This is a genomic window from Cupriavidus gilardii, assembly GCF_008801915.1.
GTDB classification, from domain to species: domain Bacteria; phylum Pseudomonadota; class Gammaproteobacteria; order Burkholderiales; family Burkholderiaceae; genus Cupriavidus; species Cupriavidus gilardii.
Window position 1 is genome coordinate 172,104 of the sequence record NZ_VZOV01000007.1, and the last position, 56,568, is coordinate 228,671.

Below are 56,568 nucleotides of genomic sequence, written 5' to 3' on the forward strand. Positions count from 1 at the left end.
ACCGCATTCAAGCGGTTTCCGCGCGCCTCTCGCCTATCCGTTCCAATCCGTATGAATCCATCGAACCCCACTCCGGACGCCGCCGCCGGCGCCCCATCTGCTGCGCCGGCGGCGCGCCCGCGCCCGCCGTCGCTGCGCCATGCGGCCAGCGTGCTGGTGCTGCGCGACGGCGCGGCCGGCATGGAAGTGCTGCTGGTGCGCCGACCCGAACGCCAGGACGATCGCAGCAGCGGCGCCTACGTGTTTCCCGGCGGCACGCTCGATCCGCAGGACAACCAGCTGCACGGCCTGTGCGAAGGGCTCGACGATGCCGCCGCCAGCGCGCGGCTGCGCCTGCCCGCAGGGGGACTGGACTTCTACCTGTGCGCGGTGCGCGAATGCTGCGAGGAGGCGGGCCTGCTGTTCGCCTACCAGCGCGACGGCGAGATGGTGGCGCTCGAACGCTTCGACGACGCGCAGCTGGCCTGGCTGCGCGAGGCGGTGCGCTACGGCGGCCCGGGCATCGCCGAGGTGTGCCGCCGCTTCGATCTGCGGCTGGCGATGGACAAGATGGCCTATATCAGCCACTGGCTGACGCCGCCGGGCCTGCCCAAGCGTTTCGACACGCGCTTCTTCGTCGCGGTGCTGCCGCCGGGCCAGAGCGCGATGCACGACGGCGTCGAGGCGGTCGACCATCGCTGGGTGCGTCCGTCGGAGGCGATCGCGCCGGACAGCGGCATGACGCTGGTCAACGTGACGCGCCGCATGCTGGCGTCGATCGCGCATTTCCCCACCGCGCAAGCTTGCTTCGACTACGCGCAGGGGCTGCGCGAGATCGCGCTGATCATGCCGCGGCTGGCCAATGGCCCCAAGGGCGTGCGCCCGGTACAGCCCGACGAGCCTCCCTATGCCGAGATCGCGCGCATCGATCCGGACGGGGCCGGCCATGGCCGCTATGCGCTCGAACCGGGCGTGCCGGTGCGGCTGTCCGACCGCGTCTGGCGCGTGACCGCCGACAACGGCAACGCGATGACGGGCCCCGGCACCAACACCTATCTTGTCGGCGGCGGCAAGCGCAACGAATGGGCGGTGATCGATCCGGGCCCCGACGACGAGGCGCATCAGCGCGCGGTGCTGGCCGCCGCGCCCGGCCCGATCCGCTGGATTCTGGCCACGCATACGCATATCGATCATTCGCCGGGCGCGGTACGGCTGCGCGAGGCAACCGGGGCTCAGGTACTGGGACGCCTGGCAAACCGGCCCGAGCGGCAGGACCCGACCTTTGCGCCCGACCGTGTGCTGGAGCACGGCGAGCGCATCGTACTGGGCGACATCGATCTACCGGGCGACGCCATCACGCTGCGTGTACTCCATACCCCGGGCCATGCGTCGAACCATCTGTGTTTCCTGCTCGAGCAGGAGAAGCTGCTGTTTACCGGCGACCACGTGATGCAGGGCTCGACCGTGGTGATCGGCCCGCCCGATGGCGACATGCGCGCCTATCTGGCCTCTCTGGCCGCGCTGCTGGACGAAGACCTCGAATGGCTCGCGCCGGGCCACGGCTTCCTGATGCCGCGGCCGCGCGAGGCGATCCGCCTGCTGATGCGCCATCGCCAGCATCGCGAGGCCAAGGTCGTCAATGCGCTGCGCGAGCTGGGACCGGCGCCGATCGAAACGCTGCTGCCGCGGGTCTACGACGACGTGCCGCCACGCATGCTGCCGGTCGCGCAGCGCTCGCTGCTGGCGCATCTGCTGAAGCTGCAGGCCGACGGACAGGCGCAGGAAGCGCAGGGCGACTGGCGCATGCTGCAGTAAGGGCCGCTCCCCGGCCTGGCCGATGCGCCGGCGCGCGCAACATCGCAGTGGATTCCCCGATAGCCCAACAAGCGGAACAAGGAGACACCATGAAAGCTGCCGTGCTGCATCAGCCCAGGACCCCGCTGGTCATCGAAGACCTCGCCATCGACAAGCCCGGCCCGCGCGAGGTACTGGTGCGTACCGCGGCGGTCGGCGTCTGCCATTCGGACCTGCATTTTCTCGACGGCGCCTATCCGTTCCCGATGCCGGTGGTGCTGGGGCACGAAGCGGCCGGCGTGGTCGAGCAGGTCGGCGCCGAAGTGCGCACGGTCAAGCCCGGCGATCATGTGATCACCTGCCTGTCGGCCTACTGCGGCCACTGCGAGCACTGCCTGAGCGGCCATCTGTCGCTGTGCGTCGCGCCCGATACGCGCCGCCGCGAAGACGAAGCGCCGCGGCTGCGCGCCAGCGGCGCGGCGATGAACCAGTTCCTGAACCTGTCGGCCTTCGCCGAGCAGATGCTGATCCACGAGCATGCGCTGGTCGCGATCCGGCGCGACATGCCGCTGGACCGCGCCGCACTGATCGGCTGCGCGGTGACCACCGGCTTCGGCGCGGTCGCGCATACGGCCGGCGTGCGGCCCGGCGAAACGGTCGCGGTGATTGGCTGCGGCGGCATCGGCCTGGCCACGATCAACGCCGCCGCGCTCGCGGGCGCCGGCCGCATCATCGCGATCGACCGCCTGCCCGGCAAGCTGGAACTGGCGCGCCGCTTCGGCGCCACCGATGTGGTCGACGCCAGCGCGGCCGAGCCGGTCGACGCGGTGCGCACGCTGACCGGCGGCGGCGTGCATCACGCGTTCGAGGCGATCGGGCTGAAGGCCACGGCGGAGCAGGTGTTCGCGATGCTGCGCCGGGGCGGCGCCGCCACCGTGATCGGCATGCTGCCGCCCGGCGTCAAGATCGAGCTCAAGGGCACCGACTTTCTCGCCGAGAAACGCATTCAGGGCTCGATGATGGGCTCGAATCGCTTTCCGATCGACATGCCGCGCCTGGTGGACTTCTATCTGTCGGGCCGTCTCGAGCTCGATGCGCTGATCGCGCAGCGGCTGCCGCTCGAGCGCATCAACGAGGCCTTCGACGAACTGCGGCGGGGCGAGCTGGCGCGCTCGGTGATCCTGTTCGAGCATTAGTCCGGCGGCGGGCGCGCCGCGATCCAGCGATGGCGCGCGCGCTGTGGGAAAATCCCGCCCGCGCGCCGCATCCGTCAGGCGCCGGCGAACGAGACGATGAAGACGATCGAATGGAAGGATTGGGAAATCTTCTGCCGCGTGGTGGAGGCAGGCACCTTCACGCATGGGGCCGAACTGGCCGAGGTGCCGAAGTCGTCCGCGAGCGCGGCGATCGCCCGGCTTGAAGCGGAGCTCGGCGGACGGCTGTTCGAGCGCAACACGCGCCGCGTGCGCGTGACCGAACAGGGCCAGCGCCTGTACGAACGCGTCGCGCCGCACTTCGCCGCATTGCGCGAGATCAGCGCCGAGGCGGCCTCGGCCAGCGAGCAGGTCAGCGGCACGCTGCGGATCGCCACGCCGTACGAGGTCGGCTCGCAGCATCTGGCCCCGAGCCTGTCGCGCTTGCTGACACTGCATCCAAACCTGAAGGTGCAGATCGATGTCACCTGGGACCAGCCGGATCTGCTCAAGCACGGCTACGACCTTGCCTTCGTGATGACCAACACCACGCTGCACGACAGCTCGTTTGCCAGCAAGCGCGTGGTGCTGGTCGAGCGCGCTTTCTATGCCGCGCCATCGCTGATCCAGGCGCGCGGTCTGCCGCGCTCCCCAGGCGATCTGAACGGCTGGCCTGTGATCGGCAATGCCGACGATCGGCGCTGGGAATTCGTGCAGGACGGCGTCGAAGTGGCCGTGCTGCCGGTCGATCCGCGCATTCGCACGCATAACGCCGAGATCCGGCTGAAGGCCGCGACCGACGGCCTCGGCGTCGCGCGCCTGTCGCCGAAGTTCGTCGACGAGCAGGTGCGCCAGGGCCAGCTGGTACGCGTGCTGCCGGCCTATGCGTCCTCGCCGCTGAAGGTCTACGTGCTGATGCCCGCGCGCAAGCTGATGCCGGCCGCGGTGCGGGCGCTGCTCGACGTGATGGAGCACACGGTCGGGGCCGCGGCGCCCGCGCGTGGGGCGCGGCGCGCGGGAAAGGTGGAGGCCAGGGCCGAACCCAGGGCCGAACCCAGGGACAACCTCAAGGCCTGATGCAGCGGCAGCTGGCCCGCTCAGAACGGCTGATCGCCGGTCCGCAGTTCGATGTCCAGCGTTTCGCCGATCGCCAGGATCTCGTCATCGTCCTCGGCGCGCGCGATCCAGCCCGCGTAGACGCCCGAACCGATCTCCCAGTGCCATAGCGTGTAGCCGGCCGTGCGCAACTGCTCGTAAGCCTGCTCCATCAGCTCGGGCACGCTGGTGCTCCCGAGGAAGTCCTCGTCGTCGGGGTCGTCTACGCCCCAATCCAGTACCACGTCCACACGCAACGCCAGCTGGTTGATGCAGTCGATAAAGGTCGCGGTGTCATGCTGTTCCACCTGGAAACCCGCTTCCCAGTCGACCACGTCCTGCACCACCGACAGCAGTTCGGCGCCTTCCACCGTATCGTCGGCTTCCTCCAGCGCTTCGTCGAGCAGCGCCAGCTGCTTCTCGACCATCGCGCCATCGTCGAAGTTGATCATGCCGAGCAGCCGTTCGACCGCCTGGCGCGACTCGTCGTCGATTACTCCATTCACGCCCAGTCCTCCCGCTTCCGTATGCCAAGCCAGTGTGCCGGCCCGATCCGCCGATCGGCTGCCGAACCTAGTCCGCCAGCTGGCCGATCTCGCGCAGCCCTCTTGGCGTGACCCGCAGCGCGCGCGACGACGGGGTGCGCTCGACCCAGCGCCGCTGCAGCATCGCATCGAGCATGGCCGCGCCCAGCGCGCCGCCAAGATGCGGCTTGCGTTCGCTCCAGTCCGGACAGGTGCAGGCGAACTGCCGCCGCTTGCGGCGCGCGCCATCCAGGTCCACGCCGAGCTGCACCATGCCGTGCGCGCCGTGCTCGGACAGTTCCACCGCGCTGTCCCGCACCACGATCCAGCCCGAACGCGTCATCCGCGCAAACAGGTCGACCGCCAGCTCGCCGGCCAGATGGTCGTAGCAGGTGCGCGCGTGGCGCAGCGTGGCCGGCGCGGTGCGAGATGGCGGCACCGCACGCAGGCGCGGCGGGCGGCTTGCCTGCGAGGCCGCGGCCAGCGCCTCGATCGCGACGCCGATCTCGGGCGCGGCCAGCCGGTAATAGCGATTGCGGCCATGCGTCTCGACCGCCAGCAGGCCGCCCTCTGCCAGCCGAGCCAGATGGCCGCTGGTCGACGAGGCCGACAGCCCTGCAATCAGCCCGAGCTCGCCGGCCGGTCTTGCGCTGCCATCCATCAACGCCCACAGCATCGCGGCGCGGCCCGGGTCGGCCAGCAGGCCGGCCAACTGACTGATGCTGGGAGCGTATTCCATAGTTCATTCCACGGTGAAACAACGATCGCAGTATAGGCCGATACTTGCCGATATCAACCTTGCCTTCTTGCCGTCCATCCCATGATCCCGGACCCGACAACGCCGCCCCCCGATCCGCTGGCGGCAGTGACGCATCGCGCCCCCTATCGCTACTATCGCGAACTCGCCCGGCAGCAGCCGTTTCACCGCGACGCCATGCTGATGCTGTGGGTCGCCGCGGGCCCGGCCGAAGTGGCGGCGGTGCTGTCGCATCCGGCGTGCCGCGTGCGGCCGCCGGGCCAGCCGGTGCCGCCGCCGCTCGCGCAGTCGCCGGCGGGGACCTTGTTCGCGCGGCTGATCCGCATGAACGACGGCCAGCGCCATGCGCCGCTGAAGGCGGTGCTGCAACGGCAACTGGCGACGCTGGATCCGGAGGACGTGCGCGCGGCCGCATCGGCATCGGCGCGTCTGTTGCCGGTGACGGACGATCACGCGGCGACCGCGAACCGCTGGACCGGTGCGCTGCCGGTGATCGCCATCGCGCATTTGCTGGGCTTCACTGCCGTGGATGACGACGTCACCGGCTGCCGGATCGCCACGCAGATCGCAAGCTTTGCCGCAGCCATGTCGCCGCTGGCGGGTCCGGCCGAGATCGAGGCCGGCATCGAGGCGGCGGCATCGCTGCAGACACTGCCGCTGCGTGCCGACACGCCGTGGGCAAAGGCGTTGTGCGCAGAGGCACGCGCCGCCGGTGTCGACGACGACGCGATCGCCGCCAACCTGCTCGGCCTGATGGTGCAGAGCTGCGAGGCCACCGCCGGGCTGATCGGCAATACGCTGTTGTGGCTCGCGCACGATGCCGCCGCGGCCGACGATCTGCCCACCACGGTGGCAACAGTGCTGCGGGCCGATCCGCCGATCCACAACACACGCCGCTTCATGGCGGAGGATGCGCGCGTCTGCGGCGTGCCGCTGCGGCGCGGCGACGGCATCCTGGTACTGCTTGCCGCGGCCGCGGCCGCTGCGTCGGAGGTCCGGATCGACAATGTCTCGGCTTCGGTCAATACGCCGGGCAAGCGCGGCGAGCGCCCCTGGACCTTCGGCCATGGCGCGCATCGATGTCCCGGCGACGCGCTGGCCGCGGCGCTGGCCGAAGCGACCGTCGCCGCGCTGCTGGCGCGCGGCATCGAGCCTGCCGTGCTGGCCCAGGCGTATCGTTATCGGCCGTCGCTGAACGCGCGGATCCCGCATTTCCTGTGATGCCCGCCTGCCGGGATTCCGATGACCGCCACGATTTCCATGAGGAGCCCCATGATTGCCGTGATCTTTGAAGTCGAATTCGCCCCCGGGCAGAAGGATGCCTATCTCGATATCGCCGCGCAGTTGCGCCCCACGCTCGACGCGATCGACGGCTTTATCTCCGTCGAGCGTTTCCAGAGCCTGAGCACGCCGGGCAAGGTGCTGTCGCTGTCGTTCTTCCGCGACGAGGCGGCCGTGCAGGCCTGGCGCAATACGGTCGAGCACCGCCATGCGCAGGCCGCGGGCCGCGGCGGCGTGTTCGCCGACTACCGGCTGCGGGTCGCGCAGGTGCTGCGTGACTATGGCATGCATCGACGCGAGCAGGCACCGGGCGACAGCCGTGCCGTGCACGATGCCGCGGTTGGCGGTCAGTGAGGGCCCGGCATGGATTCCCATACGCTGGTCGCACAAGCGCTGTTCATCGGCCTGACGTTCCTGCTGGCGGGCTTCGTCAAGGGCGTGGTCGGGCTGGGCCTGCCGACGGTCGCCGTCGGCCTGCTCGGGTTGGTGATGCCGCCGATGCAGGCTGCTGCGCTGCTGGTCGCGCCGTCGATGGTGACCAATGTGGTGCAGCTGGCCGCCGGCCCGCGCTTCGGCGCGCTGATGATGCGGCTCTGGCCGATGCTGCTCGGCATCGTGGCGGGCACGCTGGTGGCCGGCGCGCTGGCGCCGCCGTCGGCGATGCAGCAGGCCACCGCGGCGCTCGGGATCGCGTTGATCGCCTATGCCGCCGTCGGGCTGTCGTCGTGGCAGCTGAACGTGCCTGCCGCCCATGAGCGCTGGCTGGCGCCACTGATCGGCCTGGCCACCGGCGCGATCACCGCGGTGACCGGCGTGCTGGTGATTCCGGCTGTACCGTATCTGCAGGGGCTGCGATTGGCGCGCGAGGAACTGGTGCAGGCGTTGGGCCTGTCGTTCACCGTATCGACCGTGGCGCTGGCGATCAATCTGCTGATGCATGGCGTACTGGGGCAGGCCCCGGTGCTCGGCGCCTCGCTGGCGACGCTGATTCCCGCGCTGGCCGGCATGTGGCTGGGCCAGAAGCTGCGCAATCGGATCAGCGCGGCGCTGTTCCGGCGGCTGTTCTTCATCGGGCTGCTGCTGCTCGGGGCGGATCTGGCCTGGCGCGGCTGGCATTGACCGGGCGGCTGCCCGGGGCCGGCGATCGGCATGCCGCATAATGGCCTTCCGAGCCGTGGACCTTTCCACGGGCCAACTTGCAAGGCTGACCGATGCCGACCCAACGCCGCCGCACCGTCAATCCGTGGGCCAAGCTTGGCAAGACCGCTGCCCGCCAGATGCAGCAGATGCAGCGCGCGGTCGCGCGCAACGTCACCAAATCGGTAGCGCGCACCGTCGCCAATACGGTCGCGCACTCCGTTACGCAGGCCGCGCATCAGGGCAAGGAAGCGCGGCGCGTGCTGTCCGGTGTCGCCTCGCCGGTGCCGGCGCCGGCGAGCCGCGGCGGCGGCCGCTGGCTGGAGGGCATCTGGGGCTTCGGGCCGCTGGCGCAGCGCCACTATCGGCTGTTCATTCCTTCGGGAGTCGGCGCGTCGCGGCCCGCGCCCTTGCTGGTGCTGCTGCATGGCTGCGGGCAGGATGCCGCCAGCTTTGCCGCCTGCACCCGCGTGGCGGCGCTGGCGCGGGCGCGCCGCTGCATCGTGCTGCTGCCTGAGCAGTCCTCGCGCGCCAATGCGCACCGCTGCTGGAACTGGTTCCGGGGCGAGGCGCAGGCCGCGGCGGAGGCCGGCCTGCTGATGGGGATGATCGACCATGTCTGCCGCATGCATCCGGTGCAGCCAGAGCGGGTGCATCTGCTGGGACTATCCGCCGGCGGCGCGATGGCGTTGATGCTGGCGCTGCGCTATCCCGACCGCTTCGTCGCGGTGGGTTCGCACTCCGGAGCGGCCCCGCATCTGGCCCGCAATGCCACGCAGGCAGGCCGCGTGATGCGCGGCTCGCTGAACGGACACACGGCCGCGCAGCTGCAGGCGCTGCGGCTGCAATTGCATGGCAGGATGCCGCCGCCGCTGCTGCTGATCCATGGCGATGCCGATCGTGTGGTCGCCTACGACAACGCGATCGCCAGCGCGACGCTGTGGTTGTCGCTGTCGACCCCGGGCGCGTTGCCGGCCGCGGCGGCCCAGCCGTCGGTGCGCGTGCTGCGGCGGGGCGAGCGCCGACCGGTCGTGGTGCATGACTGGCGCCGCGACGGCGGGCTCCATATCCGGCTGGTACGTGTCGACGGCCTGGGCCATGCGTGGAGCGGTGGCGCGGCCAGCCAGGCCTATGCCGATCCGGCGGGACCCGATGCGCTGCGGATCGCATGGGCGTTCTTTGCCGCGGTCGCGCCGGCACCCGTACGACGGCGCGCGGTCGCCTGAGCGTGGCTCGCTCAGTCCTGCCGCCGCGCGCCGGGCGCGACGATTTCGACATCGGATTGCGCGCAGGCCACGCAGGGCAGCAGATAGCCGTCGTGCTTCTCGTCGGGACTCAATCCCGGCCATTCGATCCGATAGCGGATGCTGCCGGATGCCAGCCGGCACAGGCAGGCGCGGCAGGTGCCGTTGCGGCAGGAACTGGGCAGGCGAATGCCGGCGCGCAAGGCGGCTTCCAGGATCGATTGCGTCGGCTCGGCGGCGAACTCGAGCCCCGCGGGGGCGATACGCACGCGCAGCGGCGGCGCGTCGTTCGGCTCGCTCGTCGGCTTGCTCGTCGGCTCGCTGGACACCTCGCTCATCGGCGTCCCTCGTTGTCCTGATCCATCCGCGGAAACTGCGCGCGGCCATGTGTCGCATTGCGCAACGCCATCTGCGCGGCTTCGACTTCGCTGGCGGGCAGCGTGACGATCAGCCTGACCGTCGAACCATGGGCGCTGTCGGCCAACGTGTGACCGGTCTGTTCGAGCCAGCGTCGCACGCGTGCCTCGTCGGCATAGTCGACCTCGACGGCGAAGCTCGCATACGCGATGCGCTCGACCCGTTCGGCGGTCTTCAGCGCGGCGGCGATCGCATCGGTATAGGCGCGCACCAGTCCGCCCGCGCCGAGCTTGATGCCGCCGTAGTAGCGCACCACCGCGGCCAGCACGCCATCGAGCTCGTGATGGCGCAGCACTTCGAGAATCGGCCGCCCCGCGGTGCCCGACGGCTCGCCGTCGTCCGACATGCCCGACTGTCCGCCGGCCAGCAGCGCCCAGCAGACATGCGTGGCGGCGGGATGCTCGGCACGCAGCGTCTGCACGACCCGCATCGCTTCGTCGCGATCGGCGACCGGCACGGCAACGGCGAGAAAGCGGCTCTTGCGGATATCGAGCTCGGCGTGGACGGGTGAGGAGAGGGTGTACGTGGGCAAGGCGGCGACAGCGGGGAAATGGCAACGGCGAGGCCAGTGTATCGCAGTGGCGATTCGGCTCGACGGAGAGCCCGTTGCTGGTAGGCTGTCAGCCTCGCCGTTCGAACCGGCTGCCTGATCGACTGATACCCATGCCGCCTGACCACGTCCATCCCGACCACCGCCGCATCGCCCCCGCCGCCGAGCGCAACCGCGAACCGATTCTCGAGGTGCTGCGGCGCGTCCTGCCGCCGGCCGGCACCATTCTCGAGATCGCCAGCGGCACCGGCCAGCACGCCAGGCACTTCGCCGCGGCCAATCCGGAATGGGTCTGGCAGCCCAGCGACCCGGATCCGGCGGCGCGCCATTCGATTGCGGCGTGGAAAGCGGAGGCGGGTTTGCCGAATCTGCGCGACCCGCTGGCGCTGGACGTGGGCCAGGCCGACTGGGGCATCGACCATGCCGATGCCGTGGTCTGCATCAACATGATCCATATCGCGCCGTGGCGGGCCGCCGAAGCGCTGTTCGCCGGCGCCGCGCGCTTGCTGCCTGCCGGCGGCGTGCTCTACCTGTACGGACCCTACCGTCGCGACGGCCAGCACACGTCGCCGAGCAACGCGATCTTCGACGAGCAGCTGCGCGCAAGCGATGCGTCCTGGGGCGTGCGGGAGATGGAGGCGGTGATAGCACTGGGCGACAGCGTCGGGCTGCGCTTCGAGGAAGCGGTGCCGATGCCGGCGAACAACTTCAGCGTGGTGTTCCGCAAGAACTAGCGCGAGCGCGGCCGCGCATCACGCCGAGCACCCTCCGGCACCAGGCTGTCAGCCCCGCACCAGCATCACCACCGCGATCGCGATCAGGCAGGCCGAGAACCACGCGCGCAGCTGGCGTTCGGGCATCCGGTGCGCCAGCGCGACGCCCCACGAGATCGTCAGCATGCCGCCCAGCGACAGCGGGATGCCGCTGGCCCAGTCGACGTGGCGCGCCTGCGCATAGGTCGCCAGCGCGACGACCGCACCGGGGGTGACCAGCGCCAGCGCCAGCCCCTGGGCCGCCGCCTGGCGAAAGCCGAACAGGCCGACCAGCGCCGGCGCCGCGACCACGCCGCCGCCCACGCCAAAGAACCCGGACATCGCGCCGCCGACCACGCCGACCGCCGGAATCCAGCGCGGCGACAGCCGCTGCTGCTGGGCCGTGACCGCGCGTCCGGGCAACAGCCGCCACAGGAAATAGGCGGCCATGCCGATCATGAACAGCGCGAAGATCCGCCGCAGCAGCACCGCGTCCATCTCCGTCGCCAGCCGCGCGCCCACATAGGTGGCGAGCACCGCGGACAGGCCGAGCACCAGCGCGGTACGCAGCGCGATATCGGCGCGGCGGCGGTACTGCCAGAAGCCGATCAGCACATTGGGGGCGATCATCACCAGCGCGGTGCCCTGCGCCAGTTGCTGGTCCATGCCATAGAGCAGGCCCAGCGCGGGGATCGCGATCAGGCCGCCGCCGATGCCGAACAGCCCGCCGACCGCGCCGAGCGCACCGCCAAGAAGAAACGTCAACAGTGCGGGGAGCAGCGGAATATCGGGCATCGTCGGTCGAGGTTGGCGTGGCGGGCGCCACCGCGGCGCCTCGCACAAAGGTATCGATCATAAAACATGGACGCACGGCGCACACGGCCGATCTCAGGGCATTCCCTCGGAATCGCGCGCTGCAAGCTAATCGTCAAGAACTTGAAAGCCGATTGAAATCCCGTTTCGCTCCAATGCCGCCGGAGATCGTGCCAGGCCCCGCCGATAGCGCGCCAACAGCGCCAGCAGCGGCGGCCGCACGGTCGCGTCGCGCCGGCATTGCACCGGCGCGCTTCGTGTCTGCGTTGCCTGAATCGAGCCTGTCATCGTGCATGTCCGTCGTCATCGCTGTGCCCATCTCCGCCTGTTGCTCGCGGCGATCGCTGCCTCGCTGCTGCTGGGCGCGCCGGCCCGCTTCGCCGCCGCTGCGCCGCCGTCCACTGCCGTCGCAACGCAGCCGGACGGCGAATGCCGCGCGCCCGGCGCCGGCGCGACGCTGACGTTGTCCGAGGCGCGCGCGCTCGCGCTGCGCTGCAATCCGGAGCTGATCGCCGCACGCCGGGCCGTGCAGGCCAGCGAGGCCGACATCCAGATCGCCGCGCAGCGTCCGAACCCGGTGCTGAGCGTGGGCGTGGAGAACATCAACCCGCACGCCGGCGTCGGTGCCGGCAGCTGGCGCAACAAGACCGTCGACTCGACGGTGCGCATCGACCAGGTGATCGAGACCGCCAACAAGGCCGGCCTGCGGGTCAGGACGGCGCAGGCGGCCAACGAGGCCGCTGGCCGCCAGGTGCAGGCGGCCACCGTGCAGCAGATCGCTGCGCTGGAACAGGCCTTTTTCGATGCGGCGGTCAGCCAGCAGCGCGTCGACGTGCTGGCGCAGACGCTGGCGCTGTACGAGCGCGCCCAGCAGGCCAATCAGATCCGCTACAAGGCCGGCGACCTGTCGCGCGCCGACGTGACCCGGCTCGAGCTCGACGGCCTGCGCGCCCGCGCCGACTTGCGCGACGCCCGCGCCGATCATCAGCGCGACCTGGCCGAGCTGGCGCAGCGCATCGGCATCGGCGGCACGCTGCAGGACGTCGCGCTGTCGCCGCAGTGGCCGGGCCTTGACGAGCCGGTGCCCACGCTCGACGAGCACGCGCTGCAGGCGCGGCCCGATGTTGCCGCCGCGCAGGCACGTCTGCAGGCCGCCGCGGCCGCGCGCGAGCTGGCGCGCGCGGGTCGCGTGCCCGACGTGACGGTCGGCGCGCAGGCCGAGCGCTATCCGGTCTCGGCCACCAACCAGCAGGGCAGCGGCAACAGCTTCGGCGTGTTCGTCAGCATCCCGCTGTATGTCCGCCACAGCTACGGCGGCGAGGCGCAGCGCGCCGAGGTCGATTACTACGCGGCGCTGGACGAGCGCAACCGCGTGCTGCTGGCAGCGGGCAACGAGGTCGGCCGGCTGCGCACCGCGCTCGATGCCGCGCGCGACTCGCTGCGCCAGATCGACGAGGCGGTGCTGCCCGCGGCCGAGCGCGTCGCCGCCGATGCCGAGTTCGCGTTCGGCAAGGGCGCAATCGGCGTGCTGGAGCTGCTCGATGCACGCCGCGCGCTGCGGCAGACGCGCCTCGATGCTGTGCAGGCGCGGGGCGCCTATGCCAAGGCGCTGTCCGCCTATCAGGCCGCCACGCGCACCGCAGATGGCCCGCTCGCCGGGGCCGCGGCCGGCCCTGCCGACCTGCCGCTGCAGGACGTCGCTCCCTACCTTTCCGTCCACTAGCCGGACATCGTCCGGCATTCCCGATCCCCGTCGCCATGACCCTCCGTTCCCTGTTGACGATCGTCCTGCTCGGCACCCTGCTGGGCCTGAACGCATGCGGCCGCAAGGCCGAACCGGAGTCCGAGTCGCCGCGCGTCGAAGGTGCGGCCATCATCTTCCCCGATACGGTCAAGTCCTTGCCCGGCGTTTCCGCCGAGCCGGTGCGGCGCGGCGCCGAACGCGTGCTGACGCTGCCCGGCCGGCTGGTCTGGAACGAGGACCGTACCGTGCGCGTGACCAGCCCGTTCGCCGGCCGCGTCGCCGAGATCCTGGTGCAGCCCGGTACCACCGTCGCCGCGGGCCAGCCGCTGGCACTGCTGTCCTCGCCCGACTTCGGCGCGGCGCAGGCCGACGCGCGCAAGGCGGCCGCCGATGCCGCACTGGCGTCCAAGGGGCTGGCGCGGCAACGCGAGCTGTATGGTGCCGGCATCGTCGCGCAGAAGGACCTGGAGCAGGCGCAGGCCGAGGCCGCGCGCGCCAGTGCCGAACTGCAGCGTGCGCAGGCGGCGCTGCGGCAGGTCGGCGGTGAACTGGGCAAGCCGGGGAGTGTGGGCGTTGGCGCGCCGGATCGCTTCGCGCTGCGCGCGCCGATCTCGGGCCTGGTGGTCGAACGCAACCTGAACCCTGGCATGCAGCTGCGGCCGGACCAGCCGCCAGCCGCGCCGCTGTTCCTGCTGACCGATCCCGCCGACCTGTGGGCGCAGCTCGACGCGGCCGAGGCCGATCTGGCGCTGTTCCGCACGGGCGGCAGCGTGACGCTGAGCTCGACCGCCTATCCAGGCGAGTCCTTTCCGGCGAAGGTCGTCAAGATCGCCGACTACGTCGACCCCGCCGCGCGCAGCATCAAGGTGCGTCTGTCGGTGCCGAACCCGCAGCGCAAGCTCAAGGCCGAGATGTTCGTCACCGCGCGCATCGAGGCCGCCGGCTTCGACGGCATTGCGGTGCCCGCCAGGGCGGTGTTCCTCGCCGACAACCATCACTATGTGTTCGTCCGCGTCGATGCGCATCGCTTCGAGCGCCGCGAGGTCAAGATTGGCGCCAGCCTGCCCGGTGTCACCGAAGTGGTGTCCGGGCTCGAGGCCGGCATGCAGGTGGTGACCGAAGGCAATCTCTATCTGCAGGACATCCTGCGCGATGCGAGCGCGGCGCAGGCCGCGCTGCGCCAGCAAGCTCGATGAGGGCGGCCGCGGCATGATCTCGCGCATCGTCCATTTCGCGCTGCACCAGAAGCTGTTCGTCTGGATGGGGCTGGCGCTGTTCGTCGCCGGCGGCCTGGCGGCCTTCAAGAACCTGCCGATCGAGGCCTTCCCCGATGTCTCGGACGTGCAGGTCAACGTGATCACGCTGTATCCGGGCCGCGCGGCCGAAGAGGTCGAGCGCCAGGTCACGATCCCGATCGAGACCGCGCTGGCCGGCACGCCCAATTCGGTGCGGGTGTTCTCGCACACGCAGTTTGGCCTGTCCTATCTGATGGTGACCTTCAACGACAAGGCTACCGATGTCACCGCGCGCCAGCAGGTGATCGAGCGCCTGCGCGGCGTCGATCTGCCCGACGGCGTGCAGCCCGACCTGGCCCCGCTGTCGACCGCGATCGGCGAGATCTACCGCTTCCGGCTGAAGGGCAAGGGCCATACGCCGCAGGAGCTGCGCACGCTGCAGGACTGGGTGGTCGAGAAGAACCTGCGCCAGGTGCCCGGCGTCGCGGACCTGGTGACGATCGGCGGCACCATCAAGCAGTACGAGGTCAACCCGAACCTGGCGCGGATGCGCGACGCGCATGTCTCGCTGGCGCAGCTGTTCGAGGCGCTGCAGCGCGGCAACTCGAACGCGGGCGGCGGCGCGGTCGCGCAGGGGCGGCAGCAGTTCCTGCTGCGCTCGCTGGGCAGTTTCCGCAGCTCGGCCGATATCGCCAACGTGGTGGTCTCGGAGGTCAACGGCACGCCGATCCTGGTCAAGGACATCGCCGAGGTGCGCGTCGGCGCCGCGCCGAGGCAGGGCCTGATGGCGCAGGATGACGAAGAGGACATCGTCTCCGGCATCGTGGTGATGCGCAAGGGCGAAAATCCGTCCGAGGTGCTGACGGCGCTGAAGGCGAAGATCGCCCAGCTCAACGAGCAGATCCTGCCGCGCGGCGTCGAGATCGTGCCGTACTACGACCGCGCCGACCTGATCGACAAGACGCTGCACACGGTGTTCGGCAACCTGGTCGAGGGCGCGCTGCTGGTGATGGCGGTGCTGTACCTGTTCCTGGCCAACGTCCGTGCCGCGGCGATCGTCGCGCTGGTGATTCCGCTGGCGCTGCTGTCGACGTTCCTCGGCCTGACCTGGGTCGGCATTCCGGCCAACCTGCTGTCGCTGGGGGCGATGGACTTCGGCATCATCGTCGACGGCGCGGTGATCGTGGTCGAGAACATCTTCAAGCGCCTCGGCGAGCTGAAGGAGCAGAAGATCCGCGACAGCCGCGCACGGCTGCAGGCGATCGCGCGCGCGACCACCGAGGTCGGCCGCCCCACGGTGTTCTCGATGGTGATCATCATCGCGGCGCACCTGCCGATCTTCACGCTGCAGCGCCACGAAGGAAAGATCTTCGCGCCGATGGCGTACACGGTGACGGGCGCGCTGGTCGGGTCGCTGATCGTGTCGCTGACGCTGGTGCCGCTGCTGTGCTACCTGCTGCTGAAGAAGGACATCGCGCACCACGACAACGCGGTGGTGCGGCTGTGCAAGCGCGCCTATGCGCCGATGCTGGCGTGGGCGCTGGACCACAAGCGCGCGGTCGTCGCCAGCGCGGTGGCGCTGCTGGTGGTCACCGCCGGCGTCGGCAAGCTGCTCGGCAGCGAATTCCTGCCCGAGCTCGACGAGGGCGCGATGTGGGTCAGCTTCGACCTGCCGGCCTCGGTATCGACCGACGAGGCACGCGAGCAGGCGGCCCGGCTGCGCCGGACGATCCGGCAGACGCCGGAGGTCAAGTCGACCATCTCCAAGGTCGGGCGGCCCGACGACGGCACCGATCCGAAGCTGATCAATACGGTCGAGATCCTGGTCGACCTGAAGCCGGAAGCGCAGTGGCGGCGCGGCTTCGACAAGCGCCGCATCATCGGCGAGATCAACGCCAATCTGCGCAAGCTGCCCGGCATCGAGCCGAACTTCTCGCAGCCGGTGCGCGACAACATCCTCGAGAGCATCTCGCAGATCAAGGGCCAGATCGTCATCAAGGTGCAGAGCGACAGCCTCGAGCAGAACAAGCGCGTCGCCGACCAGATCCTCGCCAACGTGCAGACCGTCCCCGGCGTGATGCGGGCCTTCATCGACCGCGACGGCGAGCTGCCGCAGTATCTGCTCGACTTCGACCGGGCCCAGGCGGCGCGCTACGGCATCAATGTGGCGGACGTGCAGGACCTGATGGAAACCGCGCTCGCCGGCAAGGCGGCCACCGAGCTGTGGGAGGGCGAGAAGCACTTCAGCGTGGTGGTGCGGCTGGCGCCCGGCGAACGCGCGCTGCCGAACCTGCCGAACATCCTGATGCAGACCGCCGAGGGCGCGCAGGTGCCGCTGTCGCAGCTGGTGCATTTCCATGCGGCGTCCGGCGCGATGAACATCAGCCGCGAGAACGGCCAGCGCACCACGTCGATCGGCGTCTTCATCCATGACCGCGACATGGGCAGCGTGGTCAAGGACATGCAGGCGCTGGTCGCAAAGAACGTGCGCGCCGACGACGTCAAGATCGGCTGGTCCGGCGAGTTCGAGAACCAGCAGCGCGCGATGGCGCGGCTGTCGATCGTGGTGCCGCTGTCGGTGCTGCTGATCTTCCTGCTGCTGTTCCAGGCGTTCAAGTCGTTCAAGAGCGCGACGCTGATCCTGTCGAACATCCCGTTCGCGCTGGTCGGCGGCGTGTTCGCGCTGTTCCTGACCGGCATTCCGCTGTCGGTGTCGGCGGCGATCGGCTTTATCGCGCTGTTTGGCCAGGCGGTGCTCAATGGCGTGGTGATGGTGACCTACTTCAACCAGCTGCGCGAGCAGGGGCTGCCGCTGCGCCAGGCGGTGCTGGCCGGGTCGATGGACCGCCTGAGGACCGTGCTGATGACCGCGCTGCTGGCGATGCTGGGCCTGTTCCCGATGGCGGTTTCGCGCGCGATCGGCTCGGAGACGCAGCGGCCTTTGGCGATCGTGATCATCGGCGGGCTGATCACCGCGACGGTGCTGACGCTGATCGTGCTGCCGACGCTGTACGAATGGATGGTCGGCCGCAGCTGGCCGGATGAGGCGGCGGAGGAGGAGGGGGAAGCCGTGGAGGTTCGGCGGGATGACGCGGCGGTGGTTTGAAGGATCGCTGTAAAACCAACTCCCTCTCCCAACCCTCTCCCCCGTGAGGGGGAGAGGGCAAACAACGCCCGTTATCCCTCGGCCCTCGCAACGTCCCTCACTACGCCGGCCCGCAGCATTTCGGCGATCTGCTTTTCGCCATACCCGCATTCCGCCAGCAACGCCCGCGTATCCTCCCCCAGCCGCGGTGAAGGCCGCACGTACCGCGCCGGCGTCTCCGACAGCTTGATCGGCAGCCCGATGGTCTTTACGGGCCCGGCCACGGGATGTTGCTGCTCGACCACCATTTCGCGCGCCAGCGTCTGCGGATGCGACAGCGCCTCGCCGATCGAATGCACCGGTCCGGCCGGCACGCCCGCGGCGTCGAACGCCGCCAGCCATTCGGCCGACGGCTTCGTGCGCAGGATCTCGGCCATGGCCGGCAGCAGCGTGTCGCGGTGGCGCATGCGGTCCGAGTTCAGCCGATAGCGCGGATCGGTGAGCCATTCGGGCCGGCCCAGCACCTGCGCGATCCGTTCCCAGTTCTTCTCGTTGGCACCCCCGACGATGATGTGGCCGTCCTGCGTCGGAAAGGCCTGGTGCGGGGTCGCCAGCACATGCGCGGAGCCGCTCGGCCCCGGCGATTCGCCGGTGGCGAAATGGATCGCCGCATGCCAGTACAGCTGCTGCAGTCCGGCCTCGATCAGCGAGGTCTCGACGATCTGGCCGCGTCCGGTCTTCTGCTTGTGCTGATAGGCGGCCAGGATGCCGACCGCCGCCAGGATGCCGGCATTGATGTCGGCGATCGAGTTGCCGGTGCGCAGCGGCGGACCGCCTTCCTCGCCGGTGATGCTCATCAGCCCGGTATAGCCCTGCGCGATCAGGTCGAAACCGCCCTTGTCGGCGGCCGGGCCGGTGCGGCCATAGCCCGAGATCGCGCAATAGATCAGGCCCGGGTTGATCTCCGACAGCACGTCGTAGCCGAGCCCGAGCTTTTCCAGCGTGCCCTTGCGGAAGTTCTCGATCAGCACGTCGGCGTCGCGGACCATCCGCAGCAGCACCTCCTTGCCCTCGGGCGTCTTCAGATCGAGCGCGATCGCGCGCTTGTTCCGGTTCAGCATCAGGAACGGTGCCGACACGCCGTTGATGCGCGGATCGCGATAGCCGCGCGCATCGTCGCCGCCGTCGGTCTTCTCGATCTTGATCACGTCGGCGCCGAGGTCGGCCAGCATCATGCCGCAGGTCGGGCCGGCCATGATCTGGGCCAGCTCGAGCACGCGCATGCCGGAGAGGGCGCCGGCCTGCGCAGTGCGTTCGGAATGCATGGGGGTTGCCATCGCTGTCCTTCGAGGTGGAGGCCGCTCAGCGGCCGTGGAACTCGGGCGTCTGCTTGGCCAGGAAGGCGCGGTAGCCGCTGCGGAAGTCCTCGGTGTCGAAGCAGTCGAATGCCTCGTCGCGCTCGCGCTCGCCCAGCGGCGTGCCGGCCGCCAGCTGGCGCGCGAACTTCTTGTGCCAGCGTGCGACCAGCGGCGCGCCGCTGGCAATGCGCTGGGCGGTCGCGGCCGCTTCGGCGGCGACCTGGTCGTCGGGCACCACGCGCGATACCAGCCCCATGCCATGCGCCTCGTCGGCGCCGATGATCCTGCCTTCGAACAGCAGCTCCAGCGTGCGCGACTCGCCGATCAGCCGGATCAGCGGCGCCATCTCGGCATGGGCCATCGCCAGCCCGAGGTTCTTGATCGGTGCGCCGAAGCGGCTGCCCTGGCCGCAGATGCGGATGTCGGCCATCGCGGCAATCTCCAGTCCGCCGCCGACGCAGATGCCGTGGATCTGCGCGACCACCGGATGCCGGCAGTCCTGCAGCGCCTGCGCGGTGGCGTGCATCACCTTGCCGTAGGCGGTGGCCTGCGCCTTGTTCGAGCGCGCCTGGGCGAACTCGCCGATATCGTTGCCGGGGGAGAAGGCGCGCTCGCCGGCGCCGCGCACGATCACGCAGCGCACGCCGTCGTCGGCGGACAGCGCGCGGAAGGCCTCGCCCAGCTGCTGCCACATCGACAGCGTCATCGCGTTGAGCTTGGCCGGGCGATTGAGCACGACGGTCGCGATCGGGCCGTCACGGAGCGTCAGCACCGGGCTGTCGTCGGTGTTGCCCTGGTGCGAGTCCGGGCGGGAGTCGGGAGAAGCGGAAGCGGGCGTCACGGTCATCGAAGGCGCTCCTGGGGGGTTGGCTGGCGGCTCGGCGCATGGCGTCTTGCCGTAGCGTTGATTTGGTATACCATATCCCAAATCAACGCTCGCACAAAGGACGCATCGCCCATGGTTTACCCGGAAACCGCGCCGGAACAGTCTCCGGCAACGCTGGCCCCCGACCTGCCGCCGGCACGCGCCGGCGGGGAACGGGGCCGCCGTACCGGAGCCGCCGCCGCGGCGTCCGTGTCCGCGGACGGCGACGACCCGCTCGCGATCGCGCATCCGACGCTGGCCGCCGTCGTGGCCGAGCGCCTGCGGCAACTGATCATCGACGGCACGCTGGTGCCCGGCGTCTGGCTCAACGAGCGAGACCTGTGCGAGCGGCTGCGCGTCTCGCGCACGCCGCTGCGCGAGGCCTACCGGATCCTTGCCGCCGACGGCCTGGTGATGCTGCTGCCCAAGCGCGGCGCGCAGGTGATCGCGATGTCCGAGCGCGACGTCGCCGATGTGTTCGACGTGCTGGCGGTGCTGGAAGGACTGACCGGACGGCTGGCCGCCGAGAAGGCCAGCGACGAGGAGCTCGCGCAGATTGCCCGGCTGCATCGTGCGATGCTCGATGCCTACGCCGCCCGCGATCTGCACGCCTACTACGAGGCCAGCATGGGCACCCATCTGGCGATCAGCGCCGCCGCCCATAACCCGACGCTGGCCGACACCCATCGCCGGCTCAATCTGCGCGTGCAGAACCTGCGCTTCCGTTCGAACCAGGACCGGGACGAATGGGCCCACGGCGTGGAAGACCACCAGCGCTTCGTCACCGCGCTGCTGGCACGCGATGGCGCCATGGTCGAGACGCTGATGCGCGAGCACGCGCTGCAGAAGAAGGCGGTGGCGATGCGCGCGGCGCGTGAGCGCGAGGCCGCGGCGGCGCGATAGTCGCAATCAGTTATTTCGGCTGTAACGCCGCATTACGTGGCCGGTGCGCGCCCGGCGGTGACCGCAGCGGGGCCGCATGCCGGGCGGGGCGGTACAAGGGCCGCTATTTCCGCGCCGGCAAGGGCGCGGCGGTTCGCCGCCAGGGTATCCACGGCAGTCTCCGCGGTCTGCCCGCCTGTGAGACGGGCTTACAACTGCATCCGTCCAGGACCGTTCCGCATCGCTACAGTCGAGCCATGTTCAACGCGCCGCCAAGCCGGGCAGCGCATCAGGAGAAAAACATGACTCGCCAATTGCTGATCGCACTCGGAACGCTGGCCGCCGGCGCGATGTTCGGTCTTGTCTCGCCCGCCCAGGCGCATTCGGACCGCCACGATCATCGGCATGGCTACCATCGGCACGAGCACTATCGTCCGGCCCCGCCGCATGTGCGGCACCGCGACTATCGCCACGACTACCATCGCTACCATGCGCGACCGCACCACGGCCATGGCCATTACGTATCGCGCCCGGGACACCGCTATGTGCCCGAGCGCTGGGTGCGGGACTCGCACGGGCATGTCGTGCGGCGCCCCGGGTATTGGACCCGCTAAGGGGCGGCAGACGAATCGGCCTGCGGGTGCGCGCATGAACGGCCGCGCAGCCGCCAGGTCATCAGCACCGCCAGCGCGGCGGCAAGCGTTCCGACCATGAAGACCTGCGCGTGGCCGAACTGGTCGGCGACCCAGCCTGCCACCGGACCGGTCGCGCCGTAAGCGAGGTCCTGGAACGCCGCGAAGCCGCCGATCGCGGTACCGCGCAGATGCGCGGGCACGCGCCTGACCGCTTCCAGCCCCATCGACGGAAACACCATCGAGCAGCCGATGCCGGTCAGCAACGCGCCGATCATCGCCGCGCCGGGCCCGGGTGCGAGCCACAGCATCGCCTGTCCCGCGGCTTCGACCGCCAGCGAGGCCAGCGCCACCGGCACTCCGCCGAACCGGTCCGGCAAGGTGCCGCACAGCAGGCGAATCGCGACAAAGCCCAGGCCGAAACAGGTCAGGCCGTAGCCGGCGCCATGCCAGCCATTGGCCAGAAAATACAGCGGGAAGAAGGCGCCCAGCGCGGCGAAGCCGATGCCCTGCAGGCCGACCACGACGCCTGGTTGCCAGATGCGTCCCAGCACCTGCACGAACGGCGGGCGGCGTCCCGTCTGCGGCGGTGCAGCCGGTTCCGTTCGCCACAGCATCAGCGCGCCGAGCGCCGGCATGGCGGCGCAGACCAGCATCAGCCCGGCAAAGCCGCAGCGCTCCAGCAGCCAGAGCCCCACCGGCCCGCCCGCGGCGAAGGCGCCGTACATGCCGGTGCCGACCAGCGCCATCACCAGGCCCGAGCGCGCCGGTCCCATCGTCGCCATGCCCCAGGCGAGCATGCCGACCAGCGCGGCGCTTTCGCCAAGCCCGAGCAGCAGCCGGCCCGCGAGCAGCACCGCATAGGCGGCCGTGCCGTGGCCGAGCGATGGCAACGACGACCACCAGCACAACAGTGCCGCGAGCGCGTACAGGAGGAGACCGCGGAACATCGCGGCCTTGCCGCCGCGTTCGTCGGCCAGCCGTCCGGCCCAGCCGCGGCTCAGGATCGTCGACAGGAAGGCAATGCCGACGGCCAGGCCGGAGGCGACATTGCCCATGCCCAGGGTCTGCGCGACATGGAGCGCCACGGCGGGCATCGCCATGGCGACAGCGAGGTAGGTCAGAAACAGCGCCATGGTCATCCAGACCAGCCGGCGCAGCGAAGAATCTTGCAGGACGTTCGACATCGACCGCCACTCCTTCACAGGGAGGGCGGCACCGGAACGGTCGACGGACGGGAAACGACGCAGACGCGAGGGAATGACGCAAGCGGCCAACGCACACCGCCAGTCGGCCGCAGGTGCCGCTGGTGATGCGTTGATTCACGTAAACGCTTACGGCCGCGCCGCCCGGAACATCGTTGTCGAGAACGACGTCAGGAACGCAGCGGGGGCGATTCTAACCGCGTTCCCGGTGCGCACAATAAAAAACCCTCGCCTCAACGAGGCGAGGGTTTGCGTGCCGGCGCGTATCGCGCCGAGGCAGGCCGGGGATGCGGGCCGATTACAGCGCCGCGTCCTTCAGCTTCTTCAGCGCGCGGACCTTGACCTTGACCGACGCCGGCTTGGCAGCGAACCACTGCTCCTGGCCGGTGAACGGGTTCTTGCCGAAACGCTTCTTGGTGGCGGGCACTTGCACGGCGGTGACCTTCAGCAGGCCGGGCAGCGTGAATTCGCCCGCGCCCTTCTTGTTCAGCGCGCCGATCATGGTGCTTTCCAGCTGGGCCAGCACGGTCTTGACCGTCTTCGGATCGAGCTCGGTCTGCGCGACCAGGTGCGACACCAGGCTGGACTTGTTGAAGGTGTCCTTCAGCGGCTTGGGCGTCGGCGCTGCCGGCGCTGCCTTCTTGGCGGCCTTCACCGGAGCGGCGGCCTTCTTGGCGGGCGCCTTGGCGGCGGTCTTGGTTGCTGCAGTCTTCGCGGTCGGTTTAGCTTTGGTGGCCATATCGATGTCGTGAACAGGTTCAATGTTGGAGCGCAGTACCGTCGGAAGCCGCCGGGCAGCGCCGCGCACAGAATAGCAAAACGGGCGAACGGTGCCTATTTTCAAGGGGTTTTCGGCGTGATTTGGCGGTTGGGCCAAGCAATGTGTCGCGCGGATGCCACCATCCCCGCGCTCGTCGCCGTCGCGATGCCGTGCGCGCTCCGATTCGGTGCCCCGATCAGCGGCGTTGCGCGACCCAGATCCCGGCCACGATCGCGGCCAGTCCGACGCCGTGATACCAGCTCGGCCACTCGCCCAGCAGCAGCGTGGACAGGATCGCCGCAAAGGCCGGCGTCAGCGTGACGAAGAACACCGGCAGCTGCGCGCCGGCACGCGCGACCGCGCGATCCCAGGCGAAATACGCCAGCAGCGACGGCACCGTGGCGACGTAGGCGAGGATGCCGACCGTCCTGGTGCTCCAGACGATGGCCTGGCCGTCGATGCCGAGCTCCCAGGCGACGAAGGGCACGCTGACCGCCACGCCGGCGACGATCTGCGCGTACAGCAGCACGATCAGCGGCAGCGCCGGCCGCTGCTTGCGCAGCAGCCACGTATAGCCGCTCCAGGCCAGCGTCGCCGCCAGCATGAACAGGTCGCCGGGCACGAAGTCGAGTTGCGCGAGCCGGCCCAGTTCGCCGCGCACCAGCACGAAGGTCACGCCGACCAGGCACAGCAGCGCGCCCGCGATATGGCTGCGCGTGGCCGGCTCGCGAAAGAACGTCACGCCGACCGCCAGCAGGAACAGCGGCATCGATGCGCCGATCAGCGTCACGTTGATCGGCGTCGACGTCGTCAGCGCCAGATACTGCAGCGCGTTATAGCTGGCGATCGACAGCACGCCGAGGGCGAGGATCAGTCCCGCGTGGCGCCGCAACGCGGCCGCGTGCTCGCGCACGCCGCTCCACGCCAGCGGCGTCAGCAGCAGCCCGGCCAGCAGCCAGCGCAGGAAATTGAGCGTGATCGGCGGCACGGCGCCGGCCGCCAGATGGCCGACGATGGCGTTGCCGGCCCAGCTCAACGGCGGAAATGCCAGCAGGAAGAGGGTCAGCCAGCCGGCGCGCGAGCCGGCGATCGGGGAGGTGGGCATGCGAAAGGAGGGGGCGAGCGCGCAGGCGTCGATGCCGGCGGCGCGGTGGCGTAGACACTGGAGCGCGCATTATGCCGCCAACGGCGGGTTCGCATGCGCCAGGCCCCGCTTTTGCAGGGGGATTGCGCGCTCGCAACCCTACCGGCGTGCTACCCCCGATCGGGGATGGCGTATTCAACCTCGGTTACCGCAGAGTGCAACCGAAATCAGTACGGCGGCGCAGCGTTAGGGCATACCATGTCCGCTTTCCGCCGGTCTGGCAGCTCAAACGGTCACGTCATGTACGCCATCCTGCCCGCCTTCGTCTCGTCGATCTTTCTCGGTTACGGCCTCTACGTGCTGGTGACGAGGGGCGTCACGCGTCTGACCACGACGTTCTTCCTGATGTGCGCGACGACGTTCGCGTGGCAGGGAACCTGGGCCTTCCTGTTCCAGACCACGCATCCCGACGTGGCGCTGCTGCTGGCCAAGGTCGGCTATCTGTTCATCGTCTTCCTGCCGACCACCTTCTATCACTTCATCACCGAGGTAACCGAGCGCCGCGGCGAGCGGCCGTGGCTGCTGGTGTCCTACGGCATGTCGCTGTTGCTGGCGGTGGTATTGCTGACATCCGATCGGCTGGTCTCCGATTACTACCTCTACGGCTTCGGCAACTACCCGCGCGCCGGGATTCTGCACCCGGTCCATGTCGCGCAGACCGTGCTGCTGGCGCTGCGCAGCGGCTGGCTGCTGCTCGATGCGCGGCGCGGCGCGGTGGGCGAGAAGCGCCAGCGCCTGACGCTGTGCCTGTGGAGCCTGGGCCTGTATTCGCTGGCCGCGATCGACTATGCAGTCAATTACGGCCACGACTTCTATCCGCCGGGCGTGGTCTTCATCGCGGTGAGCCTGGGCATCATCGCGCTGTCGATCGTCCGCTACGACCTGATGCATCCATACTCGCTGGCGGCCACCGTGGCCCACGAAGTGCGCACGCCGCTGGCGACCATCCGCATGCAGACGCAGGAACTGGCGGCGGTCTGGCCGACCGTGCTGGACGGCTATCGCTGCGCCGTCGAGCATGGCCTGATCGAAGATGGCCTGCGCCCCGGCCAGCTCGAGCGGCTGCCGACGCTGCTTCGCGCGATCCGTGGCGAGGTCGACGGCACCCAGGCCGTGATCGAAATGGCGCTCGCCTCGATCACGCTGGAGCGGCTCGACCGCGGCAGCTTCGTGCCGCACGGCGTCGCGCAATGCGTCCAGTCCGCGCTGGAACGCTACCCGTTCCGCGCCGGCGAGCGCGAACGGGTTTCGGTGCGGGCGATACCGGACGGCTGGCGCTTCCGCGGCTCCGACACGCTGCTGGTCTACGTGTTGTTCAATCTGTTGAAGAACGCGCTGCAGGCGATGCGCGCACATCAGGCCGACGCCGCAGACGGCGGCCGCATCGAGATCTCGGCGCGCGAATCGGGCGGCTTCTATCAGCTGCGCGTAAGCGATACCGGTCCCGGGATTCCGGCGGACGTGCTGCCGCGCATCTTCGATCCGTTCTTCTCGACCAAGCCGCACGGCAGCGGCGCCGGCATGGGGCTGGCGTTCTGCCGGCGCGTGATGGAGGCCTTCGGCGGCCGCATCGACTGCCAATCGGCGCCGGGCCGCCATACCGTCTTCACGCTGCATCTGCCGGTCGCGGTGGCGGCCGAGCCGCCGGAGCCGGCGCACGCGGCCGCCGCGATCGGCCCGCTCGATGCGCTCGAGCGGATCGAGCCGATGCAGCCGATGCAGTCGATCCAGCCACTCGGCCACGGCACGGCCGCCTGACGCGACGGCCGTGCCGCAGGTCAGCCCGAGCGGCCGACCTGCTTCGCTGCTAGTTGGCCAGCACCGGCGCGCTGACCTCATACTCCTTGACCCGCTCGACGATCTCCTTCGGGAATCGCGCGATCCGCTTGTCCTTGTCGGCGAACACGATCTGCTGGTAGCCCAGCGAAACCGGCCGCTCGTCGACGCAGAAGCGGAACAGCAGATACGCCGAGCACTGCTTGACCTGGAAGGTGTTCAGGTAGCAGTCCACACGCTGGAACGGGAAGGTCTCCTCGACATATTCCTGGTGCGCGCGCTTGGTCACGAAGACGCCGCCAGCGGCCAGCAGGTTGCCGTGGATGCATTCGTGGAACCAGCGCTCGCGGCAGATGCCCTGCCATTCGAAATAGCGCGCGAAGTAGGTGTTCATGAAGGCGTTGGAATCCTTCAGATAGATGTCGATCGTGTGGTGGAACGTCTTGCGGGGAGGGGTTTCGACCTGGTCCTGCGCCAGCTGGCTGGTACCGCGGTTCAGGATGTGGGGAATCACGTCACGCATCAACATGGAAAAGCTCCTGGATCAATGGCTGCGAGCGGCAGCCTCGCTTGCCCCCGGGGGAGAGGGGGCATGGCGCATTCTGGCCGGAGACCCTGCACGGACGTCACCCAACCTTTGCGGGTAGACGAGGGGCTGCGCACGTAAGCGGAACTTGCCATTGCCGTCCCGCCGCTGACTGCGTGATGCCGCACCAACCCGCGGTAAACCCTAGTGGTATAGGTAACTAGACCTTATTACAGTGGCAGTTCGCCGAGTCCGCTCACTGAGTTCGGTCACCGGGTTCGCTCACTGAGTCCGTTTCCCGGGGCCGCGCGTTCGTTTGCATCGGGCCCGTCCGCTGCCCTGCGTCGCGCTTCGGCCCCACCGTCTGCCGCCCATCGATGTCCGATTCCCTGTCCTCGACCGAACTGTTGTCGCGCAGCCGCGAGCCGGTCTATCTGCAGCTGGCGACCATCTTCCGCCGCCGCATCGAGAGCGGGGTCTGGCGGCCCGGCGAACGGATCCCTTCGCTCGAGGACCTGTGCCGGCAGTACGGGGTCGCGCGCATGACGATGCATCACGCGCTGTCGGTACTTGACGACGAAGGCCTGGTCGCGCGCTCGCGCGGCCGCGGCACCTTCGTCAAGGGCGGTTGCAAGCGGCGCCGGCCGGTGTCGCTGCCGGTCACCTGGGGCCAGGCGGTCGAGGTCGGCGAGCAGCTAGGCACCGAGGCGCTGGTCGAGTCCGCGGGCAGCGTGCCGTTGCCCGACGAGCTCGGCATGCCGTGCGAGGCCGAGCGCGCGCCCGCCTACCACTTCCTGCGCCGGCTGCACCGGCTCGACGGCCGGCCCTTCGCGATCGGCGAGGTCTATATCGAGGAAGGCCTGTTCGCGCGCAATCCGCGCGCGTTCCGGCAGGGCGCGTCGGTGCCGGTGCTGGATCGCTTTCCGGGGCTGCGGGTATCGAGCGCCCGCCAGCGGCTGTCGATCATCGCGGCCGGTGCGGAATCGGCCGCCGCGCTGGCGCTGCCGGTCGGCGCGCCGGTCGCGGAGCTGCGCCGCCACGCATGCGCCGATGGCGTGATCGTCTATTACGCGCGCATCGAATTTCCGACCGAATATGTCTGCCTCGACTTCGATCTGCTCGACCCGGGCGGCCTGGCCGGATGATCCAGCAGGCCGGCTCACCTATCCCCAACCGATTTCAATTCGATCGACCTGAGACCAAGGAAGCGCGCAATATGGAGACCAACCCAACCCAGCAAGCCGGGCAGACGCTGAACGGCGCCGAGAGCCTGGTCAAGACCCTGCTCGCCTGCGGCGTCGATACCTGCTTTGCCAATCCTGGCACCAGCGAGATGCATTTCGTCGCGGCGCTCGACCGCATTCCCGGCATGCGCTGCGTGCTGGGTTTGTTCGAGGGCGTGGTCACGGGCGCGGCCGACGGCTATGCCCGCATGGCCGACAAGCCGGCGGCGACGCTGCTGCATTGCGGACCGGGCCTGGCCAACGGCCTGGCCAATCTGCACAACGCACGGCGCGCGCAGACGCCGATCGTCAATATCATCGGGGACCAGGCCACCTATCACCGGCCGCTCGATGCGCCGCTGACAGCCGACACCGAGGGCTGGGCGCGTCCCGTATCGGTCTGGACCCGCACCGCGCAGCGCGCCGATCAGGTCGGGGCCGATGCCGCGGCCGCGGTGCAGGCCGCCTGCGCCGCGCCCGGCGGCGTGGCCAGCCTGATCCTGCCGTCCGACGTGTGCTGGGACGAAGGCGGCAAGGTGGCCGCGCCGCTGCCGCCGCTGAGCGCGCCCAAGGTGTCCCCGGACGCGATCGAGCAGGCCGCGCGCTGGCTGCGCTCCGGCCAGCCGACGCTGCTGGTGCTGGCCGGCACGGCGCTGCGCGAGGCGCCGCTGGCCGATGCGCACCGCATCGCCGCTGCCACCGACGCGCGGCTGATCACGCCGATGTCCAATGCGCGCGTGTCGCGCGGGCGCGGCCGCTTCGCCGTCGAGCGCGTGCCTTACTCCGGCGATGCCGCGCGCGCCAGGCTGGCCGGCATCCGCCAGGTGATCCTGGTCGGCGCGCCGCCGCCGGTGACCTTCTTCGCCTATCCCGGCAAGTCGCCGCGCCCCTATCCCGAGGACGCGCAGATCCACGTGCTGGCCCGTCCCGAGCAGGACCTGGCCGATGCGCTGGCGCGCCTGGCCGACGCGCTCGGCGCGCCCGCGGTGCCGGTGCCTGATGGCCCCACCCCGGCTGTCGCACCGGCCGGCGTCGCCAGCGGCGCGGTAACGTCCGAAGCCGTCGCGCAGACGCTGAGCGCGCTGCTGCCGGAGCAGGCTGTCGTGGTCGAGGAGAGCGTCAGCTTCGGCCGCGCTTTCTATCCCGGCACCGTGCATGCCGCCCCGCACGATTGGCTGCAGCTGACCGGCGGCGCCATCGGCGCCGGCCTGCCGCTGGCGGTCGGTGCCGCCGTGGCCGTGCCGGACCGGCGCGTGGTTGCGCTGCAGGCCGACGGCTCCGGCATGTACACCGTGCAGTCGCTGTGGACGATGGCGCGCGAGCAGCTCGACGTTACCGTGGTGGTGCTGGCCAATCGCAAGTACGCGATCCTGCTGGGCGAACTGGCCGGCGTCGGCGCCAATCCGGGCAAGACGGCACTGGACATGCTCGACATCGGCAATCCGGATCTCGACTGGGTCAAGCTCGCCGCCGGCATGGGCGTCGAGGGCGCGCGCGCGGCCGACATGGAGAGCTTTGCCGATCTGTTCGCGATGGCGAACAAGCGCAAGGGGCCGTTCCTGATCGAGCTGGTGATTTGAGTTTTTGGGGTTGTGGGCGCCCGACCTTCTTCCCGGCCCTCTCCCGCTAGCGGGTGAGGGAGAACACCGTCGGCATGGGAAAAGCCCGCTGGTTTGCTCCCCTCTCCCGCTTGCCGGGGAAGGGATGGGGGAGAGGGCAGGGGCAGCCCCCTTCACGACCGAATAATCCACCCTTCCGGACAAGCGAATTGCCGAAGCGCTGATGACTGCGGCAAGCTGCCCGCGGAAGGCATCGAGCCAGGAGACAGCATGACGACACCCACCACCGCGGCGCAGGCCGAGCAGGGGCCGGACCGTATCTATGCGGCCCTGCTGAACGAAGGGCGCTTTCGCATCCAGCACTGCCGCGACTGCGGCCGCTACGTGTTCTATCCGCGCAATCTCTGCCCGCACTGCGGCGGCGAGGCGCTGGACTGGACCGATCCCAAGGGTACCGGCACCGTGTATTCGACCAGTGTGGTGCGCCGCAAGCCCGATGCGGGCGGCGACTACAACGTCGCGCTGATCGATCTGGACGAAGGCGTGCGGATGATGAGCCGGGTCGAGGGCGTGGCGCCGCAGGTGGTCCGCATCGGCATGCGGGTCAAGGCGCGCGTCGCGCCCGCGGCCGGCGACGGCGTTCCGGCGATGGTGGTGTTCGATCCGGTGGAGGGCTGACGCGATGCCAGCACAATCATTGCGCGGTGGCGTCGCCATCGTCGGCGTGGGCCAGGCCGGACTCGGCGAGGCCCACGGCAAGACCGAAATGGAAATCCTGGTGGAGGCGGCCAAGGCCGCGGTCAAGGACGCCGGCATGTCGATGCGCGAGATCGACGGCATTGCCACCGCCAGCGTCGGCGCCACCATGTGGGTGATGCCGGTCGCCGAATACCTGGGCATCCATCCGAAGTTCGTCGACAGCACGATGATCGGCGGCTCGAGCTTCGTCGCGCATATGCTGCCGGCGATGCTGGCGCTGGAGGCGGGCGTCTGCGACGCGGTGCTGGTCTGCTACGGCAGCAACCAGCGCACCTCGACGGTCGGCCGCGCCGGCATCGCCAAGGTCCGCTCGGTGCTGGACCCGCAGCCGTACGAGAATCCGTACCAGCCGATGCAGCCGATCACGTCCTATGCGCTCGCGGCCGCGCGGCACATGCATCAGTACGGCACCACGCGCGAGCATCTGGCCGAGGTCGCGGTGGCCGCGCGCAAGTGGGCACAACTCAATCCCGATGCGCTGATGCGCGACCCGTTGAGCATCGACGATGTGCTGAACGCACGCATGGTGTCGGACCCGCTGTCGGTGCGCGACTGCTGCCTGGTCACCGACGGCGCCGGCGCCTATGTGATGGTGCGCGCCGAACGCGCCAGGGATCTGGCCAGGCCGCCGGTCTATGTACTGGGCAACGCCACCGCGACCTGGCACCGGCAGATCTCGAGCATGCCGGATCTGACGGTCACCGCCGCGAAGGAGTCGGGCGAGCGCGCGTTCGCGATGGCGGGCATCAAGCCGGCCGATGTCGACGTGCTCGAGCTGTACGACGCCTTCACGATCAACACGCTGCTGTTCCTCGAAGACCTCGGCTTCTGCGCCAAGGGCGAGGGCGGGCCCTTCGTCAGCGGCGGCGCCATCGCGCCCGGCGGCAGGCTGCCGGTCAATACCAACGGCGGCGGGCTGTCGTGCGTGCATCCCGGCATGTACGGCATGTTCATCACCATCGAGGCGGTGCGGCAGTTGCGCGGCGAATGCGGCGAGCGGCAGGTGGACGGTGCGGAGATTGCACTGGTGCACGGCAACGGCGGCACCTTGTCGAGCCAGTCGACCGCGATCCTCGGCACCGCGGCGGCGCTGTAGCAGGCTCGGCGTTCGAGCCGGTGCTGCGACGGCATGCCGCAGCAAGCGAAAGCAATGCGGGCGAACGCTTAACGCGTTCGCCCGCATTTTTTCATTTGGCGAAACCAGCCGAGGTGAAGTCGCGCGAAGTCGGCAATCCGGGTCAACGATGGCGCCGCGCCGCTCGTCTAGAGAGGGCGATGGCGATTCGCGGGCCGGTCAGGTGTAGTCCACCGGCCAGGGGATCGTCCGCGAGTGTTCTTCTCCTGCGAGCCTGCCCGCCCCATGACGCTGCCCACCTGCCCGATGCCCTCGTTCCTTCCCGCGACGCCGCATATCGGTGACCCGCGATCCCGCGCCTGCCAGCCGCCGCTGCGGCCGCGCGATGCCGCGCAGGTGGCGCGCACCGCGGCCAGGCTGTTTCTCGGCGAAGGGAGCATCGATGTCACGCTGGCAGCGGATGCCGGCGGCCGCCTGCGCTCGGTGTTCGCCGATATCGGGCGCGAATACCGCCTCCGACTGCACGGCTGCGACCGGTCGATCGATCCCGACGCCGCCTGCGCCGCGCTCGAACTGGAGATGGGCGTCAAGGTGCTGATCCGCCTGAGCGATTGCCTCAGCGCCCTGTTCGATCCGCATGGTGCCGTGCAGGACCGCGTGCCGCACGACGATGTCGCCAGGCGCGCCGCGCTGATCGAGTGCGCGGCGGCGATCGCCGACGAGGCGCTGGTCTGCCGCGACGAGCGCGCCGTCAATGCGGGCGCCGCGCCGGTGCAGCGCCGCCTGACGATTTCCGCGGGCACAGGCGGCGAGATCCGCCTGCACAAGTTCACGCGCTGGCAACGGCCATCGGATCCGCGCGGCGCCACTGAATCCGCGGCCGAGAGCGGCACGGCAGATTCCCCGGGGGCTCGCGGCACCGAGATGGACGCGTGCCTGGCCTTCCGGATCCGGCCGTGGCGCCGCACCGGGCGCCGGCGCGACGGCGACCCGCGGCGCGTGCTGCTGCGCTGCCGTATCCGCCCGGTACGTGTGGGAGACGCACGGCGCATGCATGAGGCCGTGGCGATCTGTGGCCCAGGTGTACGCGACAGGCTCGCCGCGGGCGACTGGCAAGGCGCGTTGCTGGCGCTGCTGATCCGGTTGTTCCGGCTGCCGATGCGTGGCCGCGGCGAACTCGCGGGCAGGGCGCAGCTCAAGGTCTATCCGATGCCACGCGACGGGCGCGCGGCGGTCGTCGTGCGGGTGGGCGGGGAAGGGACGCGGCGGCACGGATACCGTGCGGCCATCCACGGCGTCGAAGCGGTCAGGCAGGAACTGCAGAATCCGCGGCGTCTGCTTCCGGTGCTTGCTCCGGAGCCGGCATGCCGCGACGACGACGGCGTGCGCTGCTATTGAGCGTCGAGCCGTCGCGCGCGCCGTGCCATCCGGTGCGCGCGGTTTGCCGCAGCGCACCCACGGCCGTGCGGAAGGCGGCCTTAGCCAAATGCAAATGGCGAGCGGGCCGGCGCCCCCACACACTGCGGTGATGGCATCGGCGGAAGCGCCAGGGCTTCTCTCTATATGTAAACGGACCCAGCCCATGCGGACCGAACGTGCGCGAACAACAAAGTGCGCCGGCCGAGCCAGACCGTTCACCTCAGGAGGAGACGCATGGCAACGAAGCAAACACGATGGCGGCCCGCCGGCACGCTGGCGACCGTGCTGGGCGCGCTGGTCCCAGTGACGGCGGTGGCGGTGGCCTCGCTGGCGCTCAGCGAAGGCGCCGCCGCGGCCGAGCCCTATCCCTCTCGCCCGATCAAGCTGATCGTCGGCTATACGCCGGGCGGTCCGGTGGACACCGCGGCACGCGTCTATGCGGATCATCTCGGACGCGTGCTCAAGCAGCCGGTGGTGGTCGACAATCGCGCCGGCGCCAGCGGCGCGATTGCCGCCGAGGTCACGGCCAAGGCGCCGCCCGACGGCTACACGCTGTACTTCGTCGCCAGCCCGACGATGACGATGACGCCGCTGATCCAGAAGGCGGTCAACTTCAATCCGACCCGGGACTTCAGCCATATCGGGCTGATCACCGATTACACCAACGTGCTGCTGATCAACAAGGACTTCCCGGCCCGCAACGTCGGCGAGCTGGTCGAGTACGCCCGCAGGCACCCGCAGGGCGTGGCGTTCGGCTCGGCCGGCGTCGGCGCGTCCAACCATCTGTCGGCCGAACTGCTGGCGCAGATGAGCGGCGTCAAGATGCTGCACGTACCGTACAAGGGCAACTCGCCGGCGATGACCGACGTGATCAGCGGCAAGATCGCCTTCATGTTCGATATCACCGGCACCGCGATCGGCCATATCCAGGGCGGCAAGGTGCGGCCGCTGGCGGTGACGTCGAAGGAGCGCAACGCCGCGCTGCCGAACGTGCCGACCATGGTCGAGTCCGGCTTGAAGGACTATGCGGTGACCGGCTGGTATGCGCTGATCGGCCCGCCGAAGCTGCCGGCCGAGGTAGTCGACACGCTGGTCAAGGCGCAGCAAGCCGTCGGCGACGATCCGGCCTTCCGCCAGCGCATGACGCAGGGCGGCTACGACCTGAACATCACCGGCCCGAAGCCGCTGGCGGAGCGGATCGAGCGCGAGCTGCGCCTGTGGGGCGGGGTGGTCAAGACGGCGAAGATCGAGGTGGAATGACGGCTGTGGCGTCATTCCCGCAGACGCGGGACCCGGCGTCTTCGGCCTTGTGAAGGCCTGGTGGCCTGCCGCCGTTACGAGGCCGCCGGGCCCCGCTTTCGCGGGGACCACGGATGCAGGCGATGCGGGCCGTTGCAGGTGGTTGCGGGCGGTTGCGGGCGCGCGGGCAACGGCAGGGGTTATTCCTCGACCACCGCCCATCCCTCCATCGCCTGCCCGCCCGCATCGTCGCCGGTCCACAGCAGCACACGTCCGGGCTGCTGTTCGTCCCGGCGGCCGCCGACCGTGACCACGTCGTGGTCGAACAGCGGCGCCATGCCGCGAAAGCCGAAGCGCCTGACGTTCGCCCGTGGCAGTTCGCGCCGCAACAGGTCGACCATCAGCACCGCCTGCAGCGGACCGTGGACGACCAGGCCGGGATAGCCCTCGACGTCGCGCACGTAGTCGTGGTCGTAATGGATGCGATGCCCGTTGAAGGTCAGCGCCGAGAAGCGGAACAGCATGACCGGATCGGCATGCAGCTGGCGCTGCCATTGCGGCTGGTGCGGCAGGCGCGGGCGCGGCGGCTGGGCCTGGCCCGGCTCCGGCATCGCGCGATAGACGATGTCATGGCGCTCGCTCAGTGCCGTCTCGCCGCCGACGGTCAGCACATGGCGGACCGACACGAACCACAGCTCGCCGCTGCGGCCGGTCTTCTGCTGGACCTCCTCGATGGTCGAGGTTCGCGTGACGGTGTCGCCGACCCGCAGCGGACGCTGGAAGTCGAGCTCGCTGCCGGCCCACATCCGCCGGGGCAGCGGCACCGGCGGCAGGAAGCCGCCCAGCACCGCGTGGCCGTCGCGGCCCAGCTTGCGCTGCGGCGCACGCGGCAGGAAATAGAGCCAGTGCCACAGCGGCGGCAGCGGTCCGCTCGCGATCGCGTCGCCGTCCAGGTCCAGCGTGGCGGCGAGGCCGAGCACCGGTTGCAGCGCCAGCGTCTCGGTGCGGCTCTCGCTGCGGCCGATCCACTGGCGCAGCGCTTCGAGGCTGGTATCGGCCTCGGTCTTCGTGTCGTGACTGGTATTGGTGTTGATTCGGGTATCGGCGTGGGCCGGATCGGCCGTCAATGGTTGGGCCACGGGAATCCTCTCAGTGTTGTAGGAATGGCAGGGACGGCGTCTTCGCACCGTCTCTGCGAGCGTAGGAGTTCAGCCTGCGGCCGGCAACCAGTCCGCCATGCTGTCCATGTGTTCGAGCGCCCAGACGCGCGCGATGATCGTGCGCATCTCCGCCTCGCTGGCGCCCTGGCGGAAGGCCGCCAGCTGCAGTGCCTTTGCTTCGAGCTCCGGCCGGCTCAGCGTGTTGTCCGGATCGCCCTTGGGTACATCCACGCGTGCTTCGAGCGTGCGGCCGTCGGTGGTCGTCACGGTGACGCGGCCGATCCACTGGCGCGGATAGGCGGCGTTGATCTCGGCGTCGAGCGCCATCGCCACCTTGTCGCGGAAGGCCGCGACGCGCGCATCGCGCAGCGCGTGCTGCTCGAACTCGCCCAGGCCGGCGTGGCCATGCCAGGCGACCAGCCCGAGCACCGTGCCCATCGAGAACTTCGCCTGATGAATCGTGACCGGATCGACCACGGGGCCCAGTACGTCGATCGCGCCCTGGTGAACGTGCGCGGTCACGCTGGCGATCTGCTCGGGATCGACGCTCTCCCGCTGCATCAGCGCCTTCAGCGCGTCGGCGGCCGGGTGGGTGTGCCGGCATGAGGCGAAGAACTTGAACGAGGTCTCGGCGGTGGCCCAGCGCGTGCCCAGGCCGTCGGTCAGCCGCGCCGGATCGGCGTCGCTGGACATGCCGGCCGCCATGCCTTGCGCCCCCTCCAGGATGCGGCGCGCGCCGGTGAAGCCGGCCCGCGCCAGATGCGCCGACATCAGGCCGTCGGCGGCCGCCTTGGCGGTATGCAGCTGCTTCGAATCGGCGGCGTCGCGCAGGAATTCCCACAGGCCCGCGGCCTGGGTGCCGGCCGAGCCCAGCGCCTGGTTGATGCCCTCGGCATCGAGCCCGTACAGCTTGGCCACCGCGGCCGCGGCGGCCAGCGTGCCGACCGTGCCGGTGGTATGGAACACGCGATAGTGCGAGCGGCCCATGAATTCGCCGATGCGGATGCCGGCCTCGTAGCCGGCGATCGCCGCGGTCAGCAGCTGCGCTCCGCTGCTGCCCTCGGCCTGGGCCGCGGCCAGCACCGCGGGAAACACCACCGCGGCCGGATGCAGCACCGAGCCGTTGTGCACATCGTCCTGCTCGACCACATGCGAGGCCGCGGCATTGACCAGCGCGGCGAACCACGGCGAGGTGCGGCGGCGATCGACCAGCACCTCGGCCGGGCCCTGCTGCGGGCCCATCGCCACGGCGAACTCCTGCAGCCGGCGGATCGCCGGGGCGTCCTTGCCGGCGAGGGCCGAGGCGATCCAGTCGAGGAACAGGTCCTTGGTGCGTTCGACCACGGACGGTGGCACGTCGGACAGCGTGAAGCGGGCAAGGAACTCGCAGAGTTCGCGCGTGGGATAGGAGCTTGTGGAGCTGGGCATCGGCTTGGCGTGGAACGGGTTGGCGCGGCGGGGGAGCGGCGGGGGGAGCGGTGAGGTAGCTGCCGCCCTAGAAGGACCGCGGCAGCCCCAGCACGTGCTCGGCCACGTAGGACAGGATCAGATTGGTCGAGATGGGTGCGACCTGGTACAGACGCGTCTCGCGGAACTTGCGCTCGATGTCGTATTCGGCGGCGAAGCCGAAGCCGCCGTGGGTCTGCAGGCAGACGTTGGCCGCTTCCCACGAGGCATCGGCGGCCAGCAGCTTGGCCATGTTGGCCTCCTTGCCGCAGGGCTGGCCCGCGTCGAACAGCTCGGCGGCCCGGTAGCGCATCAGGCTGGCGGCCTCGACGTTGACGTAGGAGCGGGCGATCGGGAACTGGATGCCCTGGTTCTGGCCGATCGGGCGGTCGAACACGACGCGCTCGCGCGCATAGTGGCTGGCGCGCTCGACGAACCAGTAGCCGTCGCCGATGCATTCGGCCGCGATCAGGATCCGCTCGGCGTTCAGCCCGTCGAGGATGTACTTCAGGCCCTTGCCTTCCTCGCCGATCAGGTTCTCGGCCGGGATCTCCAGGTTGTCGAAGAACAGCTCGTTGGTCTCGTGATTGACCATGTTGCGGATCGGCTGGACCGTCAGGCCGTTGCCGATCGCCTCGCGCAGGTCGACCACGAACACGGACAGCCCTTCGGACTTGCGCTTGACCTGGTCCAGCGGCGTGGTGCGCGCCAGCAGCAGCATCAGGTCCGAATGCTGCACGCGCGAGATCCAGACCTTCTGGCCATTGACGACATAGCGGTCGCCCTGGCGCACCGCGGTGGTCTTGAGCTTGGTGGTATCGGTGCCGGTGGTCGGCTCGGTCACCGCCATCGACTGCATGCGCAGCTCGCCCGCGGCGATGCCCGGCAGCCAGCGCTGCTTCTGCGCCTCGGAGCCGTGCCGCAGCAGGCAGCCCATCACGTACATCTGGCCGTGGCAGGCGCCGGAATTGCCGCCGCTGCGATTGATCTCCTCCATGATCACGGAGGCGGCCGTCAGCGGCAGGCCGGAGCCGCCATAGTTCTCCGGAATCAGCGCCGACAGCCAGCCGGCCTGCGTCAGCGCCTGGACGAACTCTTCGGGAAAGGCGTCCTGCTGCTCGACGCGCTGCCAGTAGGCGGAATCGAAGCCGGCGCACAGATCGCGCACCGCTTCGCGGATTTCGGGGTAATGCGCATCGCGCGCCTGGTCGATCGTCATCGGAGGGCCCTTCGCGGGGAATCACGGGAATGCGGCCATTATTCCCGAGCCCGCCGCGCACCGACATTCGCATTTGCCAAAGAGCGGCTTAGGGCGCGCCTTACCTGCGCCCCGGAGCCCGCGCCGCGGCGCGGGACGACGGCTCAGACCGGCTCGCGGGCCGCGTCGATCAGGTAGTGGACCAGGGTCTCGGCGAACTGCGGCAGCTCCCTGCCGGGCCGGCGCACCAGGCGCAGCTCGCGCCTGGCCCAGTCGTCCTCCAGCGTGATGAAGCGCAGCACCTTGCGGCTGGCGTAGCGGCGCGCACAGCTGTTGGGCACGATCGCGATGCCGGCGCCCGCCTCGACCATGCGGCAGACCGCATCGAAGCTGCCGACCTGGATGCGCAGGCTGATGCGCTTGCCCATGCCGCTGGCGATGCGGTCGAGAAACGACTGGATCGCGCTGAACTGGTTCAGCCCGACGAAGCGGCAGGTGTCGAGCAGATCGGCGAAATGCAGCCGCTTGAACTGCGGCAGCGGGTGGTTGACCGGCGCGATCACGATCAGCTCGTCGCTGCAAAGCTGCATCACGTCCAGATCCTCGGTGGCGACCTCGCCGGCGACGATGCCCAGGTCGGCCGCGCCGGCACCGATCGCCGAGACGATTTCCTGCGACAGGTGTTCCTCCAGCTCGATGTCGACGTCCGGGTTTTCCGACAGGAAGCGCGACAGCGCGCTGGCGAGGAAGGAGTTGGTCGCGGTGGTGTTGGCCAGCAGCCGGACCTTGCCCTTGACGCCCTTGGCGTAGGGCCGCAGATCGGCATGCAGGCATTCGAGCTCGCGAAAGACCTCGCGCGCGTGGCGCAGCAGCGCGTCGCCGGCCGGCGTCAGGCGCACCCCCTTGACCTGGCGGATCAGCAGCTGGGTCTGGAACGCTTCCTCCAGCTGCTTGATGCGGGTGCTCGCCGCCGGCAGCGACAGGAAGCTGCGTTCGGCCGCCCGCGTCAGGTTATGGGTTTCCCCTACGTTCAGAAACAGGCGCAGGTCGGTCAGGTCGTAATGCATCGTGTCGTGATGGGTTTGGCGGGATCGAACGGAGGGTTTCGGCGCGCGGAAGGCGTCTTTTGGGATTGGCGAATTCTCCTTTCGCTGCCGGCAATTTATCGTATATGCCGCTTCAATAGAACCTCGTAGGTGGGACAGGAGACCGATGATGACGGCGAAGGTGGAAGGATCGGCCGCAGGCAAGACGGCAGGCACGATGGCTGGCAAGGTCGCGGTGGTGACCGGCGCGGGCGGCGGCATCGGCCGCGGCATCGCGCTGGCGCTCGGCGCCGCGGGCGCGCGCGTGGTGGTCAACGATATCGGCGTGTCGCTGAGCGGCGAGGGCGGCGATGCAGGGCCGGCGCAGCGCGTGGTCGAGGAGATCCAGGCCGCCGGCGGCGAGGCGGTGGCCAACACCGACAGCGTGGCGAGCTGGCAGGGCGCCAACGCGATCGTCCAGTGCGCGCTCGACCGGTTCGGCCGCATCGACGCCGTGATCAACAACGCCGGCAATCTGCGCGACCGCATGTTCTTCAAGATGAACGAGGAGGAATGGCGCGCGGTGATCGACGTGCATCTGCACGGCACCTTCTTCGTCAGCCGCGCGGCCGCGCCGTACTTCAAGGACCAGCAGGGCGGCGCCTATGTCCATATGACCTCGACCTCCGGCCTGATCGGCAATTTCGGCCAGGCCAACTACGCCGCGGCCAAGCTGGGCATCGCCGCGCTGTCCAAATCGATCGCGCTGGACATGGCCCGCTTCAACGTGCGCTCGAACTGCATCGCACCGTTCGCCTGGAGCCGGATGACCAGCTCGATTCCGTCGGAGACACCCGAGGAGCAGGCGCGCGTGGCCAAGCTGCAGAAGATGGAGGCAGGCAAGGTCGCGCCGATGGCGGTGTTCCTCGCCAGCGAAGGGGCGCGCGAGGTCAATGCGCAGATCTTCGCGGTGCGCGCCAACGAGATCATGCTGATGAGCCAGCCGCGCCCGGTGCGATCGGTGCATGCCAGCGAAGGGTGGACGCCGGAGTCGATCGCCGAGATCGCGATCCCCGCAATGCGCAACAGCTTCTATCCGCTGGAGCGCTCGCCCGACGTCATCAACTGGGATCCGATCTGACCTCCGCCGCTGCCGGCAGTGCACCGGCAGCGCTGCCAGCGCTGGCAGCACGATGTGCCGGGTGCTGACGCCCGGCGCGTTGTCCGTCCCTCTGTCCCTGGGCGCTCAGTGGCTTGGTCTCAGTCGCTCGGTCTCGGTCGCTCGTGCGCCCGACCTCTGTCCGTCTGTTCCGCTCTTCTTCCTCCGGCGTTCGTCCGCTTCCTCGTTTTTCTTCGATCGATTGTCGCCGACGCGCAAGTCGTCGCGCATTGCGGTTTCCCCTGATCGTGGTCCACTGCCGTCGATGACGGCCGTTCATTCCGCCGGCGCTGCCGCATCGCTCGACTCGCGTGCCGCATGTGGCCCGCAACTTGCTGGTGTACCGGGCAACGGTGGCCGACGGATGCCGCCGCGCGGGCAACCGCGACGGGGACACAGCGATGCGATCGACGCGGTCGAATGCGAGCTGGAACCTGTAGCGGTTTCGGCATTCCAATGGGCACGCACCCTCGCGGTGCGCGCCACGATTCCAAAGGGGAGACGCGATTGCCTCGACGGTGCATGGAGACAACCGGCGAACGATGCTTCGCCACGCCCGGGCCGACCGCAGCACGACGCCCGGCTCGATGGGTAAACCCTGCTTTCCCGCAACGCGATGCGCGATGTCGCGGCGCTCCGTTTTCATCCTGCTTCGACCCCGCCTTCGCGCCTCGCTTCGGTCGCGATCGCGCGCAGCGCGAACACGTCGGCAGCGTATCGCGCAACGTTGCGCGCGAGACCCTGGCAGCCGCAACGATGCAGGATGTGCCAACGTACGACCCCACCCGTTCCAAGGTTTTGCAGTCCCGGTATGTCGGCGATGCTCGTCGGAAGCAATCGTTACAAACGGGTCAGTGCAGCACCAAAGGGAAAGGTGTAAGGTGTGTCCCAGAACATGGTCGCACCGCCCAGTGCGAACCGGTCAGCGTGCCGCTCAGTCGCACGCAGCCAGGACGCAGTTTTCCCGAGCAGGACAGCGCCGTTGCGAGTGCGCAATGCGCGTCAACAAGCTCTTCCCCCTGGGCGTTATTTGACTATGATGAAGTAAAGACTTCGCAACATGGTCAGTCTTCCGCCAAGCCGGGGTGGCGGTATTCAAAGGCTGATACGTGGAATGAGGCAGGGTACCTACCTGCAGACGGACTGCGTTCGCCTCGGACGAGACTCTGACGGGAGTGAGGTATGGACATTTTCGGCCACTACGCCACGCGCTTCGAAGCTCGCAAGGAAGAGGAATACAGCATCCAGGAGTACCTGGAGATCTGTAAGAAAGACCCTACTGCCTATGCGACCGCGGCCGAGCGCATGCTCGCCGCGATCGGGCAGCCGGAGCTGGTAGACACGCACCACGACCCGCGACTGTCGCGCCTGTTCTTCAACAAGGTCATCAAGATCTATCCGGCGTTCCGCGAGTTCTACGGCATGGAGGACACGATCGAGCAGATCGTCTCGTTCTTCAAGCATGCCGCGCAGGGTCTCGAGGAACGCAAGCAGATCCTCTACCTGCTCGGGCCTCCCGGCGGCGGCAAGTCCTCGCTCGCCGAGAAGCTCAAGTCGCTGATGGAGCAGATCCCCATCTACGCGCTGAAGGGCTCGCCCATCCATGAATCGCCGCTCGGCCTGTTCTCGCCCGAGGAAGACGGCAAGATTCTGGAGGAGGACTATGGCATCCCGGTCCGCTATCTGAACACGATCGCCTCGCCATGGGCGGTCAAGCGCCTGCACGAGTTCAACGGCGACATCACGCGCTTCCGCGTGGTCAAGCTGCGGCCCTCGGTGCTGTCGCAGATCGCGATCGCGAAGACCGAGCCGGGCGACGAGAACAACCAGGACATCTCCTCGCTGGTCGGCAAGGTCGATATCCGCAAGCTCGAGGACTATCCGCAGGACGACCCCGACGCGTACTCGTATTCCGGCGGCCTGTGCCTGGCCAACCGCGGCCTGCTCGAGTTCGTCGAGATGTTCAAGGCGCCGATCAAGGTCCTGCACCCGCTGCTGACGGCGACGCAGGAGGGCAACTACAAGGGCACCGAGGGCTTCGGCGCGATTCCGTTCGACGGCGTGATCCTGGCCCACTCGAACGAGGCCGAATGGCAATCGTTCAAGGCCGACAAGAACAACGAGGCCTTCCTCGACCGGATCTATATCGTCAAGGTGCCGTACTGCCTGCGCGTGTCCGACGAGGTCAAGATCTACGACAAGCTGCTGCGCAGCAGCTCGCTGTCGGCGGCGCCATGCGCGCCGAACACGCTGAAGATGATGGCCCAGTTCGCGGTGCTGACGCGGATCAAGGAACCGGAGAACTCGAACATCTTCTCGAAGATGCGGGTCTACGATGGCGAAAGCTTGAAGGACGTCGACCCGAAGGCGAAGTCGTACCAGGAGTACCGCGACTACGCCGGCATCGACGAGGGCATGAGCGGGCTGTCGACACGCTTTGCGTTCAAGGTGCTGTCCAAGGTCTTCAACTTCGACAACACCGAGGTCGCGGCCAATCCGGTGCACCTGCTGTACGTGCTCGAGCAGCAGATCGAGCGCGAACAGTTCCCGCCGGAGCAGGAAGCGAAGCTGCTGTCGTATATCAAGGAATACCTGACGACGCCGTTCGTCGAGTTCATCGGCAAGGAGATCCAGACCGCCTATCTGGAGTCGTATTCCGAATATGGCCAGAACATCTTCGATCGCTACGTGGTGTTCGCCGATCTGTGGATCCAGGACCAGGAGTACCGCGATCCCAACACCGGCGAGATCCTCGACCGCAACGCGCTGAACGACGAGCTGGAGAAGGTGGAAAAGCCGGCGGGTATCTCGAACCCGAAGGACTTCCGCAACGAGATCGTCAACTTCGTGCTGCGGGCGCGGGCCAACAACGGCGGCAAGAACCCGAACTGGACCAGCTACGAGAAGCTGCGCATGGTGATCGAGAAGCGGATGTTCTCCACCACGGAGGACCTGCTGCCGGTCATTTCCTTCAACGCCAAGTCCTCGCGCGAGGATCAGGAGAAACACGAGAACTTCGTCAACCGCATGGTCGAAAAGGGCTATACGCCCAAGCAGGTCCGGCTGCTGGTGGAGTGGTACTTGCGCGTTCGAAAATCATCGTAACGGCGCCTGCACGGGGCCTCTGAACGAGGGCAACCAATATGGCCACGGTCATCGATCGGCGGGAGAATGGCGGCAACAAGAGCGCGGTCAACAAGCAGCGATTCATCAAGCGTTACCGCGAGCAGATTCGGCAGGCCGTAGCGAAGGCGGTGTCCGGCCGGAAGATCATGGACATCGAACAGAGCGGTCAGGTGTCCATTCCGGTCAAGGACATCTCCGAGCCGATATTCCACCATGGCCAGGGTGGCAAGCGCGAGTGGATCCACCCCGGCAACAAGAAGTTCGTCCGCGGAGACAGTTTCGACCGCCAGCAGCAAGGGGCGGGCGGAACCGGCTCCCGGGCGAGCGACTCGGGCGAGGGCGAGGACGATTTCGTCTTCACGCTCTCGCGCGAGGACTTCCTCAATTTCTTCTTCGAGGACATGGCGCTGCCCGACATGGCCAAGCGCCATCTGGCCAAGATCGCCGAGGTGCGCAAGGTGCGCGCCGGCTTCTCGATCGACGGCACGCCCTCGAACCTGTCGGTGCTGCGCACGATGCGCAGTTCGCTCGGCCGGCGCATCGCGCTGTCCGGGCCCTACCAGCGGCGCCTGCAGGCGCTCGAGCAGCAATACAGCGAGGTGCTCGAGGAAGAGGGCCCCTACACGGCCCGCGCGCAGGAGATGATGAAGGAGATGCGCCATCTGCGCGCCTGCATCGACCGCGTGCCCTTCATCGAGAAGCTCGACCTGCGCTACAACAACCGCGTGCTGAAGAAGCGTCCGCAGGCGCAGGCGGTGATGTTCTGCCTGATGGACGTGTCGGGGTCGATGGACGAGAGCCGCAAGGACCTGGCCAAGCGCTTCTTCATGCTGCTCTACCTGTTCCTGAAGCGGAACTACGAACGCATCGACGTCGTCTTCATTCGCCACCATACGGTCGCCAAGGAAGTCGACGAGGAAGATTTCTTCCATTCGCGGGAATCGGGCGGCACGGTGGTGTCCAGCGCGCTGAAGCTGATGGTCGACGTGATCCACAACCGTTACCCGGCCAGCCAGTGGAACATCTACTGCGCCCAGGCGTCGGATGGCGACAACTGGGCCGGCGACTCGGAGCTGTGCGGGCGGCTGCTGCGCGAATCGATCCTGCCGCTGGTGCAGTACTACGCCTATGTCGAGGTCGCGTCCGAGGAGCCGCAAAACCTGTGGGAAGAGTACATGACGGTCAAGAGCGCGCACGAGAACTTCGCGATGCAGCGGATCATCGGCTCGGACGAGATCTATCCTGTGCTGCACGACCTGTTTCAGAAGAAGGCGGCCTGACCGGACACCGGGCACCGATGCGTTGACACCCTGGCGTACCGGTGCCCGGCATGGGGTCCATGCAAGGGCGCCGCAGCGGACAGGCCTTGGCTAACCGGTGGAGCCGCGATGGCGCTCCGCCGACATGGGGGTGGGAAATGGCATACCTCTCTACCGGTTCGGAGTGGACCTTCGAACTGATCCAGCGGTACGACCGGGAAATCGCGCGCATCGCGGCCGATTTCGGTCTCGATACCTATCCCAACCAGATCGAGATCATCACCGCCGAGCAGATGCTCGACGCCTATGCGTCCGCGGGCCTGCCGGTCGGCTACAGCCACTGGTCCTACGGCAAGCACTTCCTGGCGTCGGAGCGCAGCTACCAGCGCGGGCACATGGGTCTGGCGTACGAGATCGTGATCAACTCCAACCCCTGCATCGCCTACCTGATGGAGGAGAACACGATGCCGATGCAGGCGCTGACGATCGCGCACGCCTGCTATGGCCACAACTCCTTCTTCAAGGGCAATTACCTGTTCCGCACCTGGACCAACGCCGACGCCATCGTCGACTACCTGCTGTTCGCGAAGAACTACGTTGCCGAATGCGAGCAGCGTTATGGCGAGCAGGAGGTCGAACTGCTGCTCGACTCCTGCCATGCACTGCAGAACTACGGCGTCGACCGCTACAAGCGGCCGAAGAAGCTGTCGATCACCGAGGAGCAGGCGCGCCAAGCCGAGCGGGAGAACTATCTGCAGATGCAGGTCAACGATCTGTGGCGCACCTTGCCGAAGCACCGTTCGCACGCGCTGGTGACCGAGGACGAACCGCCCGAGACCGAGGCCACCTTCCCGCCGGAGCCGCAGGAGAACCTGCTGTACTTCATCGAGCAGAACGCGCCGAAGCTGCAGCCATGGCAGCGCGAGATCGTCCGCATCGTGCGCAAGATCGCGCAGTACTTCTATCCGCAGCGGCAGACCAAGGTGATGAACGAGGGCTGGGCCACGTTCTGGCACTACACGATCCTGCACGAACTGTACGAGCAGGGGCTGGTCAACGACGCCTTCATGATGGAGCTGCTGCAGGCCCATACCAACGTCATCTACCAGCCGCCGTACCACAGCCCTTATTACAGCGGCCTCAATCCCTACACGCTCGGCTTCCTGATGTTCCAGGACCTGCGCCGCATGTGCGAGCACCCGGACGACGAGGATTACCGCTGGGCGCCGGAAATCGCGGGCAGCGACTGGCGCAAGACGCTGGACTTCGCGATGCGCAACTTCAAGGACGAGAGCTTCCTGCTGCAGTTCCTGTCGCCGAGAGTGATCCGCGAACTCAAGCTGTTCTCGGTGCTGGACGACGACCGCGAAAGCAAGCTGCGCGTGACCGCGATCCACGACGACGAGGGCTATCGGCGCATCCGGCAACTGCTGGCCAGCCAGTACGATTTGTCCAATATCGAGCCGAACATCCAGGTCACCAACGTCGACGTCGGCGGCGACCGCTCGCTGACGCTGCGCCATCTGCAGAGCGACCGCCGGCCGCTGGCGCAGAACTTCGAGGAGGTGGTGCGCCATGTCACGCGGCTATGGGGCTTCACCGTGCGGCTCGAGGTGGTCTACGAGGACGGCCGGCACGAGATCAAGTACGAATGCCGGCCGGAGCGCAAGCACCATCGCAAGGCGGCGTAAGCGGGAGACGGCGATACGAGGATGGCTGGCCGATCCCGCCAGGGGATCGGGGGCCGGCGCAGCCCGACAAGACGGCAAGGGCGGCGATTTCAGCGCTGAAATCGCCGCCCTTGCCGTTTGGCAGCTCCACGGCGATGTCGCGAGCGCTATGCCGTCCCGGCGCCGCCCTCGATCAGCGGCTTGACGTCGGCCGCGCCGCCGCCATCGAGCTGCAGCGTCATGTACGGCGACGCCATGCGGATGCCGGCCGCGTCGAACTTCTGCTTCAGCGTCGCGTTGAACGCCCGCGTGATTTCGAACTGCGCCAGCGGCAACGTCTTGAACTGGGCCAGCACGACCGGGCCCGACGGATCGAAGCGGTCCAGCCCGAGGATGTCGAGCCCCGACAGCAGCCGATGGGCGAATCGGATGTCCTGCGCGATCTCGTCGCCGGCCTCGCGGATCAGCGCCATGGCGCGGTCCAGATCGCTGTCGTAGCGCAGGCCGATATTGAAGACCGCGAAGGCATGGCCGCGCGACAGGTTCTTGATCGCCTTGATCTGGCTGTACGGCAGCACATGCAGCGCGCCCTTGCCGTCGCGCAGCTTGATGGTGCGGATCGTCATCCCCTCGACCGTGCCGCTATGGTCGGGCAGCTCGACCACGTCGCCGATCGCGATCGAATCCTCGATCACGATGAACAGCCCCGTGATCAGGTCCTGCACCAGCGTCTGCGCGCCGAAGCCGATGGCCAGGCCGACCACGCCGGCGCCGGCGATCAGCGGCGTCACGTTGACGCCGAGGTTGGCCAGCACCGCGATCAGCGCCATCACCAGCAGCGCAACGAATACCGCGTTGCGCAGCAGCGGCAGGATGGTGCGGGCACGCATGCTAGGCGGCTGCCCGCGCCCATGTCCGGGCGCCAGCGCCTGCGTGATCGCGGTGTCGATGACGAGCCAGAACAGCCACGACAGCAGCACCGCGGCCAGCGCGCCGAATACCGCGTCGGCGAAGCGGCGGCCCAGCTCGGTTGAATGCATCAGGTGCAGCAGCGAATTGCCCCAGACCCGGCTGGCCAGCTCCAGGAAGCCGAGCCAGATCGCCAGGCGCACCAGCGCCACTGCGAAGCGCCCAAAGCGCGCCAGATAGGCCGATCGCCGCTGCCAGCGTTGCCGCGGCCCGTGCTGCGTCGCCTGCGGCGAGCGTCCGGTCACCACCGTCAGTGCCAGCGCTGCCACCAGCAGCGCTACTGTCAGGATGGTGCGGCCCAGATAGTCGTCGGCGTGACCGGCGGCGAGCAGCGTGCCGACCACCGAGGCGAACACCACGGCCAGCACCGGCAGATGCCAGGTGCCGCCGGCCAGCCGCAGCACATCGGTGACGGCCGGATGGGCCTGGCGGAACGCCAGCGGCCGGTTCGCGATCAGGTGGCCGATCTGCCGGCGAAAACGCAGGCAGAACCAGGCCATCAGCAGCGCCGCGGCGATGTTGGACAGATTGGCGGTCACCGCGGACAGGTTGATGCCGAGCGCGGCGACCACGCGGGCATTGGTGGCGGCGTCGCCGAGCGCCGCCAGCGAGCCGATCGCGAACAGCATCGTGCGCGAGTGGTGGTGCAGGTCGTGGACCGCACGCCGCCGGTGCGCGGTACCGAAGACCGCGAACAGCGTCTGCGATACCGCCGACAGCACCGCGCCGGCAACCAGCGCATAGGCCAGCGTCAGCGCCGCGACGCCGGCCGGCACCAGATGCAGCGCCAGCGCGCGCACGATCCAGATCGCCACGCCGAATGCGATCGCCCATGGACCGACCCGGCGCAGCATGAAGATGGCGACGTCCGTCCACGACGGCACCGTGGGCAGCTGGACCCGATCGACCGGCCGCATCAGCCGTCCGCGCACCCGCCGCGCCAGCTCGTGCAGCAGCCAGCCGCCAACCGCCCAGCCCGCCAGTACCGCGGCGAACAGCTGCGCCGATGCGAGCGCGCTGCCGCGTCCGCGGTCGGTCAGCGCCTGCTGCCATTCCTCGCCGGCAAAGCGCAGACGCCAGCTCCAATAGCGCCACGGACCCTGATCCTTGCCGAGCCGGTCGTCGACCTGCTCGACCGCTTCGGCCAGCGCACCGACCAGTCCGCCGGCCTCGGCCTCGGCCTCCGACGCCGCTGCCGCCGCCGCGGGCGCGGACGCCGCCAGCCCGTCGCGGACCGCCCGCAGTTGCCCCACCAGCGCAGCCCGCTGCCGGTCGTTCTGCAGCGTCTCGATGACCTGATCGAGCGATTGCGCCAGCGGTACGCTGGCCGCGGCCTCGGAGGCCGGCGCCGACGTGGCGGCGGGGGACTGGGCGGCGGGCTTGCCCAATGGCGCGGCCGCGCCGGACAGCGGCATGGCGCCGATCGCGCAGAGCCAGATCAGCGCCAGCCATGGCAGATGACATCGCAGTTTCATCGTCGCGGGGGCCTCGTCGAAACCGGTTCTCGGCCCCGCTGGGAGGGCCGCCTTGGGCGCACTGTAACCGATGCCCATGGCCCGGGCGACCGGTCAATGTCTGACGCCGCGGCCGCCCAATCGGCGGCGCACGCAACCTGGCCGATAGTGCTACTCTAATTCCCCTCTTTTCTCCGACCCTTTTTTCATCAGGTTCTACACAGGCCCCTTACTCAGGAGATTGTTGTGGCCCGCAAAACTCCCATCGAGCGCTATCGCAACATCGGCATCAGTGCGCATATCGACGCCGGCAAGACGACCACGACCGAACGCATCCTGTTCTACACGGGCGTCAGCCACAAGCTCGGCGAGGTGCATGAAGGCGCCGCCACCATGGACTGGATGGAGCAGGAGCAGGAGCGCGGCATCACCATCACGTCGGCCGCCACCACCGTGTTCTGGAAGGGCATGGCTGGCAAGTATCCCGAACATCGGATCAACATCATCGATACCCCCGGGCACGTCGACTTCACGATCGAGGTCGAGCGCTCGATGCGCGTGCTGGACGGTGCCGTGATGGTCTACGACGCGGTCGGCGGCGTGCAGCCGCAATCGGAGACGGTCTGGCGCCAGGCGAACAAATACGGCGTGCCGCGGCTGGCGTTCGTCAACAAGATGGACCGCGTCGGCGCGGACTTCTTCCGCGTGCGCGAGCAGATCGCCGAGCGTCTGAAGGGCGCGGCCGTGCCGGTGCAGATTCCGATCGGTGCCGAAGACCATTTCCAGGGCGTCATCGACCTGGTGCGCATGCAGGCCATCGTCTGGGACGAGGCCAGCCAGGGCGTGCGCTTCGAATACCGCGAGATCCCCGCCGAACTGGCCGATACCGCGCAGCTGTGGCGCGAGCGGATGGTCGAGGCGGCGGCCGAGGCCAACGAGTCGCTGCTGGAGAAATACCTGGGCGGCGAGGCGCTGAGCGAGGACGAGATCAAGGCCGGCCTGCGCCAGCGCACCATCGCCAACGAGATCGTGCCGATGCTGTGCGGCAGCGCCTTCAAGAACAAGGGCGTGCAGGCGATGCTCGACGCGGTGGTCGACTATCTGCCGTCGCCCGCCGACGTGCCGGCGATCCGCGGCCATACCGAGGACGATCGCGATGCCGAGCGCCATCCGAGCGACGACGAGCCGTTCTCCGCGCTGGCCTTCAAGATCATGACCGACCCCTTCGTCGGCCAGCTGATCTTCTTCCGGGTCTACTCCGGCGTCGTGAATTCGGGCGACACCGTCTACAACCCGGTCAAGGGCAAGCGCGAACGCCTGGGCCGCATCCTGCAGATGCATGCGAACACGCGCAACGAGATCAAGGAGGTGCGCGCCGGCGACATCGCCGCGGCCGTGGGCCTGAAGGAGGCGACCACCGGCGACACGCTGTGCGACCCCGCCAACGTGATCATCCTCGAGCGGATGACCTTCCCCGAGCCCGTGATCTCGCAGGCGGTCGAGCCCAAGACCAAGGCGGACCAGGAGAAGATGGGCGTGGCGCTGAACCGCCTGGCCCAGGAGGACCCGTCGTTCCGCGTCAAGACCGACGAGGAATCGGGCCAGACCATCATCTCCGGCATGGGCGAGCTGCACCTGGAAATCCTGGTCGACCGGATGAAGCGCGAGTTCGGCGTGGAAGCGACCGTCGGCAAGCCGCAGGTCGCCTATCGCGAGACGATCCGCCAGCCGATCAAGGGCGTCGAGGGCAAGTTCGTCAAGCAGTCGGGCGGCCGCGGCCAGTACGGCCACGTGGTGATCGACCTGGAGCCGCAGCCGCAGGGCAAGGGCTATGAATTCGTCGATGCGATCAAGGGCGGCGTGATTCCGCGCGAGTTCATTCCGGCCGTCGACAAGGGCATTCAGGAGACGCTGAACGCCGGCGTGCTGGCCGGCTTCCCGGTGGTGGACGTCAAGGTCACGCTGGTGTTCGGCTCGTACCACGAGGTCGATTCGAACGAGAACGCCTACCGGATGGCCGGCTCGATGGCCTTCAAGGACGGCATGCGCCGCGCGCGTCCGGTGCTGCTCGAGCCGATGATGGCGGTCGAGGTCGAGACGCCGGAGGAGTTCACCGGCAACGTGATGGGCGATCTGTCGTCGCGGCGCGGCATCGTGCACGGCATGGACGAGATCGCGGGCGGCGGCGGCAAGCTGGTGCGCGCCGAGGTGCCGCTGGCGGAGATGTTCGGCTACTCGACCTCGCTGCGGTCGCTGACCCAGGGCCGCGCGACCTACACGATGGAGTTCAAGCACTACGCCGAGGCGCCGGCCAACGTCGCCGACGCGGTGGTCAACGCGCGCCGGCAATAGTCGTCAGGCGAAGGCCGTTCTCAAACGAAGGGCGGCTCGCCCTGCCAGTCGAAGAAGTCCGGCATGTCGCGCGATACGGTCTGCGGGAACGCCGCCGGGCGCTTCTGCAGGAAGGCTTCGACGCCTTCCTTCGCGTCCGGCGAGCGCCCGCGCGACTGGATCGCGCGGCTGTCGAGCTTGTGCGCCTCCATCGGATGCGCGGCGCCTGCCATCCGCCAGATCATCTGCCGGGAGATCGCGACCGACACCGGCGCCGCGTTGTCGGCGATCTCGCGCGCCAGCGCGTAGGCCGCCGGCAGCAGGTCGTCCGGTTCATGCAGCGAACGCACCAGGCCGCGCTCCAGTGCCTCCTGTGCCGGGAACACGCGGCCGGTGTAGCACCATTCCAGCGCGGTCGAGATGCCGACCACGCGCGACAGGAACCACGACGACGCGGCCTCCGGCGTGATGCCGCGGCGCGAGAACACGAAGCCGAACTTGGCCGCGGTCGACGCGAGCCGGATATCCATCGGCAGCTGCATCGTCACGCCGATGCCGACCGCCGCGCCGTTGATCGCGCCGATCACCGGCTTCAGGCTGCGGTAGATCCGCAGCGCGACACGGCCGCCGCCGTCCCGGTGCGGCGTGTCGGCCGGCGCGCCATAGCGTTTCTCGAAATCGAAGGTCGAGCCGCCCGACGATAGATCCGCGCCGGCGCAGAACGCGCGTCCCGCGCCCGTCACCACCACCGCCCGCACCGCATCGTCGGCGTCGGTCGCATCGAAGGCGGCGATCAGCTCCTGCATCATCTGCGCGTTGAACGTATTCATCTGTTCCGGCCGGTGCAGCGTGATGGTCGCTACGCCCTCGGCGACGGCGTAGCGCAGCGTTTCGAACTGTGAGGGGTTCATGAGGGCTCCGATATGGTCGGTCGATGCGGGAAACGTCGATGGCGATGCGGCGCCCGGCGCCGGCTCGCTCAGGCGAAGGTGATCGCGCCGCGCCGGTCCGCGCGCTCCAGATGCGGCACGTTGTTGAAGCTGAGCAGCCGCTGCGTATTGCGGCCGCAGATGATTTCGCAGAAGGCGGTATTGCGGAACTGCAGGTTCAGCTCGATCGCGGTCTGCGCCGGCGCATGCAGCATGTCGGCCACCGCGCGGCCGATCGCGCCGCCAGAGCTGACCACCAGGATCGCGTCCTCGCGCGCCGAGCCCTCGGCGCCGTGCGCCAGCCCCGCCGCGATGCGCTTGCCGAATTCCTCCCAGCTCTCGGGCATGCCGGTCAGCGTGCCGGCGGTCCAGGCCGCGAACGCCGCGCGGAAGGTGCGCCAGTAGTCCGCGTAGTCGCCGTTCTGATGCGCGCGATGGTCGGCGCCGCCGGTGTGGGCGCAGTACAGCGCCTCGCCGTCGTACTCGTTGAAGCCCGGATGGGTTTCGAGCGTCAGCCCGGCACCGGCCTCGCCCATCGCGGCCAGGATCTCGCTGGCGGTGTCCTGCTGGCGCACCAGCGAGCCGGCGATCACGCGGCGAAAGCGCACCCCGCGCTCGACGAAATATTCGCCGAGCCAGCGCGATTGCTGCCGGCCCTGTGCCGACAGGCAGTCGTAATTTGCCGCGCCGAAGGAGGCCTGGCCGTGGCGCACGAGAAATAGCGTTGCCATAGAGGGAGAGCGGAAGGTTGGGACAGGGGCCGGGCGGCCGGCCGGCAGGCCGGCGATGGCCGTCGCGCTCGATTGTAGGGCGCGCTCCGAGTGCCGGCCAAGCAAGCGTGACACGCTGCATACCGGTCATGGCCGCGCTGCATTGTCGCGGCCGGCGCGCCTTGCGCGTCGCAAATTTTCGAAAGCCGCCGGCACGTTACGCAAATGGCGTCGCCATACGCGGTTACCTTGGCGCCTGCCCGCCGGCGGGCATTCCTCGCGCGAGGGACATCAGCAGCAAGACATCACCATCAAGACATCACCATCGAGACATCAGCATCACGACATCAAGAGGTCATGACGATGCGTACGTATCACACCTTGGCGTATGCCGACTGCACCGCCTTCAGCGCGGCACTCGAATCGCCGGATGGCGGACGGGCAATCAGCGCCGCGCTCGTGCGCGGCGAGCTGATCGAGGTACAGGGCCATCGCTTTCGCCTGTGCCGATCGAGTTCCGGCTGGAAGATCAAGACCGCTTCGCTATGGCAGATGACACACCGCCAGCGCTTCGCGCGGCTGATGCGGTGCCTGCGCCTGGGCGGCGACGAGGTGCTGTGGGAATCGCGGGTGCGCCGCTTCGTCAAGCATTGGGCGCTGCGCGTCGAGACCGATGGCGGCAACGAAGGGGGCAAGGGCGGCAGCGCCGACGGTAGTCGGGATTGCGCGCGGCCGCGCGTGGTCCCGCTCTACATCAAGGGCTGGCTGCCGCCGGCTCTCGACCATCACGGCCTGCCGGCAGAGAGCGGCGAGGCCGGGCGCCGGCGCCGCGCCCAGCTGCTGCGCTACGTTCAGCGGCCCCAGTCCGAACCCGATGGCGCATCGGAGCGCACCGGCGAGGCGTCGCACAGCCGGCCGACCATGCCGCCTGACACCGAGCTGCGTCGACTGTGCCCCGAAGTCGCGCAGCGTTTGTTCGGTCCCGGTTCCGACCTGCGTGGGCGCAACCTGCGCGACAGCCGCCTGGGGCCGCTGGATCTGGGCGGTGCCGACCTGCGCGGCGCGGTGCTGGTCCGTTGCGACGCCGTCGAGGCGGACCTGCGCAACGCCGACCTGCGCGATGCCGATCTGCGGCTGGCCGATCTGCGTCGTGCCAGGCTGGACGGCGCCAGGCTGTCCGGCGCCCAGCTCGCAGGCACCCGGCTGCAAAACGCCTCGCTCGGTGGTGCGGACCTGCGTGGCCAGACGCTTTACGCGATGGCGTTGGCCGGCGCCACGCTGTCCGGGGCGGACCTGACAGGCGCCGGCTTCGTGCTGCCGCCCGACGCGTTGGTCGACGGCGCCACCCGCCGGGCCGCGCTCAAGCCGTTGCATCAGCATGACGGCAATCTGCTGTGGACGGTGGTCTCGCTGTCCGATCGGCAACGGCGACGCGAACTGATGGCGGCGATCGTCAACGCGCTGAATTGCGCGGCCGCGCAAAACGAGGACATCTCCGACACCAATGACGCCCTCGCCGAGTTGTTGCTGAAGGACATCGACCAGTATTGGGAAAACGCCGGCGAGAAGAGCAGCGACATCGTGCTGGATCACTGTATCCGGAGGCTGGCCAGGCATCAGTGCCAGCGCCTGGCCAAGACGCTGCCCGAGTCGTGCGAAGAGGTGCTGCTGAAGCTGGCGGACCGATATCGCGCGATGTTTGCCAAGTATGATCCCGCGATGTTTGCCAAGTTTGGCGAACTGCCATGGGAGTTGACGCTGGAGCCGCGGTCGTCCCCGATCAAGGTCGTCCCCGATCAATCGAGCGTGACGCCGGTATCGGCGGTCAGCTTCAGCACCACCGGCAGATAGGCGCGATAGGCGCTGCTCGCCTCGGCCGGCAGATTGCCGACCGGCTCGGCGCCCATCTCGTCGATCCGGCGTGCCACCGGGCCGCTGCGCACCAGCGCGCTGACCTCGCGCCCGAGCTGCTCGACGATGGCGGGCGGCGTCTTCGCCGGGGCCAGCAGCGTGGTCGGCCCGACGACCTCGTAGGCGGCATCGCGATAGCCCGCCTCGGCAAACGTCGGCACATCGGGCAGGCCCACGGCCCGCCGCGTGCCGATCACCGCCAGCGGCCGCAGCTTGCCGGTGGCGATATGCTGCTTCAGCGCGGTCACCGAGCCGATCGTCATGTTGACCTGTCCGGCCAGCAGGTCCGACACCATCGGTCCTTCACCGCGGTAGGGCACGTGCAGGATATCGAGCCCCCTGGTCTTGGCCAGATACGACTGGATCGTATGCGGCTGCGTGCCCGGTCCCCACGAGCCCATCCGCAAGGCGCCGGGATGCGCCTTCGCGTAGGCGTACAGTTCGTCGACGCTCTTGACCGGCAGCGTGCTGTTGACCACCAGCACGGTACGCATGGTGGCGATATCGGAGACCGGCTGCAGGTCGGTGCGCGGATCGTAGGGCAGCTTCTTGTACAGCGCCAGATTGGCCGTGATCGGCCCGGGCACCGTCATCAGCAGCGTGTAGCCGTCGGGCGCGGACTTGGCGACATGGTCGGTGCCGATGATTCCGCCAGCGCCGCCCTTGTTCTCGACCACGACCGGCTGGCCCAGCCGCTGGCTCAGCGCGTCGCCCAGCGTGCGGGCCAGCGTGTCGGTCGAACCGCCGGCCGGATAGGGCACGACGATGCGGATCGGCTTGCTCGGATAGGGCTGCTGCGCATGCAGCGGCAAGGCAGCCAGCACCAGCATCGCCAGCGCCGCGGTGCGCATCGCGCTTCGGCATCTGGCTGTCCTGCGGGCAGCCGTGTTGCTGTGTGGGTTCATGGCTGGTCTCCTCGTCGTCATGTTCTGTGGCCCTTGCCATCCGCTCGCCGGCGCGCCGGGATCGCATTCGATCGCGCCGATTCGAACGCGGCTTCAATCGCGGATCAATTCAATCGCGGCTTCAATTGCGCATCGGCGCCAGATAGCCGTCGATCAGCCGCGCCATCTGCACGGGCAGTTCGTCGTCGTCCAGCCGCAGTGGCGGCGGGTCGTGCAACAGCGCATGGATCAGCATGCCGAACGCAGCCTGCATGGCGAAGCGAACCTTCGCCTCGGCGCCCGCGCCGTCATCGAGCCGCGGCGTCAGCAGCGCCACCATCCGGTCCGCAAAGGCCGCCGCGCAGTCGCGATGCGGCTGCCAGGCCTGCGGCCGGGCACCGGCCTGCTGCAGCGCCGCCCGCAGCAGCCCGCGCTGGGCGCGGCAGCCGCGCACCAGCAGTCGCATTGCCCTGTCGATCAGCACCGCGGTCGGCACACCGGCGCACCGTGGCAGCGCCAGATGCCGCTCGATGCCCTGCTGCGCGTCGCGTACCGCGGCCGCCTGCAGCGCGTCGAAAAAGGCCGCCTTGTCGCGGAAACGCCCATAGAAGGCGCCGACCGACAACTCGCAGGCCGCCACGATCTGCGCCACCGAAATCGATTCGAAGTCGCGCGTGGCCAGCAGCGTGCGGCCGGCGGCCAGCAACGCCTGCTCGGTATCGCGGGCGCGCTGGCGCTTGGGCGCATGCAGCAGCGAACGCGCCTCGAATGCGGGGAAGGCGGTACGGGCGGTGCCGGGCAGCGGGAATGGGGAGGCAGGGGTCATGACGGCTTCCGAAGGCGGCTACGGAAAAGGGGAGCGGTCTCGATACGGCGACGCCGATACATGGCATCGCCGATCCGATCCAGCGTCCGGCCACGTTAGGGGCACCCGCGGGGAGCGTCAACGACAGGGCTGCTATTTCCAATATCTGGAAATTCGTTCCATCATTTGACGGTCCTCGCCGCGGCCACCCACACTGGATTTCAGGAGACAACATGAACACGCCGGTCGAACAATTCATCGCCGAACGCCGCCGCGACGATCCGTCGTTCGGCGGACTGCTCGCCAAGGGCTTTGCCCTGCTGCGCTGCTTCATCGACGAGCCGCAGCCGATGGGCAATGGCGAACTGTCGCGCCGGCTGCAGCTGCCGCGCGCGACGGTGTCGCGCATCTGCAAGACGCTGTACGAGCTCGGCTACCTCGACTGGGACCCGAAGCTCGACAAATACTTCGTCAGCGCGCAGGTGCTCGCGCTGGGCTATCCCTACCTGA

At 68.8% G+C, this 56,568-nt stretch carries 47 protein-coding genes (1 of these 47 cut by a window edge); 27 read left to right on the forward strand and 20 right to left on the reverse strand.

Annotated elements, in window-relative coordinates:
• The first annotated feature begins 51 nt into the window (after positions 1-51).
• The 3 genes from F7Q96_RS11600 to F7Q96_RS11610 all read left to right on the forward strand — a co-directional run bounded on the left by F7Q96_RS11600 (position 52) and on the right by F7Q96_RS11610 (position 4,043).
• On the forward strand, positions 52-1,794 hold the full coding sequence (locus tag F7Q96_RS11600) for an MBL fold metallo-hydrolase (RefSeq protein WP_193392497.1): 1,743 nt from the start codon (positions 52-54) through the stop codon (positions 1,792-1,794).
• 89 nt (positions 1,795-1,883) lie between these two features.
• Positions 1,884-2,969: a Zn-dependent alcohol dehydrogenase gene (locus F7Q96_RS11605; RefSeq protein WP_053824483.1), complete on the forward strand. Its 1,086-nt coding sequence runs from the start codon at positions 1,884-1,886 to the stop codon at positions 2,967-2,969.
• 96 nt (positions 2,970-3,065) lie between these two features.
• Positions 3,066-4,043, forward strand: coding sequence for a LysR family transcriptional regulator (locus F7Q96_RS11610; protein WP_151022669.1), 978 nt, complete (start codon positions 3,066-3,068; stop codon positions 4,041-4,043).
• A 20-nt stretch (positions 4,044-4,063) separates the two neighbouring features.
• Here F7Q96_RS11610 and F7Q96_RS11615 read toward each other — a convergent pair whose 3' ends face one another.
• Together F7Q96_RS11615 and F7Q96_RS11620 are read right to left on the reverse strand one after the other, a co-directional pair.
• The gene (locus tag F7Q96_RS11615; RefSeq protein WP_144425998.1) at positions 4,064-4,567 is read right to left on the reverse strand and encodes a DUF6630 family protein; all 504 of its coding nucleotides are present in this window, start codon (positions 4,565-4,567) and stop codon (positions 4,064-4,066) included.
• Between the two features lie 67 nt (positions 4,568-4,634).
• Positions 4,635-5,324 carry an ArsR/SmtB family transcription factor gene (locus F7Q96_RS11620; RefSeq protein ID WP_053824482.1) on the reverse strand — a complete coding sequence of 230 codons (690 nt, stop codon included), beginning with the start codon at positions 5,322-5,324 and terminating at the stop codon, positions 4,635-4,637.
• An 81-nt stretch (positions 5,325-5,405) separates the two neighbouring features.
• Between F7Q96_RS11620 and F7Q96_RS11625 the strand changes: the two genes are divergently transcribed.
• The 4 genes from F7Q96_RS11625 to F7Q96_RS11640 all read left to right on the forward strand — a co-directional run bounded on the left by F7Q96_RS11625 (position 5,406) and on the right by F7Q96_RS11640 (position 8,986).
• Positions 5,406-6,563: a cytochrome P450 family protein gene (locus F7Q96_RS11625; RefSeq protein ID WP_053824481.1), complete on the forward strand. Its 1,158-nt coding sequence runs from the start codon at positions 5,406-5,408 to the stop codon at positions 6,561-6,563.
• Positions 6,564-6,614: 51 nt separating this feature from the next.
• A complete protein-coding gene (locus F7Q96_RS11630) occupies positions 6,615-6,977 on the forward strand; it encodes an antibiotic biosynthesis monooxygenase family protein (RefSeq protein ID WP_053824480.1) in 363 nt (120 codons plus the stop codon).
• A gap of 9 nt (positions 6,978-6,986) precedes the next feature.
• A complete protein-coding gene (locus F7Q96_RS11635; RefSeq protein WP_053824479.1) occupies positions 6,987-7,742 on the forward strand; it encodes a sulfite exporter TauE/SafE family protein in 756 nt (251 codons plus the stop codon).
• 92 nt (positions 7,743-7,834) lie between these two features.
• The gene (locus F7Q96_RS11640) at positions 7,835-8,986 is read left to right on the forward strand and encodes an extracellular catalytic domain type 1 short-chain-length polyhydroxyalkanoate depolymerase (protein ID WP_151022671.1); all 1,152 of its coding nucleotides are present in this window, start codon (positions 7,835-7,837) and stop codon (positions 8,984-8,986) included.
• 11 nt (positions 8,987-8,997) lie between these two features.
• Here the strand turns inward: F7Q96_RS11640 and F7Q96_RS11645 are convergent, their stop codons facing one another.
• Together F7Q96_RS11645 and F7Q96_RS11650 are read right to left on the reverse strand one after the other, a co-directional pair.
• Positions 8,998-9,342, reverse strand: a complete 345-nt coding sequence (locus tag F7Q96_RS11645) for a 2Fe-2S iron-sulfur cluster-binding protein (protein ID WP_053824478.1) — start codon at positions 9,340-9,342, stop codon at positions 8,998-9,000.
• Positions 9,339-9,953 carry an IMPACT family protein gene (locus tag F7Q96_RS11650; RefSeq protein ID WP_053824477.1) on the reverse strand — a complete coding sequence of 205 codons (615 nt, stop codon included), beginning with the start codon at positions 9,951-9,953 and terminating at the stop codon, positions 9,339-9,341. Before F7Q96_RS11650 ends, F7Q96_RS11645 begins: the two co-directional genes overlap by 4 nt.
• A 131-nt stretch (positions 9,954-10,084) precedes the next feature.
• Between F7Q96_RS11650 and F7Q96_RS11655 the strand changes: the two genes are divergently transcribed.
• A complete protein-coding gene (locus F7Q96_RS11655) occupies positions 10,085-10,705 on the forward strand; it encodes a DUF938 domain-containing protein (protein WP_053824476.1) in 621 nt (206 codons plus the stop codon).
• 48 nt (positions 10,706-10,753) lie between these two features.
• Here F7Q96_RS11655 and F7Q96_RS11660 read toward each other — a convergent pair whose 3' ends face one another.
• Positions 10,754-11,518, reverse strand: coding sequence for a sulfite exporter TauE/SafE family protein (locus F7Q96_RS11660; protein WP_053824475.1), 765 nt, complete (start codon positions 11,516-11,518; stop codon positions 10,754-10,756).
• A 307-nt stretch (positions 11,519-11,825) separates the two neighbouring features.
• Between F7Q96_RS11660 and F7Q96_RS11665 the strand changes: the two genes are divergently transcribed.
• The 3 genes from F7Q96_RS11665 to F7Q96_RS11675 are packed head-to-tail and all read left to right on the forward strand — an operon-like array spanning position 11,826 to position 17,621.
• Positions 11,826-13,259, forward strand: a complete 1,434-nt coding sequence (locus F7Q96_RS11665; RefSeq protein WP_390885729.1) for a TolC family protein — start codon at positions 11,826-11,828, stop codon at positions 13,257-13,259.
• A gap of 35 nt (positions 13,260-13,294) precedes the next feature.
• Positions 13,295-14,476 (forward strand): efflux RND transporter periplasmic adaptor subunit, encoded by a 1,182-nt coding sequence (locus tag F7Q96_RS11670; protein ID WP_053824474.1) that lies wholly within the window; start codon positions 13,295-13,297, stop codon positions 14,474-14,476.
• Positions 14,477-14,489: 13 nt separating this feature from the next.
• On the forward strand, positions 14,490-17,621 hold the full coding sequence (locus F7Q96_RS11675) for an efflux RND transporter permease subunit (RefSeq protein WP_053824730.1): 3,132 nt from the start codon (positions 14,490-14,492) through the stop codon (positions 17,619-17,621).
• 71 nt (positions 17,622-17,692) lie between these two features.
• Here F7Q96_RS11675 and F7Q96_RS11680 read toward each other — a convergent pair whose 3' ends face one another.
• A complete protein-coding gene (locus tag F7Q96_RS11680) occupies positions 17,693-18,925 on the reverse strand; it encodes a CaiB/BaiF CoA transferase family protein (RefSeq protein ID WP_151022674.1) in 1,233 nt (410 codons plus the stop codon).
• Positions 18,926-18,962: 37 nt separating this feature from the next.
• Positions 18,963-19,805: an enoyl-CoA hydratase/isomerase family protein gene (locus F7Q96_RS11685; RefSeq protein WP_226994992.1), complete on the reverse strand. Its 843-nt coding sequence runs from the start codon at positions 19,803-19,805 to the stop codon at positions 18,963-18,965.
• 111 nt (positions 19,806-19,916) lie between these two features.
• Here F7Q96_RS11685 and F7Q96_RS11690 point away from each other — a divergent pair, with 111 nt between their 5' ends.
• On the forward strand, positions 19,917-20,726 hold the full coding sequence (locus tag F7Q96_RS11690) for a GntR family transcriptional regulator (RefSeq protein ID WP_082371833.1): 810 nt from the start codon (positions 19,917-19,919) through the stop codon (positions 20,724-20,726).
• Positions 20,727-21,007: 281 nt separating this feature from the next.
• The gene (locus F7Q96_RS11695; protein WP_082371890.1) at positions 21,008-21,319 is read left to right on the forward strand and encodes a hypothetical protein; all 312 of its coding nucleotides are present in this window, start codon (positions 21,008-21,010) and stop codon (positions 21,317-21,319) included.
• Here F7Q96_RS11695 and F7Q96_RS11700 read toward each other — a convergent pair.
• From F7Q96_RS11700 to F7Q96_RS11710, 3 genes are all read right to left on the reverse strand, one after another.
• The gene (locus tag F7Q96_RS11700; protein ID WP_053824726.1) at positions 21,316-22,524 is read right to left on the reverse strand and encodes an MFS transporter; all 1,209 of its coding nucleotides are present in this window, start codon (positions 22,522-22,524) and stop codon (positions 21,316-21,318) included. The two genes, F7Q96_RS11695 and F7Q96_RS11700, sit on opposite strands and share 4 nt — an antisense overlap.
• 316 nt (positions 22,525-22,840) lie before the next feature.
• Positions 22,841-23,281 carry an HU family DNA-binding protein gene (locus tag F7Q96_RS11705; protein WP_053824472.1) on the reverse strand — a complete coding sequence of 147 codons (441 nt, stop codon included), beginning with the start codon at positions 23,279-23,281 and terminating at the stop codon, positions 22,841-22,843.
• A gap of 217 nt (positions 23,282-23,498) precedes the next feature.
• Complete coding sequence (locus F7Q96_RS11710; RefSeq protein ID WP_053824471.1) at positions 23,499-24,407, reverse strand: DMT family transporter; 909 nt, start codon at positions 24,405-24,407, stop codon at positions 23,499-23,501.
• A gap of 279 nt (positions 24,408-24,686) precedes the next feature.
• Between F7Q96_RS11710 and F7Q96_RS11715 the strand changes: the two genes are divergently transcribed.
• The gene (locus F7Q96_RS11715) at positions 24,687-26,204 is read left to right on the forward strand and encodes a sensor histidine kinase (protein WP_053824470.1); all 1,518 of its coding nucleotides are present in this window, start codon (positions 24,687-24,689) and stop codon (positions 26,202-26,204) included.
• Positions 26,205-26,253: 49 nt separating this feature from the next.
• On the opposite strand, the gene F7Q96_RS11720 is transcribed toward F7Q96_RS11715, so the two are convergent.
• The gene (locus F7Q96_RS11720; RefSeq protein ID WP_053824469.1) at positions 26,254-26,751 is read right to left on the reverse strand and encodes an acyl-CoA thioesterase; all 498 of its coding nucleotides are present in this window, start codon (positions 26,749-26,751) and stop codon (positions 26,254-26,256) included.
• Between the two features lie 374 nt (positions 26,752-27,125).
• On the opposite strand from F7Q96_RS11720, the gene F7Q96_RS11725 reads away from it, so the two are divergent.
• From F7Q96_RS11725 to F7Q96_RS11750, 6 genes are all read left to right on the forward strand, one after another.
• A complete protein-coding gene (locus F7Q96_RS11725) occupies positions 27,126-27,893 on the forward strand; it encodes a GntR family transcriptional regulator (RefSeq protein WP_053824468.1) in 768 nt (255 codons plus the stop codon).
• 107 nt (positions 27,894-28,000) lie between these two features.
• A complete protein-coding gene (locus F7Q96_RS11730) occupies positions 28,001-29,551 on the forward strand; it encodes an acetolactate synthase large subunit (RefSeq protein WP_151022687.1) in 1,551 nt (516 codons plus the stop codon).
• Between the two features lie 249 nt (positions 29,552-29,800).
• Positions 29,801-30,208: a Zn-ribbon domain-containing OB-fold protein gene (locus tag F7Q96_RS11735; protein ID WP_053824467.1), complete on the forward strand. Its 408-nt coding sequence runs from the start codon at positions 29,801-29,803 to the stop codon at positions 30,206-30,208.
• A gap of 4 nt (positions 30,209-30,212) precedes the next feature.
• Complete coding sequence (locus tag F7Q96_RS11740; protein ID WP_053824466.1) at positions 30,213-31,385, forward strand: thiolase; 1,173 nt, start codon at positions 30,213-30,215, stop codon at positions 31,383-31,385.
• A gap of 264 nt (positions 31,386-31,649) precedes the next feature.
• A complete protein-coding gene (locus tag F7Q96_RS11745; protein WP_053824465.1) occupies positions 31,650-32,762 on the forward strand; it encodes a hypothetical protein in 1,113 nt (370 codons plus the stop codon).
• A 255-nt stretch (positions 32,763-33,017) separates the two neighbouring features.
• Positions 33,018-34,043, forward strand: coding sequence for a Bug family tripartite tricarboxylate transporter substrate binding protein (locus tag F7Q96_RS11750; RefSeq protein WP_226994991.1), 1,026 nt, complete (start codon positions 33,018-33,020; stop codon positions 34,041-34,043).
• Positions 34,044-34,222: 179 nt separating this feature from the next.
• Here the strand turns inward: F7Q96_RS11750 and F7Q96_RS11755 are convergent, their stop codons facing one another.
• From F7Q96_RS11755 to F7Q96_RS11770, 4 genes are all read right to left on the reverse strand, one after another.
• The gene (locus F7Q96_RS11755) at positions 34,223-35,116 is read right to left on the reverse strand and encodes an HTD2 family dehydratase (RefSeq protein ID WP_053824724.1); all 894 of its coding nucleotides are present in this window, start codon (positions 35,114-35,116) and stop codon (positions 34,223-34,225) included.
• Between the two features lie 114 nt (positions 35,117-35,230).
• The gene (locus tag F7Q96_RS11760) at positions 35,231-36,610 is read right to left on the reverse strand and encodes an MmgE/PrpD family protein (protein WP_053824464.1); all 1,380 of its coding nucleotides are present in this window, start codon (positions 36,608-36,610) and stop codon (positions 35,231-35,233) included.
• A gap of 67 nt (positions 36,611-36,677) precedes the next feature.
• On the reverse strand, positions 36,678-37,847 hold the full coding sequence (locus F7Q96_RS11765) for an acyl-CoA dehydrogenase family protein (protein ID WP_053824463.1): 1,170 nt from the start codon (positions 37,845-37,847) through the stop codon (positions 36,678-36,680).
• A gap of 143 nt (positions 37,848-37,990) precedes the next feature.
• Complete coding sequence (locus F7Q96_RS11770) at positions 37,991-38,893, reverse strand: LysR family transcriptional regulator (RefSeq protein ID WP_006576792.1); 903 nt, start codon at positions 38,891-38,893, stop codon at positions 37,991-37,993.
• Positions 38,894-39,041: 148 nt separating this feature from the next.
• Between F7Q96_RS11770 and F7Q96_RS11775 the strand changes: the two genes are divergently transcribed.
• The 4 genes from F7Q96_RS11775 (at position 39,042) to F7Q96_RS11790 (ending at position 46,086) form a co-directional block, all read left to right on the forward strand.
• Entirely contained in the window at positions 39,042-39,992 is a 951-nt protein-coding gene (locus tag F7Q96_RS11775; RefSeq protein WP_053824723.1) for an SDR family NAD(P)-dependent oxidoreductase, read from the forward strand.
• Positions 39,993-41,192: 1,200 nt separating this feature from the next.
• Entirely contained in the window at positions 41,193-43,115 is a 1,923-nt protein-coding gene (locus F7Q96_RS11780; protein ID WP_006576790.1) for a PrkA family serine protein kinase, read from the forward strand.
• A 38-nt stretch (positions 43,116-43,153) separates the two neighbouring features.
• Positions 43,154-44,416 (forward strand): YeaH/YhbH family protein, encoded by a 1,263-nt coding sequence (locus tag F7Q96_RS11785; RefSeq protein WP_053824462.1) that lies wholly within the window; start codon positions 43,154-43,156, stop codon positions 44,414-44,416.
• A gap of 137 nt (positions 44,417-44,553) precedes the next feature.
• Positions 44,554-46,086 carry a SpoVR family protein gene (locus F7Q96_RS11790; RefSeq protein ID WP_053824461.1) on the forward strand — a complete coding sequence of 511 codons (1,533 nt, stop codon included), beginning with the start codon at positions 44,554-44,556 and terminating at the stop codon, positions 46,084-46,086.
• 146 nt (positions 46,087-46,232) lie between these two features.
• On the opposite strand, the gene F7Q96_RS11795 is transcribed toward F7Q96_RS11790, so the two are convergent.
• A complete protein-coding gene (locus tag F7Q96_RS11795) occupies positions 46,233-48,509 on the reverse strand; it encodes a mechanosensitive ion channel domain-containing protein (protein WP_053824460.1) in 2,277 nt (758 codons plus the stop codon).
• Between the two features lie 225 nt (positions 48,510-48,734).
• Between F7Q96_RS11795 and fusA the strand changes: the two genes are divergently transcribed.
• Positions 48,735-50,840: an elongation factor G gene (gene fusA / locus F7Q96_RS11800; protein ID WP_151022676.1), complete on the forward strand. Its 2,106-nt coding sequence runs from the start codon at positions 48,735-48,737 to the stop codon at positions 50,838-50,840.
• Positions 50,841-50,860: 20 nt separating this feature from the next.
• Here the strand turns inward: fusA and F7Q96_RS11805 are convergent, their stop codons facing one another.
• Together F7Q96_RS11805 and F7Q96_RS11810 are read right to left on the reverse strand one after the other, a co-directional pair.
• Positions 50,861-51,730: a crotonase/enoyl-CoA hydratase family protein gene (locus F7Q96_RS11805; protein ID WP_053824459.1), complete on the reverse strand. Its 870-nt coding sequence runs from the start codon at positions 51,728-51,730 to the stop codon at positions 50,861-50,863.
• Positions 51,731-51,798: 68 nt separating this feature from the next.
• Positions 51,799-52,479: a histidine phosphatase family protein gene (locus tag F7Q96_RS11810; RefSeq protein ID WP_053824458.1), complete on the reverse strand. Its 681-nt coding sequence runs from the start codon at positions 52,477-52,479 to the stop codon at positions 51,799-51,801.
• 336 nt (positions 52,480-52,815) lie between these two features.
• Between F7Q96_RS11810 and F7Q96_RS11815 the strand changes: the two genes are divergently transcribed.
• Positions 52,816-54,309 (forward strand): pentapeptide repeat-containing protein, encoded by a 1,494-nt coding sequence (locus F7Q96_RS11815; RefSeq protein ID WP_053824457.1) that lies wholly within the window; start codon positions 52,816-52,818, stop codon positions 54,307-54,309.
• Here F7Q96_RS11815 and F7Q96_RS11820 read toward each other — a convergent pair.
• Together F7Q96_RS11820 and F7Q96_RS11825 are read right to left on the reverse strand one after the other, a co-directional pair.
• The gene (locus F7Q96_RS11820; RefSeq protein ID WP_053824456.1) at positions 54,255-55,220 is read right to left on the reverse strand and encodes a Bug family tripartite tricarboxylate transporter substrate binding protein; all 966 of its coding nucleotides are present in this window, start codon (positions 55,218-55,220) and stop codon (positions 54,255-54,257) included. The two genes, F7Q96_RS11815 and F7Q96_RS11820, sit on opposite strands and share 55 nt — an antisense overlap.
• Before the next feature lie 175 nt (positions 55,221-55,395).
• The gene (locus tag F7Q96_RS11825) at positions 55,396-56,079 is read right to left on the reverse strand and encodes a TetR/AcrR family transcriptional regulator (protein WP_053824455.1); all 684 of its coding nucleotides are present in this window, start codon (positions 56,077-56,079) and stop codon (positions 55,396-55,398) included.
• A 212-nt stretch (positions 56,080-56,291) separates the two neighbouring features.
• On the opposite strand from F7Q96_RS11825, the gene F7Q96_RS11830 reads away from it, so the two are divergent.
• Positions 56,292-56,568, forward strand: the start of a protein-coding gene (locus F7Q96_RS11830; protein ID WP_053824454.1) for an IclR family transcriptional regulator. 530 nt of this gene lie beyond the right edge of the window; only the first 277 of its 807 coding nucleotides appear in the window; it begins with the start codon at positions 56,292-56,294; its stop codon lies beyond the right edge, outside the window.

What these genes read in the sequence shown, in the direction of transcription:
- F7Q96_RS11600 (WP_193392497.1), top strand. Translation starts at nt 52, where the DNA reads ATGAATCCATCGAACCCCACTCCGGACGCCGCCGCCGGCGCCCCATCT.
- F7Q96_RS11605 (WP_053824483.1), top strand. Translation starts at nt 1,884, where the DNA reads ATGAAAGCTGCCGTGCTGCATCAGCCCAGGACCCCGCTGGTCATCGAA.
- F7Q96_RS11610 (WP_151022669.1), top strand. Translation starts at nt 3,066, where the DNA reads ATGAAGACGATCGAATGGAAGGATTGGGAAATCTTCTGCCGCGTGGTG.
- F7Q96_RS11620 (WP_053824482.1), bottom strand. Translation starts at nt 5,324, where the DNA reads ATGGAATACGCTCCCAGCATCAGTCAGTTGGCCGGCCTGCTGGCCGAC.
- F7Q96_RS11625 (WP_053824481.1), top strand. Translation starts at nt 5,406, where the DNA reads ATGATCCCGGACCCGACAACGCCGCCCCCCGATCCGCTGGCGGCAGTG.
- F7Q96_RS11630 (WP_053824480.1), top strand. Translation starts at nt 6,615, where the DNA reads ATGATTGCCGTGATCTTTGAAGTCGAATTCGCCCCCGGGCAGAAGGAT.
- F7Q96_RS11635 (WP_053824479.1), top strand. Translation starts at nt 6,987, where the DNA reads ATGGATTCCCATACGCTGGTCGCACAAGCGCTGTTCATCGGCCTGACG.
- F7Q96_RS11640 (WP_151022671.1), top strand. Translation starts at nt 7,835, where the DNA reads ATGCCGACCCAACGCCGCCGCACCGTCAATCCGTGGGCCAAGCTTGGC.
- F7Q96_RS11645 (WP_053824478.1), bottom strand. Translation starts at nt 9,342, where the DNA reads ATGAGCGAGGTGTCCAGCGAGCCGACGAGCAAGCCGACGAGCGAGCCG.
- F7Q96_RS11655 (WP_053824476.1), top strand. Translation starts at nt 10,085, where the DNA reads ATGCCGCCTGACCACGTCCATCCCGACCACCGCCGCATCGCCCCCGCC.
- F7Q96_RS11660 (WP_053824475.1), bottom strand. Translation starts at nt 11,518, where the DNA reads ATGCCCGATATTCCGCTGCTCCCCGCACTGTTGACGTTTCTTCTTGGC.
- F7Q96_RS11670 (WP_053824474.1), top strand. Translation starts at nt 13,295, where the DNA reads ATGACCCTCCGTTCCCTGTTGACGATCGTCCTGCTCGGCACCCTGCTG.
- F7Q96_RS11675 (WP_053824730.1), top strand. Translation starts at nt 14,490, where the DNA reads ATGATCTCGCGCATCGTCCATTTCGCGCTGCACCAGAAGCTGTTCGTC.
- F7Q96_RS11680 (WP_151022674.1), bottom strand. Translation starts at nt 18,925, where the DNA reads ATGCATTCCGAACGCACTGCGCAGGCCGGCGCCCTCTCCGGCATGCGC.
- F7Q96_RS11685 (WP_226994992.1), bottom strand. Translation starts at nt 19,805, where the DNA reads ATGACCGTGACGCCCGCTTCCGCTTCTCCCGACTCCCGCCCGGACTCG.
- F7Q96_RS11690 (WP_082371833.1), top strand. Translation starts at nt 19,917, where the DNA reads ATGGTTTACCCGGAAACCGCGCCGGAACAGTCTCCGGCAACGCTGGCC.
- F7Q96_RS11695 (WP_082371890.1), top strand. Translation starts at nt 21,008, where the DNA reads ATGACTCGCCAATTGCTGATCGCACTCGGAACGCTGGCCGCCGGCGCG.
- F7Q96_RS11700 (WP_053824726.1), bottom strand. Translation starts at nt 22,524, where the DNA reads ATGTCGAACGTCCTGCAAGATTCTTCGCTGCGCCGGCTGGTCTGGATG.
- F7Q96_RS11705 (WP_053824472.1), bottom strand. Translation starts at nt 23,281, where the DNA reads ATGGCCACCAAAGCTAAACCGACCGCGAAGACTGCAGCAACCAAGACC.
- F7Q96_RS11710 (WP_053824471.1), bottom strand. Translation starts at nt 24,407, where the DNA reads ATGCCCACCTCCCCGATCGCCGGCTCGCGCGCCGGCTGGCTGACCCTC.
- F7Q96_RS11715 (WP_053824470.1), top strand. Translation starts at nt 24,687, where the DNA reads ATGTACGCCATCCTGCCCGCCTTCGTCTCGTCGATCTTTCTCGGTTAC.
- F7Q96_RS11720 (WP_053824469.1), bottom strand. Translation starts at nt 26,751, where the DNA reads ATGTTGATGCGTGACGTGATTCCCCACATCCTGAACCGCGGTACCAGC.
- F7Q96_RS11725 (WP_053824468.1), top strand. Translation starts at nt 27,126, where the DNA reads ATGTCCGATTCCCTGTCCTCGACCGAACTGTTGTCGCGCAGCCGCGAG.
- F7Q96_RS11735 (WP_053824467.1), top strand. Translation starts at nt 29,801, where the DNA reads ATGACGACACCCACCACCGCGGCGCAGGCCGAGCAGGGGCCGGACCGT.
- F7Q96_RS11740 (WP_053824466.1), top strand. Translation starts at nt 30,213, where the DNA reads ATGCCAGCACAATCATTGCGCGGTGGCGTCGCCATCGTCGGCGTGGGC.
- F7Q96_RS11745 (WP_053824465.1), top strand. Translation starts at nt 31,650, where the DNA reads ATGACGCTGCCCACCTGCCCGATGCCCTCGTTCCTTCCCGCGACGCCG.
- F7Q96_RS11750 (WP_226994991.1), top strand. Translation starts at nt 33,018, where the DNA reads ATGGCAACGAAGCAAACACGATGGCGGCCCGCCGGCACGCTGGCGACC.
- F7Q96_RS11760 (WP_053824464.1), bottom strand. Translation starts at nt 36,610, where the DNA reads ATGCCCAGCTCCACAAGCTCCTATCCCACGCGCGAACTCTGCGAGTTC.
- F7Q96_RS11765 (WP_053824463.1), bottom strand. Translation starts at nt 37,847, where the DNA reads ATGACGATCGACCAGGCGCGCGATGCGCATTACCCCGAAATCCGCGAA.
- F7Q96_RS11770 (WP_006576792.1), bottom strand. Translation starts at nt 38,893, where the DNA reads ATGCATTACGACCTGACCGACCTGCGCCTGTTTCTGAACGTAGGGGAA.
- F7Q96_RS11775 (WP_053824723.1), top strand. Translation starts at nt 39,042, where the DNA reads ATGACGGCGAAGGTGGAAGGATCGGCCGCAGGCAAGACGGCAGGCACG.
- F7Q96_RS11780 (WP_006576790.1), top strand. Translation starts at nt 41,193, where the DNA reads ATGGACATTTTCGGCCACTACGCCACGCGCTTCGAAGCTCGCAAGGAA.
- F7Q96_RS11785 (WP_053824462.1), top strand. Translation starts at nt 43,154, where the DNA reads ATGGCCACGGTCATCGATCGGCGGGAGAATGGCGGCAACAAGAGCGCG.
- F7Q96_RS11790 (WP_053824461.1), top strand. Translation starts at nt 44,554, where the DNA reads ATGGCATACCTCTCTACCGGTTCGGAGTGGACCTTCGAACTGATCCAG.
- F7Q96_RS11795 (WP_053824460.1), bottom strand. Translation starts at nt 48,509, where the DNA reads ATGAAACTGCGATGTCATCTGCCATGGCTGGCGCTGATCTGGCTCTGC.
- F7Q96_RS11805 (WP_053824459.1), bottom strand. Translation starts at nt 51,730, where the DNA reads ATGAACCCCTCACAGTTCGAAACGCTGCGCTACGCCGTCGCCGAGGGC.
- F7Q96_RS11810 (WP_053824458.1), bottom strand. Translation starts at nt 52,479, where the DNA reads ATGGCAACGCTATTTCTCGTGCGCCACGGCCAGGCCTCCTTCGGCGCG.
- F7Q96_RS11815 (WP_053824457.1), top strand. Translation starts at nt 52,816, where the DNA reads ATGACGATGCGTACGTATCACACCTTGGCGTATGCCGACTGCACCGCC.
- F7Q96_RS11820 (WP_053824456.1), bottom strand. Translation starts at nt 55,220, where the DNA reads ATGCGCACCGCGGCGCTGGCGATGCTGGTGCTGGCTGCCTTGCCGCTG.
- F7Q96_RS11825 (WP_053824455.1), bottom strand. Translation starts at nt 56,079, where the DNA reads ATGACCCCTGCCTCCCCATTCCCGCTGCCCGGCACCGCCCGTACCGCC.